The following is a 47,384-nucleotide window of genomic DNA, read 5'->3' as shown; positions in this document are numbered from 1 at the left end:
TCCTCCCCCCCCCCCCCCGCCCCCTCCCACCCACCCCACCCACCCCGTTCCTCCCCCCTGCTGTTCTCCCCCCCAGACCCCCCCCCCCCCCCCCCCCCCCCCCCCCCCCCCCACTACAGTCGGCAAAGCTCCTCTCCCTTCAGGAGAGGAGCTCGATCAATCATCGCAACGGCAAGCGGTTATTGAGCTTCGTCACCTCAGCCCCATCCCCCTCCAGGCCAACCCGCATGCTCGCTCCCTCACGCTTGAATCCGGCCGGCAGCGCCAGCTCCACCGTCGTCGTACGCGGCAACAAATCCAACGGCGCTTCCAATGCAGGCACTGCAACCCGCGCAACTTCACGACCGCGCGCATCTTCCAGCACCGCATAACCAGCGCCAGTTCCGACATGCCCAAGGCTGTGCACGGTCAACCACACGCGCTCACCCTCGATCTTCAGATCACCACGGCCAATGCCCAGGTCCGCACGTGTCTCCACCGGCGTGCCGGGCGTCACCAGCTCGAACTCGAATACCTGGCTCTGCTTCGGTGCAAACCGCAATTGTGCGCCGACGCTCTTCTCCAGCAACACCTCGCGCACCTCCGCCTTGCCGTCGATCACATCATCACCATCGCGATCCACGCCACTGCGTACACGCCAGGTGCCGGCGGCGATGTTCCAGCCGGTCATGGTCGCATCCAGCGGCGTGTTGCCAAGGTTGAAGGCGATCACCTTGAAGCGTTCGCGCGACGGCGCATGCACCAGCAGAGCGACCTGCTCGGCGCTATCGGGCTGGGCGAACTGCCAGCTGACGGTATGCCCCGGCCAGCTCTGGTTACGCTTCAGGCCGATGCCGCCCAGGCGCAGGCGCTGCAGGAACTCGCTTGGTGCCTCGACGCGGTCGCTCCACCAGTGGCCTTCGGTGTTCATGTACTCGCGCTGTGCCTTGGCCTGGATGCCGTCAGCGTGCAGTGCTTCCAGGTACTTCTTGTCACCTGTCTGCTGCCAGGCGCTGATCGCGGCGAAGCCGCTGCCGCCCTTGTCGGCATCGGCCACCAACTGCTTGCCCCAGTCCTGCTGCCTGCCCAGCACATCGACATAGTTCTCGCCGAGATTGGACAGCACGCCCGGGCCAGCGCGCACCACGCGGTAGTCCAGCGCCTGCAGGTACTTGGCGTCGCCAGTCCAGCGCCACGCGGCCCAGAAGGTGTGCATCAAATCGCCGCTGCCCGAGCCCTGGTTCAACTCGCCACCACGGGTCTTGCCCGTGGCCCAGTTGATCTCGTTGGGCAGGGTGAAGCGGCCCTTGTCGTCCTTGTAGGCGTGGGCCAGATAGCCGTCGGCAAGTCCGGTGACCAACTTGCGGCCGGTTGGATCTGCGTTGTACTCGCCGATCAGGAAGGCCGGGTGCAGCGCCGGGAACGAATACGGTTTCTGCCACTGCCAGTTCGGCTCGCGGTAAACCTTGTTGCCGCCAAACCAGTTGCTGGAGAACAACAGGTTGCCCTGCGGATTGCGCAGAATGATGCGCTCGTCAAAAGCCCTCACCGTTTCCATCAGACGCTCGACGGTGAGCGGATCGCCCCAGTTGAGGTAGAGCATCGCGCTGTTGGCGTTGATGCCTTCCTCGTAGGCGTGCAGCTCATCGGTCTCGATGGTGCTGAGGCCATTGGAGAACATGCCGTTCTTGTAGACCGCGTCGGACAACGCGGTCAGCGAGGTATTCAGGCGCTCGGGCTCGACACCCATCAGTGCCAGACCCGGCCACTGCTGGACCAGATCCGAGTCATCGGAAATACCGCCGCCGAAATCGCCGTAAGCGACCTGACGGTTCTCGATCCACCAGTCAATGAAGCGACGCACATACTTCAGGTCTTCAACCTGACGGAACGCCCACAACGGTACGCCCTTCGGCGCCTGCGGCTGCTCGAACGCTGGCTTGCCCTGGCTGTTGTAGCTGATGTAGTTCCAATACAAGCGGCCCAGCTCATGGTCCGGGTCAACCCGCAGCAGATCACTCAGATCGGCATAGACACGCGAGTACAGCCGCTGGCGCTTGGAGGTGGTGTGCTCCTCGACCAGGAAGCCCCAGTTGTCACGCACCTGGTTGAAACGATCGGCGACGTGCTGCTTGATCGCCTCCTTGCGTTCCTTGAACACCAGGCGCACTTCGGCGCCGTCCAGCGATGCCGCATTGAAGCCCGGCGCGGCCGAGGCCACCGAGATCCAAAGGCTGTCAGCGGTGAGGATGCGATCGCGCAGGTCCAGCCACAGGGTGCGTGCTTCGCCAGGCTTCACCGACACCGAGACATCGATCATGTCGCGCGCCGGCCAGATCGGATCCTTGACGCGGATGTTCAGCGGGATCAGACCGTCATGCGTAGCCGGCAGGTCCAGCGCGGGGATATCGATCGCCACACCATCGAGGCCGTCGTACATGTTTTCCCAGCTATGCGCCCAGCTGCGGATCAGCGGCTGCGCGGCAGGTGCATCACCAACGCCGGACGGAATCAGCACGTGCACGATCGGCATGGGCTTGGCCGGCAGGCTGTCGGCAGCGCGCTTGCGCGAGCCCGCGCCCTTGGGCAGCGCCATCACCGTGCTGCGCTCATCCGGCGCGAAGCGGCCGTCGATATAGTCGCGCAGGCTGGCGATATTGGTGTAATCCGGCAGCACGCTGCTGTCGATCTGATAGCGCTGCTTGACTGTGCCCTGCGGCTCGGCCGCGTCGCTGACCTGGTAGCCCCAGATCTCCTGGATCGGGGTTTCCTGCGCGGTGTTTTGGAAGTGCAGCTTGCCACCGACCTGGTCGGCGAAGCTGTCGACGCTGCGCACCACGCCTTGCGGACGATTGAACAAAGTGCCCGCGGTGCCCTTCAGCTCACCGTAGGCGGCTCCGCGGATCTCGATGCGATTGATGTGTTCGCCTTCGGGAACCGTCAGGTCCAGTTGCTGGCCACCTTCCACATAGGTGTTCCAGTCCGGCAGCTGCATGTAATCGTTGCGGCCAGGCAGGCGCGAGCGGTTGTAGACGCCGGGCCAGGTGGTTTCGGCAATACCGTCAGTGCCCTTCCACATCCACTGCAGTTTGTCTTTTACGTCAGCAAACTCGACCTTGCGGATGCTTGTCGTCGGCGCGCTCAGTGCCGGCGGTGCGGCACCTTCCCAGCCATAGCGGTGCCACCAGGCACGCTGCGAGGCACTGCCGCTCTCGGCGCTGCGCGGCTCGGCATTGCGCGCAAGCGCGGCCACGCCGGCGCTATCGAGCATGCGGTCGTAGACGCGGATCTCGTCGAAGTCGCTGCCACGCAGGAAGTTGTAGCGGCTCTGCACCTGGTAGGGCGCCATCACCCGGCCGGCAAGACCGAGCTGGTCCAGCGCCGCGTCGTAGTCACCGGTGGTTGCCGCCTGTGCGACTTCACGTCCATCAATGAACAACTTGACGCCCTTGTCCTCATCCCAGGCGAAGGCGATGTGCTGCCATTGTTCGGGCGACGGATTCCTGTCGAGCTTGAACGAGACGCGGGTGCGGGCCAGGTTGGCATCGGTGACGAAGGCATCGAAGCCGTGCCCGTTCCAGTCGATGCGCAGCCAGGCCATGTCCCAGCTGCTGTGGTCGGCGTAGCCGACGCGGAAGATCACGAACGGTGCTTCGCCCACCGCATAACGCGAACGCCAGAAGAAGGACAGAGTTCCGCGCTCGGCCTGGATGTTGCCGGGCGCGTTCCACGACAGCACACCGTCGTCCTGCCATTGGATTGCACGACCATGCGCGCCATCGTCGACAAGACTGACCTTGTCCTGGAAGTTCGGGGTTGCGTCGCCAGCGGCGCTGTCAGCAACAAAGCCCTTGTCCGCCGAGACGCGGAACAACAGCTCCGGCGACTGCGCGACTGCGCTCAGCGGTGCCAACAGCAGGCCCAACACGCAGGCGAGGTGGGTGGGACGCAACACGGTTTTCTGGTTCATTGTCTAACTCGTTCCAAATCGGTTGACTGCCTTGCTTAAGCCCCTCTCCCTCCGGGAGAGGGGTTGGCGAGAGGGTCGAGCACATCCGCAATGCAGGATTGCGTGGGCTTCGCCCTCACCCTCATCCGGCCCTTCGGGCCACCTTCTTCCGGAGGGAGAAGGGAACAGCTAGCCCCTCTCCCTCCGGGAGAGGGGTTGGGGAGAGGGTTGCTCTCGCCCATGCCGCTGCGCCCACTTCGGCCACTCCCGGTCCAGCAACTGCTCCGGCCACACGCCATACCAGGCATAACCTACCCGGCGTTCGTTCGGAATGTCCGCGAAGCGCGCCACACGCTCACCCTCGCGATTGACGAACATCGGCCGCCCCTGTTCCAGATCGTAGAAGCGTGCCCACAGCCGTGCGCCTGCCAAAGGTTCTATAAGCACGTCCTTGCCACTGGGCTGCTCCGGTGCCTCGACCTTGCGCATCGCCAGGTCCAGCAAGGCATTGGCCTGCAGCCACTGCAGGCCAGATTCGATGGCTTCGATGGTCTGCGGGCTCGGCTCGGGCTGGCGCATCAACAGCCGCAGCACGCCTACCGACTCGGATACGGCAAGCGATGGCAACTCGTAGGAACGCGCCTTGGCCGGTTGCAGGCTGACCTCGTCGTATTGCGCGGCCCAGATGGACAGTCGGCCATCCATGCGTACCTGCGTGGCCAACACGTTCTGCAGGCCGCGCTGCAAGGCGGCGTTGGCCTTGCCTGCATAGTCCGGCGGCAATCCCGCAACCGCGGGCGCACCTTCGGCGATGTCCTGCAGCAGGTCCAGCACGCGGGTCATCGCGTCGTCGTTGAAGGTGATCTGGTGCCGGTACAGCGAGCGCTCGGGGTAGTACTGCGGCCAGCCGCCATTGGCGTACTGCGCGGCCAGCAGATAATCCACGCCGCGCCGTGCAGCGCCCAGGTATGCCGCGTTGCCGGTGTCTTTCCAGGCCTGCAGCAGGTGGCGGATCTCGCGCGTGGTCGACTTGTTGTCGATATTGGCGTCATCCAGCCGATCCGGGGCCTGCAATGCCGCGCGCTCGTCGGCGCTGAACACATGCTCGTAGTCGACCGCCTTGCCCTGGTACTGCTTGGACCAGCCGCCGGAAGCGGTCTGCAGCAGCAACATGTTTTCGGCTTCGGGCTCGGTGCGCGGCGCGGCTGCCTGCACCGCTGCAGAGCTCCAGCCCGCGCTGATCAACAGCGCGGTCGATAACCACAAACGCCTCATCGCATCCTCCTGCATGCACCGGAACACCAGCGTGCTGGCATCCCGGTGTTACTGCACTGGCCTTGCGCGCGCGCCATCTCAGAACTTGTAGCGCGCGCCGACGTAGTACTGGCGACCGGTCACGGTGTAGCGGTCGGCCATCTGCCGTGCGGAGTCCACGTAGCGCTGATCCGGCGTATCAAGCAGGTTGATCGCCTCGAAGGTCAGCGACAGCTTCTTGTTGACCTTGTACGACATGTTGAAGTCGACGTTGCGCACGCTGTTCTTGCCGGTCACATCCGGTGTTGCGAACTGATTTCCGTCCAGGTCCCAGACGCTTTCCTGGCTGAGGATCTCGCCGATGTAGCCGTCGCGGTAGCTGGTGGAAACACGGGCGCTGAACTTGCCATCGTCGTAGTACAAGGTGGCGTTGTACGAATTCGGCGACAGGTTGACCAGGTCGTTGTCGGTGAAGGTGGTGGTGATGCTGGTATTGCTGTTGCCGGCCGAGCTGAACATGTATTTGATGCTCGACTCGACATGCGTGTAGTTGAGCTGGATGCCGAACTTGCTCCAGATGCCGGGCAGGAAGGTGAACGGCTGCTGGTAGCTCAATTCGTAGCCCTTCAACGGGCCGCCCGGGGTGTTGTAGTAGCTCTGCACGTTGAACACGGTGTCGGCGGTGAAGCCAGCCGGCAGCAGGTCCAGCGAGTAGCCCATGTCGCCCCAGGTGGTCAGCAGGCGGGTGCGCTGCACGTAGCTGTCGATGTCCTTGTAGAACAGTGCCGCCGACAGCAGGCCGCCATCACCAAAGTACCACTCCGCGCTCAGGTCGTAGTTGGTCGAGCGGAACGGATCGAGCTTGGGATTGCCAAGGTTGATCGCGAACACGCGGCCATCATCGAAGTAACCGGTGGGGCCGCCGCTGACGCTGGGCGACAGGTAGGCAAGCGTCGGTCGTGCCATGGTCTTGGCCGCGCCGAAACGCAGCACCACGTTCTCGGCCACGTCCCAGGCCAGGTTCAGCGACGGCAGCACGTCCTGGTAGCTGTGGTTGACCACCGAGCGCACCAGCGAGCGTTCACCGGCCGCAGCCGTCGCGCTGGCCACACCAAAGAACGATTCGCAGTTGGCCGAGTTGTTGCCCGATGCCGCTGCATTGCACGGCGCCCAACCGGATGCGTTGATCTGGGTGTTGACCACGCGCACGCCCAGGTTGCCGCGGAAGGCGCGGTCCCATAGTTCGGTATTGAAATCCAACTGCAGGTAGCCACCGAGGCTGCGCTCGTTGACCTCGAAGTTGTTGTTGGACGCACCGAAGTGGCCAACGCCGGCCAATCGGTAGTCACCGCCCTGCACGCCGGTATCGCAGTTGCAGTTGATGTTGAGCAGCTCGGCGATCTTGCCGAAATCCGGAATCAGCCAACCGTTCGGCACATTGCCGGACAGGTTCTTGCCGAAGCCGGTCAGCGTGGTACTCAGGTCACCGACAGTGACACCTGCCGGCAGGGCCTGGGCCAGGCGGCCGTAGCTGATGTGGCGGTATTCCTCCGACTCCATGTCGTAGTCCTTGTAGGCAAGGCCGGTACGCAGGGTGAAGGTCGGGTTGATGTTGAACTGCAGGTCGATCTTGGCGGTGTCGAAAGCGTTGTTGACGTAGCTCGGGTTCAAGCGCACTTCGCTGATGTTGCTGCCGCGCGCGGTGCCGTTGCTGTTGACCGGTACCGCGCCGTAGCCCAGCCACGACCATGCCGCCGGGTCGTTCAAGGCGAAGGGTAGGGTCATGTTCGGCATATCGCCGCCGTTGCGCATGTCCATCACGAAGCCGTCGACGTTGCTGTTGTCGAAGCTCACCAGAGAGAACACCGGGCGCTCATAGTCCGAGCTGGAGTGACCGAGCACGGCCTCCATCTTCACCGCGTCGTTGAAGTGATGCTCGAGGTTCAGGCTGTACTGCTGGAAGGTGGTCGATTCCTCGATCAGGCTGGACTCGGTGCGGAAATCGACGTTGTCGAACACGCCGTAGATCAGCCGGTTCTGCGCGTCCACCTCGGCCTCGCGCACCACGATCTGGGTCTTGCCACCGAGGTTGGCGGCACGGTGCAGGTTGGCGCCGATGGAGTCTTCACGCTGATCCTTGTCCAGCTTCGAGTACATCGCATCGAAGCTGAGCAAGGTGTCATCGGAGACGCGGAACTGGAACGCGCCGGTTACACCCAGCCGCTCGATTTCATGCGCGGTGCGGACATAGCGCGGATAGCGCGGAATCCAGGCATTGGTCGCGGTCTCGTAGGCGGCGATGTTCTCCGGCGTATTGGCCGGGCGCGGCAGGCCGGTACCGCAATGCGTGGCGCTGATGCCATAGCTGCCCCAGCCGTTGTTGCGGTCCTGGTTGGCCTGGCTGCCGCTGCCGGCCGGGGTTTCATTAGACGCCGGGTTGCGCGGCGTCTGCGGGTTGTAGCCCACCGGCGTACAGAAGCCGTAGGTGCCGTTGTTGGCTGCAGTGGACTGGTTGGAGTTGCGGTGGTTGCCGTGTTCCCAACGCACCGGGTTGTAGCCTTCCTCGTAGACAGTGCGCTTGCTGTACGAGCCCGACAGCAACGCGCCGAAGCGGCCATCGGCCCAGGTGTTGCTGATCAGGCCGGAGAAGCGCGGGTCAAACTTTTCCGACAGCTCGCCGTAACCGGCCTGCGCTGATGCCGAGGCCTGGAAACCGGCGAAATCAAACGGTCGCGAACCACGCAGATCGACGGTTGAACCCAGCGAACCTTCGTCCATCTGCGCCGACTGGGTCTTGTTGACCTTGACCTGGCTGAAGAGCTCGGAGGCGAAGGTATTGAAATCGAAGCCGCGGCTGCGGTTGACGCCGCTACTACCGTTGCCGGCGGTGGCCAATGCCTCCAGGCCGTTGAGGCGCACGCGGGTGAAGTCCGCGCCCAGGCCACGGATCGAGATGCGCTGGCCTTCGCCGCCTTCGCGATCAATCGATACGCCGGCGATGCGCTGCAGCGACTCGGCAAGATTCTGGTCGGGGAACTTGCCGATGTCCTCGGCGAAGATCGCGTCCACCTGTTCGGTGGTGTAACGCTTTTCGTCCAGCGATTTCTGCAGGCTCTGGCGGTAGCCAGTGACGTTCACTGCATCCAGCTGGGTGGCCTCGGCGGCCGCCGGTGCGGACTGGGCGAAGGCGAGGGGAGCGGTCAATACCGAAGCAATGGCGGTTGCCAACAAGGTAACCGGTGTCTTTCCAAAACGACGCTTACGATCCATGCGGTGGGCTCCTTCCCCGGACGGGGAATCAAGCGAACTGGAAGGGGTGTGGGGATATCCCTGGCGAGTACTTCAGACGTGCTGTCGGGCCATTGCGGCCGCACGTGGACAGCCGTCAGGCCATGGCATGACCATGGCCTGCGGAGGATGAAAAAGCAGGGGCGGATCTGCGGAGAGAATGCGATCCGCCCCCTGCCAAAGTGCGTCTATCAGAACTTGTAACGCAGGCCCAGGGTGAACTGGCGGCCGGTCTCGCTGTATTCCAGCGGCAGCGATACCGATGGGTTGGCGACCCACGATTCCTGTGCTTCGTTGGTCAGGTTGGCACCTTCCAGGCTGATCTCCAGCTGGTCGCTGATGCGGTAGTGGATGGACGCATCAACGAAGGTGGTGCCGCTCTGGCCGTGCACGCCAAGACCTGCGCTGTCGAAGCCCTTTTCGGTGCCCGGCACCTGGATCAGGTAGTCGTCGCGGTTGGTCGCCGAAACACGGCCGGACCAACGCTCACCTTCGTAGAACAAGGTCGTGTTCCAGGAGTTGCGCGACAGGCCGGTCAGATCGGTCTTCTGTGCAAGCGCGCCGCTGCTGGTGATGTACTGCACCTTCGATTCCACATAGGTGTAGTTGAACTGCGCACCAAGGTTGGACCACTTGCCCGGCAGGAAGGTGAAGGGCTGGGTGTAGTTGAACTCGACACCGGTCAGGTCACCGCCCGGCGTATTGACCGGCAGCGAGAACACGAAGGTGTCATCCGGGCTGGCAGTCGTACCTGCCAGCAAGCTGGCCGGCAGGCCGCTTTCCGAATAGACACGGCTCTCGCGGGTGTTCTGGATGAAGCTGCCGATATCCTTGTAGAACAGGCCGACACCGAGCATGGCACCTTCGTTGAAGTACCACTCGAAGCCCAGATCCACGGTCTTGGCGCGGATCGGTTCCAGGTCGGGGTTGCCCGCGCTCACCGTCTTGGCACTACCGCTGACGCTGACGGTGACGCCCGGGGTCAGGCTGCCAAGACCCGGACGTGACATCACCTTGGCCGCACCCAAGCGGATCAGGAAGTCAGGCGTGATTTCCGCAACCAGGTTCAGCGACGGCAAGAAGTCGTTGTACTCACGCGTTGCGGTCGCCACGACCGGCGTGCCGGAACCGGTGGCGATGCCGTGCGAGGTCTGCTTGGTCTTGACGTAGCGTGCACCGATGTTGCCGGACACCGGAATCGAGCCCAGTTCGGTGGAGAAGCGACCCATCAACCAGCCACTGCGGTCCTGCTCCTCCACACCACGGATGCTGGGTGCGTAGTCGGCAACGGCAAAGGTGCCCTGATTGCTGAAGATGCCGAACTGGTCGGCAATCGCGCCGAAGTTCGGTACCACCCACTTGCCGGGCGAGCCTGACATGCCACCGAGACTGGCGATCTCCGTCATGTCCGCAGGTACCAGCTTGTTGCCAGTGCTGAAATTGGGGACCTCGGTTTCAGTCGCTTTGCGGCGACGTTCCATCGAGTCGAAGCTGTAGTTCTTGGCCTGGATGCCGCCGTCCAGGGTGAAGGACGGTCCCATCACCCAGGAGAAGTCGAGCTGACCATTGTGGAACTCGTTGGTCACGTAGTTCTGGCGCAGGCGAATGGTGGACAGCGTCCAGCCATTGGGGTCGGTCGGGCTTACACCGTAGTTGAACACCGGCTTGTTGGCATTGCCGCGGTAGTCGTAGCTGTAGCCATCCACATCCAGCTTGTCCATCATGATGGTCGCCTGGATCGGGTTCTCATGCTTGGACTTGGACGTACCGATCTTGCCGGTGATGGTGAAGTTGTCGGTCAGTCGGTGCTCACCATCGAGGCTGAGCTGGTAGAAATCGGTGGTCCATTCGTCGTGGCGGTTTTCCGCACGGATGTCCACGTTGTCCATCTTTGCGTAGACCAACGCGCCGTTCTCGATCACGCCATCGGTGACCACGGTCTGCGCCTTGCCAGCCGTACCGGTCTTGCTCAGGCCATTGGCTTCGATGTACTTCTCGTCGCGCTTGGCGTCGATCTTGGAGTACAGCATGTCCAGGTTGAAGCTGGTGCGATCGCTGGGCTTGAACTGCAGCGCACCGGTAACACCCAGACGCTTCTGGTCATGCTCGATCAGCGTGTAACGCGGGAATCGCGGCGTGTACACCTTGTCGCTGCAGACGCCGGGGAAGGGCGCGGTGCCAGTGGAGCAACCGGCGAAGCCGACACCGTTCGGATTGGCGGTGTTGGTGGGGGTGTTGGCAAGCGCATTGGCCCAACGCACGGTGCCACTGCCTTCTTCGACGGTTTCGCGTTCGGAGTAGGCCACCGAGAACAACGCACCGAACTTGCCATCGGCCCAGCTGTTGGCGATCAAACCGGCAAAGCGCGGCATCGCCGACTGCGAGGCATCGTTGTAGGACGCCTGCACGTTGCTGACGATGGTCAGGCCGTCATAGTCGAACGGACGGCCGGTACGCAGGTCGACGGTGGCGCCCAGCGAGCCTTCATCCACATCCGCCGAGGCGGTCTTGCGCGCGATCAACTGGGTGAACAGGTCGGCGGCGAATACGTTGAAGTCGAAACCACGGCCGCGGTTGGTACCGCCCTGGCCGTCGGTGCTGCCAACCGTGCTCAGTGCTTCCAGGCCGTTGATACGTACGCGGGTGAAGTCCGGGCCCAGGCCGCGCACCGAGATGTTGCGGCCTTCACCACCATCACGGGTGATCACCACACCAGGAATGCGCTGCAGCGACTCGGCCAGGTTGCTGTCCGGGAACTTGCCGATGTCCTCGGCGACGATGGCATCAACAACGCCGGCTTCGCCGCGCTTGATGTCCAGCGCCTTCTCCACGCTGGCGCGATAGCCAGTGACGGTCACTGCATCCAGTTCGGTGGCAGCGGTGGCCGGCGCAGCTGCATCCTGGGCCATGGCAGCGCCTGCCTGCAGCGCCAAACTGATCCCCAATGCGAGCAAGGTAACCGGTGTCTTTTTCTGCGAGTTACGTGGATTCATGTGCTTCCCCTCTCCAAGGTTTGCATTCGATGCAGTGGCTCCGGCTTGTGCTTTTCGCCGGATGACACCGCTGGTCAAAACGGAAAGTAGCAGCTGCGTGAAGAGGGAGCATCTTGCACTGCAACAGGGAGCAAACAGGGCGGAAACCATTGTCTGAAGGACATTGGAGGACGGTAACACGGGCAACCAAAGGGACAGTTGCGACCGAATGACACCGATAGCCAATCAACCATGCCATGATGCGCGCCGATCGACGAGGAGACAGGAATGGCGATGATTTCCCCCCGTGTTGTCTGTTTTGGTGAGCTGCTGCTGCGCTTGGGCGCGCCCGGTAACCAGCTGTTGTTGCAGTCGCCCACGCTGGACGTGCATGCCGGCGGTGCCGAAGCCAATGTCGGCGTGTCGTTGGCGCACTTCGGCCACGACGTGGCGATGATCAGCGTGGTTGCCGACAACCCGCTGGGTGCGGCGGTGGCCGGTGAACTGCGCCGCCATGGCGTGGACACCTCGCGCGTGCGCCGCAGCGACGGCCGCATGGGCCTGTATTTCCTGACCACCGGCGCCGGCCACCGGCCCAGCGAAGTGGTCTATGACCGCGCCGACTCGGCCTTCGCCAGCGTCCGCGCCGACAGCTACGACTGGCCTGCGCTGCTGCAGGGCGCGCAGTGGCTGCACCTGTCCGGGGTCAGCCCAGCCCTGGGCATGGATGCCGCGCAGGCCACCCTGGCCGCCGCACGCGCTGCCAACGAGCGCGGCATCAAGGTGTCCTTCGACGGCAACTTCCGGCCCAAGCTGTGGGAGCGCTGGGGCGGCGACGCCAAGGCGATCCTGCGCGACCTGTTCGACTGCGCGCACATCGTATTCGCCGACTACCGCGACATCGGCGTGGTGCTGGGCGGCGAGTTCAACCAGGCCGAGCCGCAGGCACGCGTCGATGCTGCCGCGGCGATGGCATTCGCGGCGTTCCCGCGCCTGCAGTACATGGCCTGCACACAGCGCAACGCGCACAGCGTTGGCCACCATTCGCTGGGTGCGATGCTGCTTGGGCGCGATGGCACGCGTGCATTGGCACCGGCCGAAGAGCTGACCGATATCGTCGATCGCATCGGCGGCGGTGACGCGTTCGCGGCCGGCGTGCTGCACGGTCTGATCGAAGGCATGGATGCGGAAACCACGATCCGCTTCGGCCTGGCCGCTGGCTGCCTGAAGCATTCCATTCCCGGTGATTTCAACCCAGTCGGCGTGGCCGACGTCATGGCCCTGATGGGCGAAGGAAAATTCGATGTCCGGCGCTGATCCGCGCGTACGCGCAGTGCTCAAACTGGCCCCGGTGATTCCGGTGTTCACTCCCGACAATGTCGACGATGCGGTACAGGTGGCGCAGGCCTTGTTCAACGGCGGCCTGCCGGTGATCGAGGTGACCTTGCGCACCGCAAACGCGATGGATGCGATCAAGGCCATGGTCGAGGCCGTGCCTGATGCGGTGGTCGGTGCCGGCACCGTGCTGACGCCGGCGCAGATGGAGAAGCTGAAATCGGTGGGTGGTCGCTTTGCGGTGTCACCTGGCGCCACCGACACGCTGTATGCGGCGGCACGCGATACCGATCTGCCGTTCCTTCCGGGTGTGGCGACTTCGTCCGAGTTGATGCGCGGCCTGGAGCACGGGCTGGATACGTTCAAGTTCTTCCCGGCTGTGCAGGCCGGCGGCGTGGGCATGTTGTCGGCCTGGAATGGCCCGTTCGGCGATGTGCGGTTTTGCCCGACCGGGGGCATCAGCGCGCAGACTGCATCGCAGTTCCTGCATCTGCCGAATGTGCTGTGCGTGGGCGGTTCGTGGTTGACCACGCGTGAGCTGTTGCAGGCGCGTGATTGGACGGGGATTGAGACACTGGCAAGAGCTGCGGCTGTTTTGCCGGGTTGATGCTGGGGTTGCGGACTAGATCAAGATCAAAAGCTCACCCCTCCCCAACCCTCCCCTTCGCTACGCGAAAGGAAGGGGGTTGAAGCTGCAGTTGCGCAGGATGCTGCAGGCCGCACGAACCACCCCCTCCCTTTCGCGCAGCGAAGGGGAGGGCCGGGGAGGGGTGCTGTTGCTGTTGCTGTTGCTCAGCTTTAAAGCTTCAAGCGCCGATACAAGGTACTGCGGTTAACCCCCAACCTTTTCGCCGCCAGACTCACGTTGCCATCGCAGGCCGCCAAGGTCTGCCGCATCACATCCAAAGCCAGTTCCTGCAAACTGCCATCCACCACCGGAGCAGCAGCAATACGTCGCGCAGCCTGATGCAGATACTCCGGCAGCAGTTCCATATCAATCACCGCACCCGGTTCGGTCAACGCCACCAAGGTGCGCAGGCAGGCCGCAAGCTGGCGCAGATTGCCCGGCCAGTCATACGCAACCAGCGCACGCTCCGCCTCAACACTCAACACACGGCCTTGCGCCAAGGGCTGCCACATCGCCTGCAGCAGCTGTGCGCGGTCGTCCGCATCACGCAGCGGCGACAGCCGCATCACGTGATCGGCAATGCGGTAGTACAGATCGGAACGGAAACGGCCTTCATCCATCGCCTGCTGCAGATCGCAGTGGGTGGCGCAGATCAGCATGAAATCCAACTTGACCGGCTTGCCGCCGCCCAACGGTGACAACTCGCGGTCCTGCAGTACGCGCAGCAGGCGTGGCTGCAGCGCCAACGGCATGTCGCCGATTTCATCGAGGAATAACACGCCGCCTTGCGCCTGCCGCAGCAGGCCCTGGCTGCCTTGTCGGCGCGCGCCGGTGAACGCGCCTTCCTCGTAACCGAACAGTTCGGCTTCGATCAGTCCCTCCGGCAGCGCTGCGCAATTCACCGCAACGAAGGGCTTGCCGCTGCGGCTGCCTTGCGCGTGCAGCGCGCGCGCCGCCACTTCCTTGCCGGTGCCGGTTTCGCCCTGCAGCAGCACCGGCAGGCCGGCTTCCAGAACACGGCCAGCGCGCAGCAACTGCTCGCGCTGGCTGGTATCGAATACAACGGCGGGTGCGGCAACCGTGGTTGGCAAGGGCCGCGCCAACGGTTGCGTGGTGCTGGTCGTCCGCGTGCGCGCTGCGGGTGTTGGCGCATCCAGTTGGCCATGCAGCAGGCGACCGCTGCGATCCTGCAACATGCCTTCATCGCGCATCCGCGACAACGGCATCTCGAACAGTGCCTCATACGACGCGCGGCCGATATCGCCACGCTCCAGGCCGAACAGATGCAGGCCGACGCCATTGGCGGCCACCAGGCGGCCGTTGCGGAAACCGAGCACGGCTTCGCCTGCGGTGCCCAGCAAGGTGCGGTCGTGGTGCAGGCGCAGCAGTTCGCAGTCGCCAATGCCGTTCTCGAAGAAGCGGTGTTCGATGCGGTTGGCGGCCAACCGCGCCAGACCCATCGCGTGCATCTGCTGCACACTGGCCGGGCCGCTGATGTCGAGCACACCGGCCAATTGCCCATGCGGATCATGGATGGGCATGGCCGAGCAGCTGAGGATGCCGTGCGGTGCGTAGAAGTGTTCGCCGCCACGCACCTCCACCGCGCGGCCCTCGACGATCGCGGTGCCGATGGCATTGGTGCCCACCGCTGATTCGCTCCAGCACACACCGGGCATCAAGGCCACCCGCCCGGCCTTGTCGAGGAAACCGGCGCTGCCTTCTGCATTGAGGATCCAGCCGCTCTCATCGGTCAGCAGCACGATGCTGCCGGTGCTGGCGGTGTGTGCGGCCAGCCCATCCAGCTCAGCGCGCGCCAATCGCCACAAGCGCTCATGGCGTTCGCGCAGTTCGCGCAGGTTGTGGCCAGGCAGGGGTTCCAGGGCGGGCTCGGCATCCACCAGCAGGCCGCTGCGCTGGCAGCGCCGCCATGACTGCAGGATGTTGTCGGGGACGGTGCCCACGGGCGTGGTGCCGCGCTCGAAGAACGAGCGGCGGGCGTTGCCCACGCGATGTTGCAGTGCCAGTGCCATGACCGCTCCTGTGTCGCATTTTGCGACAGCTGTTCAAACCACTGTTCCGATTAACACCACACCCGGACGGGCGCTGCAATCACCTGCGGTTTCGCAGTGCAGCAAATCTGTCGACGTGTCGCCGCAATCAATGGCTTTTCATCGTGCCGCAACGCAACAGGCGGAACTTGGCATCGCTCTTGCGCCCGTTGTAGCCACCGCCACACACGCGGCCCACACACCGCTGAACCGGAGATTCCACAGATGAACGCAGTCCTGTCCGCCAAACCGCATGCCACCGATCCGCAGTCCCTGTTCAAAGCCCGCTATGGCAACTACATCGGCGGCCAATGGGTAGCGCCCCGCAGTGGCCAGTATTTCGACAACACCACGCCGATCACCGGCAAGGTGTTCACCCAGGTTGCGCGCTCCAATGCCGAAGACGTGGAGCTGGCGCTGGACGCCGCGCACGCGGCCAAGGATGCCTGGGGCAAGCGCTCGACCACCGAGCGCGCCAATATCCTCAACCGCATTGCGGATCGTATCGAGGAAAATCTTGAACTGATCGCCCATGCCGAGACCTGGGACAACGGCAAGCCGATCCGCGAGACCCTCAACGCCGATGTGCCGTTGATGGCCGATCACTTCCGCTACTTCGCCGGTGCCTTGCGTGCACAGGAAGGCAGCCTGTCGCAGATCGACAACGACACCGTGGCCTATCACTTCCACGAACCGCTGGGCGTGGTCGGGCAGATCATCCCGTGGAACTTTCCGCTGCTGATGGCGGCGTGGAAGCTGGCACCGGCACTGGCCGCCGGCAACTGCGTGGTGCTGAAGCCGGCCGAGCAGACCCCGGCCTCGATCCTGGTGCTGATGGAAGTGATTGGCGACCTGCTGCCGCCGGGCGTGCTCAACATCGTCAACGGTTTCGGTCTGGAAGCCGGAAAACCTCTGGCCAGCAGCCCGCGTATTGCCAAGATCGCCTTCACCGGCGAGACCAGCACCGGCCGACTGATCATGCAGTACGCCAGCCAGAACCTGATCCCGGTGACGCTGGAGCTGGGCGGCAAGTCGCCCAACATCTTCTTCGCCGACGTGATGGCCGAGGACGATGATTTCCTCGACAAAGCGGTGGAAGGCTTCGTGATGTTCGCCTTCAACCAGGGCGAGGTCTGCACCTGTCCGTCGCGGGTACTGATCCAGGAATCGATCTACGAGAAATTCATGGAGCGTGCACTGGCACGGGTAGCGGCGATCAAGCAGGGCAATCCGCTGGACCCCAACACCATGGTGGGTGCGCAGGCCTCGCAGGAGCAGCTGCAGAAGATCCTGTCCTATATCGAGATCGGCAAGGCCGAAGGCGCCGAAGTGTTGATCGGCGGTGAGCAGAATCAGCTCGACGGTGATCTGGCCGACGGTTTCTACGTGAAGCCGACGGTGTTCAAGGGCCACAACAAGATGCGCGTGTTCCAGGAGGAAATCTTCGGGCCGGTGGTGTCGGTCACCACCTTCAAGACCGAAGAAGAAGCGCTGGAGATCGCCAACGACACCTTGTACGGCCTCGGTGCCGGCCTGTGGAGCCGCGACGCTTCACGCCTGTACCGCATGGGCCGTGCGATACAGGCAGGGCGGGTGTGGACCAACTGCTACCACGCCTATCCGGCACATGCCGCGTTCGGTGGCTACAAGCAATCGGGCATCGGCCGCGAGAACCACAAGATGATGCTCGACCACTACCAGCAGACCAAGAACCTGCTGGTCAGCTATTCCCCGAAAAAGCTGGGTTTCTTCTGAACCAAGCCCGGATCCGCCCGGTCGGCACTGGCCGGGCGTGATCTGGATCAAGGCGCCAGGCCGAGCTTGGCGCGAAGCTGGACTTATCCCCCGCAAAGGAGATCCATTGATGGACAAGACGATGAAGGCGGCCGTGGTCCGCGCGTTCGGCAAGCCGCTGGTGATTGAGGAAGTAATCGTTCCGCGCCCGGCCGCAGGCGACATCCTGGTCAAGATCGAGGCCTGTGGCGTCTGCCACACCGACCTGCACGCCGCCGAAGGCGACTGGCCGGTGAAGCCCAATCCCCCGTTCATTCCCGGCCACGAAGGCGTCGGCCACGTGGTCGCGGTGGGTGCAGGCGTCACCCATATCAAGGAAGGCGACCGCGTCGGCATTCCGTGGCTGTATTCGGCCTGCGGCTACTGCGAGCACTGCCTGGGCGGCTGGGAAACCCTGTGCGAAGCGCAGCAGAACAGTGGTTATTCGGTGAACGGCGGGTTCGCCGAATACGCGCTGGCCAATGCCAACTACGTCGGCCTGCTGCCCAAGGAAGTGGGTTTCGTTGAGATCGCGCCGATCCTGTGCGCGGGCGTCACCGTCTACAAGGGCTTGAAGGTCACCGATACCAAGCCCGGCGACTGGGTGGCGATCTCCGGTATCGGCGGCCTCGGCCATATGGCGGTGCAATACGCCAAGGCGATGGGCTTGAATGTGGCGGCGGTGGATATCGACGACAGCAAGCTGGCCCTGGCCAAGCGCCTGGGCGCCAGCATCACCGTCAATGCCCGCAACACTGATCCTGCCGCTTTCCTGAAGAAGGAAATCGGCGGCGCGCATGGTGCTCTGGTCACCGCGGTATCGCCCAAGGCCTTCGAGCAGGCACTCGGTATGGTGCGACGTGGTGGCACGGTGTCCTTGAATGGTCTGCCGCCGGGTGACTTCCCGCTGGACATCTTCGGCATGGTGCTCAATGGCATCACCGTGCGTGGTTCGATCGTCGGCACCCGCCTGGACCTGCAGGAATCGCTGCAGTTCGCTGCCGAAGGCAAGGTCGCGGCGACGGTGAGCACCGACAAGCTGGAGAACATCAACGACGTGTTCAAGCGCATGCATGCAGGTGCGATTGAAGGGCGCGTGGTGTTGGACTTCAACGCCTGATCGCAACCGGCCAGCACATCCGCACCTCCCCCGGGGTGTGCTGGCTGGATTGCTTTTTGCTTTGGCTATTGATCTTCTCCTCTCCCCTTGCGGGAGAGGATGCCGAAGGCAGGAGAGGGTGCGGCGAAGCCGCAATAGCTCACGCACCTCCAGATTACATACCCATCGGTAGCCAAGCATTGCCAGCTTCGCGGCTGACGCCGCTCCCACAAAACAGCTGCGTGCCGAAGGCAGGAGAGGGGGCAGCAAAGCCGCTGAGCTCACGCAACGTCAGATTGCATCTCAATCGGTAACCAAGCATCGCCAGCTTCGCGGCTGACGCCGCTCCCACAAAAGCCCCCCACCTTCTCGACTAGCGTGCATGCACCGCCGCCACCGGCATGCGATCCAGCGCCAGCCACGCGTCTTCAACAAGATCCCGCACCTGCTCCCAGCGTAGCCGCGAACCGCCGCGCGCCTGTTCCCAATGCTCGGCAAGCTCCACATCGGTGTCGCCGCTGCCACGCGGCCAATCCGCCGCATGCGTTGCCAGTGCGAATGCATAGGCCGGTTGCAGGTCCAGCCAACCGCGTGCACCACGCCGCCGCCGTGCATAGTCATCCAGGCTGTACTGGACGAAGTCCTGCGCCACTTCGTCGGCAGCGTGCTGGCTGCGCCTTAGCCGGCCACGCCGCATCACCTTGGGATCGGCACCAAACAAGGTTGGTGCAATGGGGTGTTCGATGCGATCGGGGCGGTACATGGCACAACCCTCCCTGTTGGGCGCTAACAGTTACGCCCGGGGCTGTTAGTTGGGGGTGAGCGGGGTGTTTAGATGGTTGTTGGGTGGGTGCAACGGCAAAATCAGGGGCAGAAGCACCCCTCCCCAGCCCTCCCCTTGCCTGCGGCAAAGGGAGGGGGCAAAGCGCGCCTAGCTCGCGGCCAGGCTGCTCAACGCGTCCATTGCCATTGCAGGCCAACGGTGAAGCCGCGATCTGGGCCAGGCTCGTAATAGCGCTGGTTGCCGTCGTTGACGATCACCGAGCCGATGTAGCGCTGGTCCAGCAGGTTATCCACACGGGCGAAGGCGCGCAGCGGCCCGCGTGAGGTGGCCCATTGCCGCGCCATCTCCAGGTTCAGCAGGCCATAACCGGCTGCGTCGGCGCTGCCCAGATCGTTCGCGCCGATGTCGCTGGCAGCCACCACTTCGGCCGCCCACTGCCACGGCCCCGGCTGCCATTGCCAGCGCGCGAACAACTGCTGGCGTGGCACGCCCGGCAAACGTGTGCCCGCAGCTACCAGGTTGCGGGGCTGGGTGCAGGGCGAGGGCAGGCCGGTACAGGTCAGGTAGGCATCGCGCACGCTGGCTTGTAGCCAGGTATAGGCCAGCTGCAGTTGCTGGTCGGCAGCAATCGGCTGCTGCCAGCTCAGTTCCGCGCCTTGGCGCCGGGTCGCACCGATGTTGCGATAGCTGCTGCGGCCACCACTATTGGTCGCCACCGCCAGTTCGTCATCGCTGTCGGCACGGAACAGTGCCAGCTCCAAGCGCGCACCGCTCTGCGCCCGCCATTTGCCGCCGATCTCGTAATTGCGAGTGCTGCCGGCCGCCAGATCCAAGGCCAGACCTGCACCGCCATCAGCGCGATAGCCCAGCTCATTGAAAGTCGGTGTTTCAAAGCCCCGCCCAGCCGAGGCGTACAGGCGCAGATCGTCACTGGCACGGAACACCAGACCCGCCACCGGTGTGGTCGCCGAGTAATCACGGCTGCCGCTGTCATCGGGATTGGTGGCGGTGATGTAGCGGTCGCGCGAACGGAACTGCACCTCGCTGTGGCGCGCACCCAGCAATGCCGACCAGCGCGGGCTGAACTGCCACCAGGCCTGGACGAACTGGTCGATGTTCTGCACCCGGTCGTCTTGGTCACGACGCAGCCGGCCCTTGATGCCCAGCGTGCTGCCGATGAAGTTCTCGTAGCCGGTCCGGTGCTGCTGCTGGCGGTCGGCATTTGCGCCGACCACCAACTCCAGCGGCTTGCCAGCCAGTTGCCCGTGCCAGGCCCAGCGCGCGTCCACGCCGCCGTAATCGCTGTCCAGGTCGATCACCCCGCCCGAATGCAGGGGACTGTTCTGCGGCCCCGGCGGGATCGCCAGGAACTGCTCCACCGCGCGCTGCCCGGCATAACCCATCAGCCGCCAGGTCTGCTGACCACGCTCGGCGCTGTAGACCGCACCGAGCTGCGTCTGCCGCACCGACTTGCGGGTGTTGTACTGGGTAGCCACGGCGGTGGCCTGGCGCGGGTTCGCGCGCACCTGCTCACGGCTCAGCCCCAACGGGTCCTGCGCATGCGGCGCATCGAAACCGTTGAACAACAGTTCCAACCGCTGGCCGGCCGCCAGATCAAAGCCCAAGCGCGCATTCACCGATTCACGTCGGGCCGCGCTGTGCTCGCGCCAGCCATCGGTACGGAAATGGTTGGCCGCCACGTTGTAGTGCAAGGCCCCGGCCAGGCCCTTCAGCTGCACGCCGGTGCTGGAGGTATTGTTGCTGCCATGGCTGCTGCGCAGCCGCCACGGATCGCCGTCCTGCCCGTCCGCGCTCCACAGCTGCAGCACGCCACCGGAGGAATTGCCGTACAGCGCCGAGAACGGCCCGCGCAGCACCTCCACCCGATCGGCACCAAATACGTTGAAGTGCGAAAGCTGCCCCTGGCCATCGGGCATGGTCGCCGGCACCCCGTCGACCAGCAGCCGCACCCCGCGCACGCCGAAGGTGGAGCGCGCGCCAAAGCCGCGCAGCGACAGCTGGGTGTCCTGTGCATAGTTCTGCCGGTCACGTGCCAGCAAGCCGGGCACGGCGCCCAGCACTTCGGAAAGCTGCGCGCCACGGCCATTGCTGTCGGCGTCCAGCGCCAGCGTGGTGCTGGCGGCGGGCAGGTCGAAATCATCCACCGCATGGACCTTGGCCGCCTGAACCAGCACCCGATCCAGGCTGGTGGCAGGCAGCTCATCAGCCATGGCCGGCCATGCCAGCAACAGCCCGTAGAACACGAAAAACCGATTACAAGTCCGCATCCGGGCATCATCCCCGATCTTCGGAGGCGGTGACATCGCCCTGCGCGCTGAAGTTCCAGCTGAAACCCTACGGCCAGCGGGCTCCAGCCCTGTTAGGATGATGCGGTTCTGAGCGCGTCGTTGCTGCATCCCGCGCCGAGCACCCCCACTCCCCGCCACTGATACGAGTATCGCCGTGTCCTTCTTTGCAAACGTGGAACAGGTACCTGGTGACCCGATTCTGGGTCTGACCGAGGCTTACAACGCTGACAGCCGCACCACCAAGGTCAATCTTGGCGTGGGCATCTACTACGACGAAAGCGGCCGCATTCCGCTGCTGCGCGCCGTCAAGCAGATCGAGCAGACGCTGGCCGCCGAGGCCAAGCCGCGCGGTTACCTGCCCATCGACGGCCTGCCGGCCTACACCCAGGCCACCCAGAAGCTGGTGTTCGGCGAAGCTTCGGATCTGCTGGCCGCTGGCCGCGTCGCGACCTCGCAGACCGTTGGCGGCAGCGGTGCGCTGCGCGTTGGCGCCGACCTGCTGAAGCGCCTGCTGCCGCACGCCACCATCGCCATCAGCAATCCGAGCTGGGAAAACCACCGCGCCGTGTTCGGCGCCGCCGGTTTTGACGTGGTCGACTACACCTATTACGACAACGCCGCGCACGGCCTGGACTTCGCCGGCATGCTGGCCGACCTGCAGAAGCTGCAGCCGGGCACCGTGGTGCTGCTGCACGCCTGCTGCCACAACCCGACCGGCGCCGATCTGAGCACCGAGCAGTGGAAGCAGGTTGCTGCGCTGATGAAGGACCGTCAGCTGTTCCCCTTCATCGACATGGCCTACCAGGGCTTCGACAAGGGCATCACCCAGGACGGCCAGGCCGTGCGCATCGTCGCCGAGGCCGGCATCGACAGCTTCATCGTCGCCAACTCGTACTCCAAGTCGTTCTCGCTGTACGGCGAGCGCGTCGGTGCGTTGTCGGTGGTGGGCCCGGATGCAACCTCGACCAAGGCCGTGCAGTCGCAGGTCAAGCGCATCATCCGCACCATCTACTCCAGCCCGTCCACCCACGGCGCCGCGCTTGTCGCCGGCGTGCTGAACAGTGGCGAGCTGCGTGGCGTGTGGGAAGCCGAGCTGACCGAAATGCGTGAGCGCATCCACGCTCTGCGTGCTGGCATGGTGCAGAAGTTGGCCGCCCTGGGCGCGCCGGAATTCGGCTTCATCCAGCAACAGGCCGGCATGTTCTCCTACTCGGGCCTGAGCAAGGCACAGGTAGACAAGCTGCGTGACGACTACGGCATCTACGCCGTCGGCACCGGCCGCATCTGCGTTGCCGCGCTGAGCCAGAACAACCTGGATTACGTGGCCAAGGCGGTTTACGAAGTCAGCCGCGGCTGATGCAGCGTTGCTGCTGATGTGATGAAAAGCCCGGGGAAACCCGGGCTTTTTTGTGGCTTGAGGGTTGTGGATAAGGCTGTGGAGCAAAGGCTTCAGAGCTTTAAAGCACCCCTCCCCAGCCCTCCCCTTGCCTACGGAAAAGGAAGGGGGCAATAGCTGCAGCCCTCGCCATTTCGCGAACTGCAGCTTAGCCCCCTCCCTTGCGCCAAGCGCAGGGGAGGGTTGGGGAGGGGTGCCGTTGCTCCAGCTCTTGCCGTTGCCATTACCCAAAGCCTTATCCACACCCCCCTGTGGATATCCAACAGCTACCCCGGCACCAGCCAGGTAACCAGCACCGCAGCCGCCACCATCGCCCCAAGCCCAATCGCCACACCAGCCCCATAGCGCACACCACCGCTGGCAAACGCCAAAACCGACTTGGCCAACGACGCCGAGGCCAGCAGCGCCACCACACCCCAACGCGCCTGCGCCAACTCCAGGCCACCAGAAGCGGTAAGCCCGGCAATACTCGCCGCCGCCGCGTGCAGCTCACCCAAGGCGGCAATCGTCGCCCCGGCCAGGGCACCGGCCTGCCCGAACAACTGCCGCAGCCCTTCGGACAACAGCAGCACCACCGCAATCACCAACGCGATCAGCAGGGCGTGCTTCAACTGGAAGGCCTTGCTTGCCGGCCCTTGCGGCACCGCTTCATCGGCCACATGGCGCAGCCCCAACGCCGAGCACAGCAACAAAACCAGACACGCCGCCGCCAAAGGCCATGCTGACGCTTTCAGCAACGTCGCCGAACTTGTGCCGATAACGGCGGCAAACAGCAATAACGAAGCAAGATTAGCCAATAACGCCGCCGCTACCGAAGGCATCACCAAGGCCGGCGCAGCGCGACTGCTGCGGCCAAACCCAGCCACTGCCGCGGTAGATGAGGCGAAGCCCGAAAAGAACCCGGCCACGGGCAAACCCCAGCGCGCGCCCACCGCGCGCAGCGTGATATGGCCGAGCATGCCCACGCCCATCACCAGCACCACGATCTGCCACAGCTTGGACGGCACCAGCACGCCCCAGGGATCGACCGCGCTATCCGGCAGCATCGGCAGCACCACCAATGCGCAGGCGGCCAGCAGCAGGGCATCGCGCACTTCCTGGTCGCTGATCACTTCCCGGCTCAGCCGCGCCAATGGCGCCTTCGCCCACAACAGGATCGCCACCACCACGCCCAGCGCTGCCGCCAGCGTCTGCTGCTGCATGCCCAAGCCGCCCAACAGCACAGTTATCAACAGGGCGATTTCACCGGTCAGGCCGGGATCTTCACGCGAAGTGATCCGGTAACTGGTCCACGCCAGCGCCGCCACCGCCAGCAGCGCGACCACGAATACCGCTTGGCCCAGCATCAGCGCTGCCGCACCCAACAAGGCCGACAGCGCATGCGTACGAACGCCGGCCTGCAGGCTCTTGCGGCCACCGTGCTGGCGCTCGCGCACCGCGCCGATAAGCAGGCCGATGCCCAAGGCAGTCAGCAAACCGTGTGTGGCCTGGTTCCAATCCATCGTGTTCTCCAGCAAGGACCTGAATGGTACGAGGCCTGTGGATAAAGCCAATACCCACGGACTTATCCACATCTCATTCCGATCTGGAGTTATCCCCAAACGCTTGTGGATAAGCCTCTTACGCCCGCCATGGCTGGGCTTTCCCCCGCCACGGCAACTGCGCAGCGCATCGGCTGGCAGGCGCTGTCCAGATTTGTCCACAGAAAGACAAAGTCTGGCCACGGCTCGCTAAAAGCCGAGCCAGCCGCGACAATAGCGCCCCTTTCGTCTGAAGGTAGTTGCCGTCCATGTCCCGTACGTCGCTGACCCGTTTCCTGATCGAAGAACAGCATGCCAAGCGCATCAACGCCGACCTGCGCCAGTTGGTGGCCGTTGTCGCCCGCGCCTGCACCAGCATCTCGATCGCTGTCAGCAAGGGCGCCCTGGGCGGCGTGCTGGGCGATGCCGGCACCGGCAACGTACAGGGTGAGGCGCAGAAGAAACTCGACGTGATCTCCAACGAGATCCTGCTCGAAGCCAATGCCTGGGGTGGCCACCTGGCCGCCTGCGCCTCCGAGGAAATGGATCACAGCCAGCCGGTGCCGTCGGAATACCCGCTGGGCGACTTCCTGCTGCTGTTCGATCCCCTCGATGGCAGCTCCAACATCGACGTCAACGTCTCGGTCGGCACCATCTTCTCGGTGCTGCGCTCGCCCAAGGGTGTGGATAAGCCAGGCGACGAGCACTTCCTGCAGCCGGGCACCCAACAAGTCGCCGCCGGTTACTGCATCTACGGGCCCAGCACCATGCTGATCCTGACCGTCGGCCATGGCACCCACGCCTTCACCCTGGACCGTGAAACCGGCGAGTTCGTGCTGACCCAGCGCGGCATGCAGGTGCCAACCGACACCAAGGAATTCGCCATCAACATGTCCAACCAGCGCCACTGGGAAGCGCCGATGCAGGGCTACGTGGCTGACCTGCTGGCCGGCAAGGACGGCGTGCGCGGCAAGGACTTCAACATGCGCTGGATTGCCTCGATGGTGGCCGACGTGCATCGCATCCTGACCCGCGGTGGCATCTTCATCTACCCGTGGGACAAGAAGGACCCGTCCAAGGCCGGCAAGCTGCGCCTGATGTACGAAGCCAACCCGATGTCGCTGCTGGTCGAACAGGCCGGCGGCGCCGCCACCAACGGCCGCGAGCGCATCCTCGACATCGCCCCGACCCAGCTGCACCAGCGCGTGCCGGTGTTCCTCGGCTCGAAGAACGAAGTAGCCGAAGCCACCCGCTACCACCGCGAGCACGACCTGCAGGGCTGAGCTTCTGCCCCCTCCCTTTGCCGCAGGCAAGGGGAGGGTTGGGGAGGGGTTGGTTTTTGAGGCCTTTCAGGCATTACCTGGAAAGCCCCTGCCGAGCATGGCTCGGCACTACACATGCGGGGCGGTTCGCGCCACCATCGGCGGTAGCTCTCCGGAGATACCGTCGATGCGCACATTGATACTGCTGTTGTTGTTGCTCCCCGGCTGGGCCTGGGCACAGACACCGGCAACGCTTGAACAAGCCGATACGGCGTGGAACCAACTGCGCCTGCAAGGAGATGCCAAAGCGCTAGCACCACTGCTAGCCGACGACTGGCTGCTCACCCATTCCGATGGCCGCGTGCAGCACAAGGCCGACTATCTGCACGAGCTGGCAACGCGCCAGCGCCGCAACACCCGCATCGACAACGAAGACGTGCAGGTCCGCCAGCATGGCGACACCGCGGTGATCACCGGCACCAGCGTGCAAGCCGCCATCAGCGATGGCAAACCCTGGGAAGGCAGGTTCCGCTTCACCCGCGTCTGGCTGCTGCGCGACGGCCAATGGCAGATGCTGGCCTCGCACTCCTCCCGGCTGGAAGCCACGCAATGAGCGTGCCCGACTTCATCGAGGTCTACGACAACGCACTGACCGCCGCCGACTGCGCAGCCATCGTCGAACGTCTGCGCCACAGCACACAGCTCAAACCCGGCCAGGTCGGTAGCGGTGTGTTTCCCGAACTCAAACGCAGCCACGACCTGCGCATCAGCGGCAATGAGGGCTGGCGCGATGTCGAGCAGCGTCTGCAGCAGGCGGTGTTCAACGGCATGCTGCAGTACCTGCGGCGTTATCCACAGGTTCTGATTTCGCCTTTGATGCTGCAAGTACCCGATGCGCAAGGCCAGGCGCGACGACTGCGTGCGGATGATTTCCAAGGTATGAACGATGCCGCGCTATCCGAGCTCGCGCGCACCTGCCTGCGCCCCGGCGCAATCAACCTGCAGTGGTACACAGCAGGCGAGGGCGGCTATCCCTACTGGCACTGTGAGCTGTTCCCGCGCGATCCAGGCGGTGAAACACTGCATCGGCACCTGCTGTGGACGCTATACCTCAACGACGGCTTCGAGGATGGCGAGACCGAATTCCTGTTCCAGCAACGCAAGGTGGTGCCGCGTACTGGCAGTTTGTTGATTGCGCCTACGGCATTCACCCATACCCATCGTGGCAATCGCCCGCAGGGTGGGGATAAGTTCATTGCGACCAGTTGGATATTGTTCCAGTCGGCGCAGCGCTTGTATGGCGAGGGAGGCTAGTTGCAACCATTCCTGCGGAAAGCTCGTTATTGGGTAGAGCGGCGCCATGCTCCGCTGGGGCTTTCCCGGTAAGGCCTCTGCCGAGCATGGCTCGGCACTACAGAGACTGTTGCAACCTTGCGTCATCACAGAGGTGCCCACCAATGAAATGGCTTGCATTGTTTGCGCTGCTGGTAGTTCTGCTCAATTTGATTGCCAGCTTCTTCATCTTCCGCATCAACGATCAGACCGGTACGCAACGCCTGCTCCAGCTCGCTGTGGTCTGGCTGTTACCGGTCATCGGTGCAGTACTGTGCTTGGCATTCGCCACATCCTTGCTGCCTGCCGCTGCGCGCGGCCAGGCAACTGACGCCGGCATGATGGTTGGCGATATCTCTGGCCATCACATTGCCGACGGAAGCGATTGCAGTGATGCAGTTTCCTGCGACGGAGGTGGCGGCGGTGGGGACTGATGGATGCGCTTTCTTCAAATCTCGTCGTAGCAGAGATCGTCCGGGTCAACGCCGACATGATCCGGCGTAGGCAGCTCCAGCAAGCGTACTGCTGCGATCTCATTCTTCCCCAACAGCAATGCCTTGGCCACGCGATGCATACCATCCATCACCCGTCCCTGCGGACAGAGAATGATCGGATACTGCAGGTCCGCGGCTTCAACCAGCTGCATATGCTCGATCACCTGCCTGCATGTCGCGGGCGGTGAGTCGGCGTCCCACCAATAGGCTTCGTCCAGCTCGGCGACCGCTGATAGCGCGATGCAGGAAACCGGAAGGTCACGACTCAGTGCAATCAAACGATGCACGTCCCAGGCCAACAAACCTGCCTCGCTCTGACGGAAGTGGTATTGCCTGCGCATGGTTTCATGGCCAACGAAATTCAGGCGACAGCGTAACGCACTACCTGTAGAGCGGAGCCATGCTCCGCTGGAGCTTTACCAGCAAAATTCTTTGTGGGAGCGGCGTCAGCCGCGAAGCTGACAATCGATCCGCGATGTGGATACCTGCAATTTCATTGCTATCGGCTTCGCGGCTTACGCCGCTCCAACAATCGACACCGCGCGCTGCCGAGCATGGCTCGGCACTACAGTGGCGCGGTTAGAACAACTCGCCCTGCAGCGAGGGCTTCTTCGGCGGCAGCGGGGCGATGAACTTGCTGCAATCCAGCCACGGCCATTGTTGCCGCGATGCGTTGAAACCCAGGCGCTTGCTGGCCAGCTTGAAGCGGTTTGCAAGCAGGTCCGCATACACGCCATCGCCACGCATGCGCTTGCCGAACTGGCTTTCGTAATCCTTGCCGCCGCGCAGTTGGTTGATGGTGCTCATCACGTGTTCCGCGCGCTGTGGATAGTGCGCATCCAGCCAATCGCGGAACAGCGGTGCTACTTCGTAGGGCAGGCGCAGCAACACGTAACCGGCACTGCTGGCACCGGCATCGCGTGAGGCTTCCAGCACCGATTCCAGTTCGGCGTCATTGATCCACGGAATCACTGGAGCCACCATCACGCCTACCGGGATGCCGGCATCGCTCAAGCGGCGCATTGCACGCAGCCGTGCATGCGGTGCCGACGCACGCGGCTCGAGCTTGGCTGACAGATGCGGGTCCAGCGAAGTCACCGAGAAATGCACGCTGACCAGTTGCTGCTCGGCCAACGGCGCGAGCAGATCCATGTCGCGCTCGACCAGCGCGTTCTTGGTGATCAGCGAGAACGGGTGCCTGGTTTCCTGCATCACCTCGATCAGCTGGCGGGTGATGCCCAGCTTGCGCTCGATTGGCTGATACGCATCGGTGTTGATGCCCAAGGCAATCGGCTGCGGCACATAACCGGGTTTGGACAACTCACGCCGCAACACTTCGGCGGCATTGGTCTTGGCGAAAATCTTGGTTTCGAAATCCAGCCCCGGCGACAGGTTCAGGTAGGCATGCGTCGGCCGCGCGAAACAGTAGGAGCACCCGTGCTCGCAACCGCGATACGGATTGACCGATTGGCTGAAGCCCACGTCCGGCGAGTTGTTACGGCTGATGATGCTGCGCGCGGTTTCCGGGCGCACGTCGGTGCGCAGCCTCGCGGCAGCGAATTCCTCGCTCTCATCGACCGCCCAGCCGTCATCGACGGCTTCGCTGGTCTGGGTTTCGAAACGGCCGGGCAGGTAGGTGCTGGCACCGCGGCCCTTGATCGGGGTAGGCATGCGCCTACGCTAACGCGCGGCTGTCGCAGGATCTGCGACGCCCCGCATTCATCCGGATCGTGCTTCAGCCGGCCTTGGGCTTGATCACCAAGGTGGCGCTCATGCCGGCGCTGAGCACCGCATCGGCCGGTACCGACTGTGGATCGATGCTGACCCGCACCGGCACGCGCTGCGCCAGCCGCACCCAGTTGAAGGTGGGTTCGACCTCGGCCAGCAGGTTGTTGCTGGTGGGGCCAGCTGCATCGGCGATGCCGGTGGCAATGCCTTCGACCTTGCCTTGCAGGTGCACGCCGCCGGCCATCAAGCGGATATCCACGGCATCACCGCGATGGATCTTCGGCAGTTTGGTTTCCTCGAAGTAGCCGTAGACCCACATGCCTTCGCTGGCGACCAGCGCCATCCGTGCCTGACCGGCGGCGGCGTAGTCGCCTACACGCACGTCAAGGTTGGTGATGGTGCCGTCGGCGCTTGCGCGCACTTCCGTGCGAGCCAGTTCAAGCTGCGCCTGCTGCAGTGTCACCCGTGCCTGTTGCAGGGCGGCACTGGCCTGTTGGCTGCTGGCGCTGGCGGCATGCGCGCTGGCCTGTGCCTGCTTCCAGCTGGCCTGTGCGGCCTGCGCCACGGCGCGTGCATCAGCCTGCGATTCACGCGAGACGATGCCGTCGAGCTGGGCGCGACGCCGGGCCTGTTCCTGGCGCATCTGGAACTCGGCCTGGCTGGCGCTGGCACCAGCGCTGGCCGCCGAGATCGAGGCGCCGGCAGCGCGTGCAGCGGCTTCGGCAGCCTGCAGATCGGCCTCGGCCTTGGCCACCGCCAGTGCATAGCGGTCGCGGTCGATGACGAACAGCAGCTCGCCTTTCTTGACCAGCTGGTTGTCGTGCACGGCGACTTCCGTGACCAGGCCGGACACATCCGGCGCAATGCGCACCACCTCGGCACGCAGGCGCGCATCGCGCGTCCACGGGCTGAGCATGTATTGGTGCCAGACCACATAGGCAAGCACTGCGGCCAGCAGTACCACCACCGTGGTGACACCGCCTCGTATCAGGCTGGCGGTTTTCATCGGTACATCCTCAATCAGGAAAAGTGCGGCAGGAACAACAACAAGGCCATGCAGTAAATGCTGGCAAACAAGGCAACGCGCACCAGCGAGGGGTGCAGCGCGCGGCGGTACAGGCCAACCCGGCCCAGGCCGTAATCAAGCAGGCCGAACAGCGGCAGCAACAGCACCACCAGCACCAGCGAGCCGGGGAAGTAGATATCGCCGATGGAAACTTCAAACGGCATGGCGGGCCTCCTTCAGGCGTTGCTGGCGGCGGGAACGCTGCACATAGGCGGCCAGCACCGAGGCGCTGTCGTCCAAGCTCATCTGCAGCAGGTAAAGGTGATCGCGCACAGCGCGCAGTGCCTGCGGTTGCGGGCCGGTCAACTCACTCAGTGCGGCCTGCACGCTGGCCTTGGCATCGTGCAGGGTGCGGGCTTGCGGTTCGCGGTAAAGCTGACCGAGCTGTGCCAGCGCCTGTTCGATCCGGGCGTGCAGCGTGGCTGGAAGCTGTTGCTCGGCAAGGTCATGGCGTAGATCGATCGCACAATGCCCGGCTTCGTGCACCAGCAAGGCCCACTCGAACAACTGCCGCGACGGCCGGCTACCCGGCGCGGTGCGACTGGCTACCTGTTGGAACAGTTCGCGGCTGACGCTTTCAAACTTCGGCAGCAGCCCGGGCAGCGGTGCGCTTACCGCCAACTGCACCTGCGCACGCAGGCGCTCCAGCAGGCGCCTTTGGCGTTGCTTGCTGCCGGGCAGGCCAGGCACCAGCATGAACACGCCGGTGGCGATGAAGGCGCCGACCGCCAGCGTCAATGAGTTGTCCAGATAGCTCTGCGCGCTGGGATGGAAATGCGGGCCCATGTTCCACGAGACCAGGATGCCGACATTCAACGCCAGGCCGGTCACCGCGAAGCGCGGCCGGGTGGAGATGTACAGCGAGGCGATCATCGATGGCAGGGTCAGCAGCACCAGCATCGGGAAGTCCGATCCCAATGCCATGGCGATGAAGCCTGGCACCGCGAAGAACGGCGCTATGAGATGGCCGATGGTGGCGCGACGCACTACCCACAATGGATCCGGCGCGGCCGAGGACATCGCCACCAAAGCCGCCATGCCGAATACCGCCAGGCCGCCCTGGTTCCAGCTGCTGCTCAGCCACAGCAGCGACAGTGCCAGCATCACCACAAAGCAGCGCACCGCGGCCAGGGCAATCGCATACCAGTCGTTGGCGCGGGTAAAGCGCACCTTGCTCAAGCGCGGCGCGCGTGCCCGCAGGCGGCCGTTGCCGGTTTCCATTCGCGCCTTGGCGCCTAGATAAGCCTGCAGCTCTTCGGCAAAACGGCGCACCAGCAATGCACTGGCATCAAAACCAGCCCGCTGCGCCTCCGGCAGCGCACGGCGTTCGCGGGCAAATACGCCATCGAGTTGCTCGCACCAGTACCGCAATGCTTTGGCCAGGGCAGGGACGTCATCGCGGAGCGCGCTGTCGTCCAGCAGCTGCGACAGTGGCTTCAGGCTTGCCCGTATAGCCGCGACCAGGGCTTCGTCCTTGCTGCGATGCAGGCGATCGATATGGTGGTGCAGCGCCTGGAAGCGCGAGGTCGCCGCCATGAAATGCTGGTTGATCAGCTTCAGCTGGCCGTTGTTGCTGCGCAGGATCGGGTCGTCGAAGTAGGCCATGGCACGCAGGTCTTCGAAGTTGATCGCGCCTTGCACCACCCGGCTCTGGGTGCGCTCGATCACTTCAAAGCCGTGCAGGCGGCCGCTGATCGCATCGGCGACAAATCCCAGGAAGTCATTGAGGTTGCCGTCATCGGCCGCGCGCAGGCCGGCACGCATGCGGTTGGGCCACAGCACGTCGAACACCACACTGGTCACCGCCATGGCCAGCAGCACTTCGCCCGTGCGCTCCAGCGCGCTGTTGAGGATGTTCTGCGGGTGGCTGAGCACCGGGAATACGATCATCGCCACGGTGTAACCGGACAGCACGAAACCGTACGAGGCCATGCCACGGCTCCACACCGAGCCACCGGCACAGAAACCGGCCCACAGCGCCATTGCCGTCACCAGGGCGACCGGGCTTTGTGGGAGCAGCGACACCATCAGCACCGCCATCGCGCAGCCCACCACGGTGCCGAGGCCGCGATAGAAGGCCTTGGCCAGCACCATGCCGGTATTGCGGTTCATCACCACCAGCACGGTGATCATCGCGGTGCCGGGCGAGCTCATGCCCAGCCGCATCGCGATCCAGCCGGACAGGTACAAGGCCACCAACACCTTGCCGATGTACGCCCACACCGCGCGTTCACCGCTCATGGCCTGGGCGAAGGTGTGCAACCAGTTGTTACTGTGGGACCTGGACGCGCCCGGCGCGTACTCAACCGGTCGGGAGCTCATGGTTGTTGTTCCAGGCCCATCAGGATGCGGGTCAGCACGGTTTCGGTATGGCGCAGTTCGGCCGGCTCGACGCCGCTGAAGAAGCGCTGCAGCTGCTGGATCACCGCCGGCATCACCTGCTCGATCAGCTGCTCGCCGGCCTGGCTCAAACGCACCACCAGCTTGCGCCGGTCCTCGTCGCTGGGCTCACGGCTGACCAGGCCCTTGGCCAGCAGCTGGTCGATCAGGCGGGTGACGTTGGAGGACTTCTCGCTGGCGGCCTCACTGATCTCCGACGGGCTCAGGCCCTGCTCGGAGCCATCCAGCATCATCAGTACGTTGTACTCCGGGTGGGAGATTCCGTACTCACGCATCAGCTGGTTGCCGTGGTCACAGAACAGCTTGTGCACCAGCTTGATAAGCCGCGCCAGCATGGCCTGGTCGCGCGGGAAACCGGGGTGACGGGCACTGCTGATCGCCAGCTTCTGGTCGATGCTGGCGTAGCCGCCAGCGGCGGGGATGGGTTTATCCATCTCGGTATATTACATTTATGTATTAAATGATGCAATGCACAAACTGGGACTCGCCTTTGTGGGAGCGGCGTAAGCCGCGAAGCTGACCATCCCTCCGTGCAAAGCGCCTAGCCGACTACATGGCTGCCTAGCGCTTTCAGCGCCGGATCCAGCAGTTGCTTCGCGGCTTACGCCGCTCCCACAACAACGGGGGTTATGTCATCGGCGGATGCATCGCAGTTTTTGTAAGAGCGGCGTGAGCCGCGAAGCTGACAATCCCGCCGCACAGAGCGCATACCCGATTCCATGGCCGCCTAGCGCTTTCGGCGCCGGAGCCAGCAATGGCTTCGCGGCTTACGCCGCTCCTACAAAAAACAGATGGCCCCTGCCGTCATCAGCCATGGCTAGAATCGGCGGATGCGCGAAGCCCTCCAAGACCTGTGGACAAGTCTGTCCAGCACTCCCCACGTCGCCCAGATCCTGGCCGTCGCCTACCTTAGCTATCTGCTGGTACTGGCCTGTTACATCGTGCTGCAGAAGCGCGAGCCGGTGGCCACGCTGAGCTGGATCCTGTCGCTGGCGGCGCTGCCGTACATTGGTCTGTTCGTGTTCTACCTGTTCGGGCCGCAGAAGATCGTGCGCCAGCGCCTGCGCCGCGGTCGTTCGCGCGAGGGCATGAGCAGCTATGACGCGGTGTGTCCGCCCGATGCCAACTGCACCGAATTGGCGCGGGTAGGGCAGGCCACCACCGGGCTGTCACCGAGCACCGCCACCGATGTCGACTGGTTGCTGGATGGTGCGGCGACCTATGCCGCCATCATCGACGCGATCGGCAGGGCACGTCGCCACGTCAACCTGGAGTACTACATCTTCGAGCCGGACCATGCCGGCACCGCCATGCGCGATGCGCTGGTGGAACGCGCCCGCGCCGGCATCAAGGTGCGGTTGCTGCTGGATGCGGTGGGTTCGTCGAAAGTCGGCAGGAAGTTCCTGCGGCCGCTGCTCGAAGCCGGCGCCGAAGTGTCCTGGTTCCACCCGCGCCAGCTGCTCAAGCCCTTGAAGCGGCCGTGGCTGAACATGCGCACCCACCGCAAGCTGGTGGTGGTCGATGGCGAGGTAGCCTTCACCGGCGGCATCAACGTCACCGACGAGGAAGACGACAGCCGCAATCCAAATGCCTACCGCGACCTGCATATGCGCATCCGCGGGCAAGTTGTCCACAGCCTGCAGCTGGTGTTCCTGGAAGACTGGATCTATGCCACCGAGCAGGGCCCGGAGCTGTTCGAGCGCGAAGATCTGTTCCCCGCCGATGTGCCCAGCCGCGCGCAGGGCAGCATCGATGCACAGGTGCTGGTGTCCGGCCCGGATTCGGCCTGGGAGCCCATCCATCGTCTGCATGTGGCCGCCATCCAGGAGGCCAAACACCGGGTCTGGCTGGTGACGCCGTACTTCGTACCCGGCGAGGCCGCGCGCATGGCACTGACCTCGGCGGCACTCGGTGGCCTGGACGTACGCCTGATGGTTCCGAAGCAAAGCGATTCCAAATTCGTGACGCTGGCAGCGCGCTCCTATTTCGATGAGCTGCTGGAAGCCGGCGTCCGCATCTTCGAGTACGGGCCGCGCATGCTGCACAGCAAGGCCTTCATCGCCGATGAGGACACCTGCATCGTCGGCACCGCCAACTTCGACCACCGCAGCTTCCGGCTCAATTTCGAACTGTCGATGATGTACACCGACCTCAAGCTCACCGGCGAACTGGAAGTCATCCTGCGGGCTGAATTCGACAGCGCCGAGGAGGTGCAGCTCATTCGCGACCGCTCGCTGTGGCGCAAGCGACTGCCGGAAGCCTTCGCGCGGCTGGCTTCGCCATTGCTATAGGGCAGGGACCGCTGGCAAGGGTCTGCAATGGTTTGATTCCGACCGAAACTCCCTGAACAAGTCCGCTTGTTTCGCTGAACCTACCGGCTGTCCGGTACAGCGGGCAAACCCCTGTCCATGCATGGAACCTGTGCTGCCAGCGCCGTTACACTGCACGCCTCTGATAGGGAGATCGTCATGTACTGGCTGTTTCTATTGCTCGCGCTTGGGGCGTTCCTGCTCGCCTTCTCCACCACTCAAAGCTGGCTGCTGGTCCTGGCCCTGTTGGCTGCCTTGGTGTTTCTGCTGCTGTGGGCAAAGGGACTGTACGTCGACCGCTTTGGCGGCGTGAGCCCGGCACCGCGTCCTTTGCATGCCGCTGAACTGCAGGCGCTGCGCGCGCAGCTGCAGCCCAAGGCTGATCCCGCCGCCACGCCGCTCGCTCCTGTTGCACAGACACCCGCAGCGCCTTCGGCTACTGCCGGCGACCGCGAACTGCCGCAGCCATGACCGTACTCAGCGTCAACGTCAACAAGATTGCGGTGCTGCGCAATTCGCGCGGCGGCAATGATCCGGATGTGGTGCGGGCAGCAATGACCTGCCTGCGTGCGGGCGCTCACGGCATCACAGTGCATCCACGCCCCGATCAGCGCCACATCCGCGCTGCTGACGTGCTGCTGCTGTCCGCGCTCACCCAGCAGCATGGGGTGGAGTTCAATATCGAGGGTAATCCATTCGCACCGGCGCGTGAGGGTTACCCCGGCCTGCTTGAGCTGTGCGAGCAGACCCGCCCGGCGCAGGCGACGCTGGTACCCGATAGCGACGGCCAGCTCACCTCCGATCACGGTTTCGACTTCGGCCGTGATGGCGAGCGCCTGCGGCCGTTGATCGCCACACTGAAGTCCTATGGGTGCCGGGTCAGTCTGTTCGTGGATGCCGGCAATCCCGACATCGCCCAGGCCGCCGTGCTCGGTGCCGATCGCGTTGAGTTATACACAGGACCGTACGCCGAAGCATATGCCGCTGGCGATCCCTGGCAATCCCTGGCGCTGTTCGCCGATGCAGCCCGCCGCGCCCAGGCCGCTGGCTTGGGCGTCAATGCCGGCCATGACCTGTCGCAGTCCAATCTGGCGGCGTTCCTGGCCCACGTCCCCAACGTGTTGGAGGTCTCCATCGGCCACGCCTTGATCAGCGAGGCCCTGTACACCGGGCTGGAAGCAAGCGTGGCAGGCTATCTGGCAGCCATTGCCGAAGCTGAGAGCCTGGGCAGCTGAGTCAGCGGCGATTTGCTTGAGAAAGCAGCGACAGCTGAACGCCGCGGATTGCTTGTTGGCCGCTAGCTGGATCGCTGCGCTGCATGAAAGCACCTTCACCGTATCGAGGCCCCCGCTTGCCGGGCCAGGTGAAATTACATCCACACACTTATCCACATACGTTCACACAGCGATTCGTAGGGTTTTGCCTGAACCACTCAGGGTTGTGGATCGGCTGGAAAGCGTGGTCTGGAAGCACTCCATGACCAGGTCCGCGCTGACTCACGACGCGTGCGGCTGATAGTTTATCCACAGGCTGCTGATCGACTGGAAGTGTCTGCGCTTGGTTTGTTGTAGCCGCTGGTCTCAGCGGGAGCGTTCCTATAGCGATTGCAGGCTGGACAGGCCACCCGTGATCACAACTGCTTCCAGAGCCCATCCGTTGCGCTCGGATAGATCATCAGTACTGATTTTTTATGGGATTTTGCGAAGTTTTTCCGTCACTAGAGCGATAAGTGACCGAAGATTCGCATTCTCCAAACTGCGCTTTTACCCAGCCCGCTGTGCATCGCTCTGCAGTTTCAGAGGATCAGTCGCAGCGATGGCTGCACCTGCGCAACTTCCGCAGCCAGGTCATCGATCGCCAGGCACTGCGCGAGTGTGGCAATACTTATCCACAGAGCGCTATCAGTGGGGCAGGGCGGTGGGGTCGAGGGGCAGCGATGCCTGCCCGATCAAAGATATCCACAGTGCCAGACAGTCGTTCGCTTTGCTCACGGAATCAATGTCGATGGGCTCCCACGTGGATCATTGCAGAGTAATCCACAGGCCCGGCTCGTGGTTTCTTCAAGTTCTGCGGTACAGCGGCTCCCTATCCACAGGCGGCTGTGGGTAAGTCACTGCGATAGCAGACTCATCTGTAAGTGCTGCTCCCCCCAGCGCCCAGTCTTGGGGAGTGGAATCACCATCTCCTCAAACATGGACAAAGCGGTTTGAAGCGCTTCTGGACCCGCTTGACGGCTTCTTTCCCGGTTTCGAAGAAGCCACTGGCCAGCCGCTGGAGCTGATCCGATCCCGCTAGCCCTCCCCAAACACCCCGGTGCCGGTGCTGCTGGTACAAGAGCGTACGACAGGCAGCGAAGCGATGGTTCGCAAGCTGCCCCTCACTCCGTAAACGGAGAGGATTTGAAAAGCAAAAAAAAACGCCCCCACAAGGAGGGCGTTTTCCAGTCGCGTCATGACTTGGTACTGCAGTATTGCTTACTGCACGAAGCCAATCTTCTTCATCTGAGCGTTCTTCGCCTGGGCCAGGATCTTGGCCATGACGTCGTACTCCGAATCCGGGCTTGCTTCGATGCGAAGTTCCGGCTGGTTGGTCGGATCCTTCTGTACTTCTTCTTCCATCTTCTGCTGCAGGTCGCCCACGTTCACCGGACTGTTGTTCCAGTAAACCTGGTTGCTGGCGTCGACGCGGAGGTCGATCGGCGGCGGCGGCTCACGCAGCTGCGGCGGCGGGTTGATAACCCGCTGCGGCAGATCCACGGCGATCGGATACGTCATGATCGGCGCGGTAACGATGAAGATGATCAGCAGCACCAGCATCACGTCCACGAGGGGCGTGACGTTGATGTCGGCCATAGGGCCCCTGTTTCCACCACTACTGAATGCCATGTCTTATTGCCCCTGCTTGTCTTTGGTGGCAACGAAACCGACATCCAGCATGCCCTGACCCTGCGCGATCTTGGTGACCTCGTTGATCACCTTCATCTTGGTGGTTTTATCACCACGCAGATTCAACGGCGGCTGCGGCGTCTGCTGTGCAGCGGTCGCGAAACGTGACTCCAAGGTCTCCTTGGAGACCTCTTCGTCGTTCCAGTAGAGCTTGCCGTCTTCCTTGACCGCCACCGTAATCGGATTCTTGCGATCAGGCGCAGTATCCGGATTCTGGATCAGGTTGGCTTCCGGCAACTCCACCTTGACCTTATGGGACATCAGGGGAGCCGTGATGATGAAGATGATCAGCAGCACCAACATCACGTCCACGAGGGGAGTGACGTTGATGTCGGCCATTGGGCCGCTGCTGTTACCACTACTGAAAGCCATAACGGGCTCCGTCTATATCGTTGCGAAGACTTACTTAAGCTGCCGGATTAGCGAACGCGCGAACCGGTGGCGAAGAAGTCGTGCAGATCGTGAGCGAAGGTGTCGAACTTGCTGACAGTCGCGCTGTTGATCTTGCTGAAGAAGTTGAAGGCGAACACGGCCGGGATAGCCACGAACAGACCGATGGCGGTCATGATCAGTGCTTCACCCACCGGGCCGGCAACGGCGTCGATCGAGGCCGAACCGGTTGCACCGATCTTGATCAGCGCGCCGTAGATGCCCCACACGGTACCCAGCAGACCCACGAACGGAGCGGTTGCACCGACGGTGGCCAGCAGGATCATGCCGCCCTGCAGCTTGTTGGATTCGCGGGTCACGGCCTGACGCAGGGCGCGGTCAACGAATTCCGAACGGCTCAGGGTTTCCGACGCACCAGCCTGCTGGTGGTGGGCAGCAGCCTGGGCTGCGTCCAGAGCGATCTTGGAGAACGGCTCCGAAGCCGGCTGCTCTTCCATGGCGCGGATGGCGTCCTGTGCGTTCGGGGCATCCCAGAACTGCGACGGCACGCGATCAGCTGCCGACTTCAGGCGAGCGGTACGGAAGATGTTGATGACGGTCCAGTACCAGGACATGGCCGACATGATCACCAGGGTCAACAGAACAACCCAGGAGACGGCGAAGTCGCCCGGCTTGGTGGTCATTTCGTGGATCAGATGCTCGAAGCCCATCTGCGAGAGAGCGTTGTTTGCGTTGCCCCCGGCAGCAGCGGCGATGAAAATTTCCTGCAGCATGACGCTTACCTTTGTTGTGTGTGGTGTTAAAGGGTATAGCTAATGTTGACCTGACCTGGTGGCGGCTATCAAAGCCGCCCCATGGATCAGCTCAGCGCAAAGTTGACCGGGACGCGGACGCGACCAGCTGCCTTCGATCCACCGCTCTGGGCGGGGTTGAACTTCCACTTACGCGCCGCTTCCATTGCAGCTCGGTCGAGGTCGCGGTTGCGGCTGGACTTCTCGACAGACACATTGGTGACGTTGCCGCTGGCATCGACATCAATGATCAGGATGACCTCGCCCTGGATACCGGCACGGAATGCAGCCGGCGGGTAACGCGGCGGGTTCATGGCCTTGGACGAGATGTCCACGCTGGCCTGGATATCAACCGGCGGTGACGGCGGTGCAGGCGGCGACGGCGGCGTGACCACGTCGGTCGGGCGCGGCTCGGCCACGTCGATCGGCGGTGCTTCCGGCGGCGGCGGCGTCGCGGTGGTTTTCGGCGGCGCCAGGTTCTTGACCGGCGGCGGCGGGGTGTCCTGCGGCGGCGGCGGCGGCGGCGGCGGCGGTGGCGGCGGCGGAGCGTCGACCAACGTCACCATGACGTTGCGTTCCTTCTCCGCTGCTGCCTTGGGGGCAACGGCCGGAATCAGGAGCATCATCAGGGCTGCGAGATGCAGTGCGATTACAAATGCGATACCCGCGATACGCGGCCAGCTCAGGCCCGTTTCTTTCTGGGTGTCATACCTGTGGTGGAAGACCAGTTGTTCCGTCATGCGCCAAGAACTCTTTAGTGGGGTCGGGGTGGTGGTGTGAAGCCACCCCTGATTCAGCGGTGCATGACACCGCAGGAACCTCCAAGCTTATACCAATCCTGACCAGCTGCGCATCAAAAATGCAGCCGTTCAGGCGTTATTCCTGCTTACTTCAGGTTGATGATTTTGTTTGCATCGGCAGGGTTTTTGATGCCCTTTGCCAATGCGTCACGCGCGGCCTGCTTTGCTTCCGGAATACGGCCTTCGGCATGCAAAACGCGGGCCAGATTCAGGTACGTTTCACCGTCCTTGGACAGCGGGGCCGCGTTCCTCCAGGCCTCGATCGCCTGCGGCACCTGCTCGGTGTAGTAGTACGACTGCGCCAGCGCCAGATAGGTCTGGTAGTCCGGCTTGAGGATGCCCTTGGAGATACCCTCGTTGATCACCGCAATGACGTCCCGTTCCTTGTTGTCGGTGTTGGCGTAGATCGAATACAACTGCTTGTATTCACGCTCTTCGGTGAGCTGTCCAGCAGCGCGCAGCTTGTCCATCACTGCGGCAGCCTTGTCCATCTGGTCGGCCTGCATGTACATGCTGGCCAAGTTGAGCTGGGCCTTCTTGTCGGCCGGGTTCTTGGCCGCCAGTGCTTCGGCTTCCTTCACGGCTTCACCGGTCTGGCCGGCTTCGGCGTAGGAGGCCATCAGCAGCTGGTTCCAGGTGTCCTTCGGCTCGGGCGAGGCGGCGATGGCCGCCTTCAGCACCGGGATAGCCTCGGCGTACTTTTCGCTCTGGTACAGCGCCTGACCCTTGATGATCAGTTCTTCCGGCTTGTTCGACTTCGACTCGGCGAAGTACTTGTCCAGATTGGCAAGGCCTTCCGCAAGCTGATCATCCTGCAGCTGCAGCTGTGCCAGCATCAACATCGCCTGGAAGTGGCCGTTGTTGTCCAGCTGGTTCAGTGCGATGGCCTGCTGCAGGTACTGCTTGGCAGCGGCGTTGTCGTCAAGGTTGTAAGCACCCTGCGACGCCAGCTGGTTGGCGACGGCCTTGTCGTAATCGTTGGCATCCGGCGAAGCGAGGATTTCATCGGCCAGGGTGCGGGTTTCCGCGTATTCCTGCTTGTTGTAGGCCGCAAACAGCTTGTTGAGCTTGCTGCCCATCTTCGAGGAGGCCTTACCCTTGGGGTCCACGCGGGTGGCTTCCGGGTACAGCACTTCAGCCTTGGCACTTTCCTTGTTGCCACGACGCTCGGACGAGCGCGACTGCGCCGCAGCGTCAGCGACGACAACACCGCCCAATGCTGTGGCGATGAGGATGGAGAGCACGGCGTGCTTTTGGCTGCGGAAGATCATGTTTCACCTCGAAGGGGCCGCCGTGGCGGTAGAAATTCAAACTGTCGGAACGGGACCGAGCACGCAAACGTATCAGAAATTATTTGACGGAGAAATCACTTCTGATGGTGTACTGCAGCATTTTCCTACAATCAACCACAGCGTGGGACTACACCAGAACGCCTAGCCTGCTGAAATACAGGCTCCAATGCAGGTGTGTCACGTTGCAACTCACGGATACGGTTGGCCGGGTCTGGATGGGTGGAAAGCCATTGCGGAGAGCGATTTCCGCTGGCTGCCATCATGTTCTGCCATAGATTCATAGCTTGTGAGGGGTCAAACCCGGCCTGTGCCATCAGCCTTTGCCCCACCACGTCCGCCTCACTTTCCTGGGTGCGCGAACCGGGTAGCAGGATCAGGCCTTGCGCGCCCATTCCACCGAACTGATTGACCGCGCTTGCAGCGGTATCGCCGTAGGCTGCGCCAGCAAGCGCGCCCAGAATGCCCAATCCCACCTGCGTGCCCTGTTGCCGTGTCAGTCGCTCTTCATGGTGGCGCGAGATGACGTGGCCAATTTCATGGCCGATCACCGCAGCCAGCTGATCCTGGTTCTTGGCCACGGTGAAGATGCCGGTATTCACCCCGACCTTGCCGCCGGGCAGGGCGAAGGCGTTGGGTTCCTTGTCGACGAACACGGCAGTTTCCCACCGTACGCCATGGTATTGCTGCGGCAACTGCGCCACCAAAGCGTTGACCACGCATTGCACGTAGGCATTCTGTTTGGCATCGCGGTTGAGGGTCTGCTTGGCCTTGGTTTCCGCAAAGGCCTGCGCGCCGAGTTGATCCAGCTGCTGCTGCGAAACGCCGCCTATGACCTGACGTCGCCCGGTTGGCGAGGTTGTGGTGGCGCATGCGCTGAGCAGCAGCGCGGCAACAACAGCTAGTACGACAGCTTTCATCCGGGATCCCCCTCGTTCACGTACGCAGTGTGCGAGTGTCTTGCTTAATTTTTCGTCAACCGCTGGCAGCTTTATTGCGTGCCGAACAGCACCATCGCGGCCAACGCAACCGCATTGTTCAGAGCATGCGCAATTACCGCCGCCCATAACGTCCCTGTCTTGCGATAAACCCATGCAAAAGCGGCGCCCATACCGCCGTAAATCATCCACAACTGCAGCATCGCCGGGAAGCTGTTGGGACTGGTGCCAGGAATTTCATGCACCAAGGCAAACGCCATGCTGCTGAGTACGATGCCCAGCAAGGGACGGTTGGCGGCCCACAGGCGTCCAAACAATACGCGACGGAACAATAATTCTTCGTAGGCCGGTGCCAGCACTACCGCGAACACGATCAGGAACAGTGGATATTGCGCCCACGCCTGCTGCATCAGCAGCAGGTTGGTTGGTACCGGCTCCACACCCATCTGCTTGGCGATCCAGCCAATAGCGCTGCTACCCAGAAAAACACCGGTTGCGACGACTGCGATCCACCCCCAGGTCGACGCACGGCGTATGGCCTGATGCGACTGTGCACGTTCAGCCGGACTGGCGCGACGGCGCAGGAAGTACAGCAGCAACGCCGCACCGCCGGTGGATACCAGTGCAATCAGCATCTGCGGCAAGGCACCTGGCGCGCCCAATGCGGTTGCCAGCTCTGCTGCGGCCGGGGTGGCACCATCGCGCGCGGCCTGCATGCCAACCTCGACACCGCGCCATAACGCCCAGACCAAACCACCCAGCACACTCAGAAACAGCAGCGTGGCAATGCCGATCAACAGATCCAGGGCAAAGCCGAGCACCGGCGAACCTGGTTTGGACACGGACGGGGAAGACGAGGAGAGCGGTACGTCGGGAAGGGTGGACATCGCGGACCTGGGTCGTGGCTCGGATAGAAAGTAGGCGCCGTTGCCGGCGCCCACACTAGCGGTTGCGCTGGATCAGATATCCAGGTTGGTGACTTTCAGCGCATTGCTCTCGATGAAGTCACGACGCGGTTCCACCACATCGCCCATCAAGGTACTGAATATCTGGTCGGCTTCCACCGCATCTTCGATGCGGACCTGCAGCAAACGGCGGGTATCCGGATTGACCGTGGTATCCCACAGCTGTTCCGGGTTCATTTCACCCAGGCCCTTGAAGCGCTGGATCATGCGGCCCTTCTTGGCCTCTTCCATCAACCAGGCCTGCGCCTGTGCGAAACCGGTGATTTCCGAGGACTTGTTGCCGCGGTTGATGGTGGCGCCTTCGCGCACCAGCCCGTGCAACAACTGCGAGGCCTGGTGCAGCTGACGCAGCTCGCCGGATTCAAATGCAGACAGCGGCAACACCTGGATATGTTCCTCGCCCATATGACGACGGGTGACCAACACTGCAGCCGGACGCTGTTCGTTCGGTTCCTGCAACTCCAAGGTGAAACGCGGCGTGCCCAGGCTGCCCTGGTTCAGACGCTTGGCCAACGCATCCAGGCCTTCGTTTTCGCCTGCGCTGCGCAGGTGCTCAAGATCCATCGGAGTGAAGTCGACCAGCGCTTCCAGCAGGCTGCGGTCGTAGCGGTGCGCGTTGCGGTTGATGGTTTCCTGCGCAGCAGCGTAGGTCATCAGCAACTTTTCCAGCGCGACGCCTTCAATCGGCGGCTCGCCGACAGCAGGAATCAGCGCTGCATTCTCCACGGCGTTATTGGCCAGGTACGCATCCAGCGCCGGGTCATCCTTCAGGTACAACTCGGTCTTGCCCTGCTTGATCTTGTACAACGGCGGCAGGCCGATATACACGTAACCACGCTCGATCAGCTCCGGCATCTGACGGTAGAAGAACGTCAACAGCAGCGTACGGATGTGCGCGCCGTCGACGTCGGCGTCGGTCATGATGATGATCTTGTGGTAACGCAGCTTGTCCGGGTTGTACTCGTCGCGGCCAATACCAGTGCCCAGTGCGGTGATCAGCGTACCGACCTGATCCGAGGCCAACATGCGGTCAAAACGCGCACGTTCCACGTTGAGGATCTTGCCGCGCAGCGGCAGCACCGCCTGGTTTTTACGGTTGCGGCCCTGCTTGGCCGAGCCACCTGCCGAGTCACCCTCGACGATGAACAGTTCGGACAGAGCAGGATCCTTTTCCTGGCAATCGGCCAGCTTGCCCGGCAGGCCGGCGATATCCAGTGCGCCCTTGCGGCGGGTCAGATCGCGGGCCTTGCGCGCGGCTTCGCGGGCACGGGCAGCATCAACGATCTTGCCGGCAATGGCCTTGGCTTCGTTCGGGTTTTCCTGCAGGAACTCTTCGAGCTTGGCGCCGAAGGTGCTTTCCACCGCCGGCTTGACGTCGGAGCTGACCAGCTTTTCCTTGGTCTGGCTGGAGAAGCTCGGGTCCGGCACCTTCACCGACAACACCGCGATCATGCCTTCGCGCATGTCGTCGCCGGTGAAGCTGATCTTGGCCTGCTTGGCGATGCCGCTCTGCTCGATGTAGTTGTTGAGCGTGCGGGTCAGCGCGGCACGGAAGCCAGCAAGGTGGGTACCGCCGTCCTTCTGCGGAATATTGTTGGTGAAGCAGTACATCGTTTCCTGGTAGGAATCGGTCCACTGCAGCGCAACTTCGACCACGATGCCATTGGCTTCGCCGGTTACCGCGATCACGTTCGGATGCAGCGGGGTCTTCACCTGCGCCAGATGCTCCACGAAGCTCTTGATGCCGCCTTCGTAGTGGTAGTCATCGCGACGGCCTTCGCCGCGCTCGTCCACCAGGGTGATGTTGACGCCGGAGTTCAGGAACGACAGCTCGCGCAGGCGGCGGGCCAGAATTTCGTAGTGGAATTCGACGTTGCCGTGGAACGCGGTCACCGACGGCCAGAAACGCAGCACGGTACCGCGGCGATCACTGGTTTCCAGCTGCTTCAGCGGTGTTACTGCTGCGCCGTCGGCGTATTCCTGCTGGTAGTGGAAACCGCCCTGGTAGATATCCAGCATCAACTTCTGCGACAGCGCATTGACCACGCTGACGCCGACGCCGTGCAAACCACCGGAAACCTTGTAGCTGTTGTCGTCGAACTTGCCGCCGGCGTGCAGGACCGTCATCACCACTTCGGCAGCGGAGACTTCACGATCGAGCTTCTGGCTCATCTGCGCATGCTTGCCGACCGGGATACCACGGCCGTTATCGGCCACCGATACCGAACCGTCGGCATGGATGGTGACCAGCACGTTGTCGGCGTGACCAGCGAGGGCTTCGTCGATGGAGTTGTCGACAACCTCGAACACCATGTGGTGCAGGCCAGTGCCGTCATGGACGTCGCCGATGTACATACCGGGACGCTTGCGAACAGCCTCCAAGCCTTCCAATGCGGTGATGCTGTTGGCGTCGTAATTGCCGTTATTGACCGGGGTGTTCTGTTCTTCGCTCATTGCGCTTGCCGTAGGCTCCGCAGGTCATGCGCCGTTCCGTGGAACGGGCATGAGAGATAGGGGATGACGTTCCGATTATACCTGCCAGGGGGATTTCCGCCCTGAAGGCTCAACTTACGGCATTGATGGTGCCATGTTCCACGTGGAACACCGCTGCCGGCTGCAGTTCTACTTCCAGCGCAGCCGGTGTTTCAGTTGCAGTGATGAAGATCTGTGCAGGCGTTGCCGCCAGATACTGCAGAACACGTTGCTGGTGATTGCGGTCCAGCTCCGATCCCAGGTCATCCAGGGCGATTACCGGCCATTCGCCGCGTTGGCTGGCGTAATCATCGGCCTGCCCCAACAAACAGGCCAGGGCGGTGAGCTTGGCTTGCCCACGCGATAGTGCGTCACGGCCGGGAATCTGCGTGAAACCAACGCTCCAGTCGGCCCGATGAGGTCCCACCGAGGTATAGCCAGCGCTGCGGTCGCGCTCGCGGGCCAGCAACAAGGCATCGCCCAGCGACATCTCATGCCGGCGCCAGCCCGGGTGCAGCTCCAAAGCACTCAATTGCAGGCCTGGGGCCAGATCCGCAGCGATTGCCACCGCCCGATCCTGCAGCCGCTCAAGATAGTGCTGGCGACGGGAGGTGAGGGGAGTGCCAGCTTCGGCCAGTTCCCAATCCCAGGCGTCCAGCTGCTTGCCGGGCGCCCCCATCTTCAACAACGCATTACGCTGCTTCAAGGCCCGCGTGTAGCGGCGCCATAGGGGAAGAAAGTCAGGTTCCACGTGGAACAATCCCCAATCGATGAAACGCCGACGGGGTTCACTGCCGCCACTGACCAAGGCATGGCTGCCCGGTTCGAAGGTAACAACAGCCAACGCAGCGCAAAGATTGCCCAGTTGCGCCACGTCTTCGCCGTCCAAACGGCCTTTCCAGGCCTGTCCGCTGTGCCGCAGCCCTGCCCGGCGCGTTGAAACACCCAGTTCTGCGTCGCTACGCTCCTGCCATTCGACAAAAACGTCCAGATTCTCAGCGCCTTTCTGCACCAGGCCATCGCGGACACGGCCTCGGAAGCTACGGCCATAGGCCATCAGGTGCAGGGCTTCGAGCACGCTGGTTTTGCCCGCGCCATTGACGCCGGTAATCAGGTTTATGCCGGGGCGGGGAGCCAGTTCCACCGAATCGAACCGACGCACGCGGTTCAAGGCAACACGGACGATATGCATTGACGCTCGAAAGAAAGCACGACGCCAGCACGGGGACCGTGGCTGGCCATGCGCAGCTTAAAGCATCCACCCAAATCGAGCAGCCCGATGAGCAGGCCAAACGTTTTCGCAGGAGCAACGCCGATGTGTGCCACGTGGAACATCACAGGATTTCTTCAAATCTGAGTGATGACCAGGGCACCAGCTCTGCAGATTTCACGAAATGTGGCGCTTTTTTTGGGCATGTATAGCTCCGGGTACAAACCCTGTGTATAAGTGGGGCAATCTGTGGATAAGATTGGCCTTAAGAGCCCGCCTCGACCTTATCCACAGATATCCACAGGCTTGAAGCCCTGTTTTACAGGGGGTTTCAATGGCAATAAGGCAATGTAAAACAAGCACTTAAGGTAGTTTTACATAAAATCTGCTCCTACCATCACCACCAAGCTTTTGATTTATTCTCAGATTTAAAGCATAGAGCTGAGAAAACCGGCACCCAGGAAGGGCGAAAAACCAGAGCTGTGAATTTTTGAATTCTGGCGGCTGGGATCCAGCTACAGGTTTCAGATTTCAAGGAATTCGAGGTCGATCTGAGGAGGTTGCCAGATCCGCCTCGACAGCTCCTTGGGAGCGGCTCCGGAATGGGGGCTGATTTCTTGATTTCTGAGAGATCGGCCAGGGTCTCAGCTCCCGGATTT

35 protein-coding genes are annotated in these 47,384 nt (G+C 63.0%); 12 read left to right on the top strand and 23 right to left on the bottom strand.

All coding sequences use genetic code 11. The features are described from left to right. Nucleotides 1–160: 160 nt before the first annotated feature. The 4 genes from ACVOLZ_RS06605 to ACVOLZ_RS06590 form a co-directional block, all read right to left on the bottom strand. On the bottom strand, nt 161–3,949 hold the full coding sequence (locus ACVOLZ_RS06605) for a LamG-like jellyroll fold domain-containing protein (RefSeq protein ID WP_481515486.1): 3,789 nt from the start codon (nt 3,947–3,949) through the stop codon (nt 161–163). A gap of 168 nt (nt 3,950–4,117) precedes the next feature. Further along, nucleotides 4,118–5,203: a pectate lyase gene (gene pelA / locus ACVOLZ_RS06600; RefSeq protein ID WP_481515485.1), complete on the bottom strand. Its 1,086-nt coding sequence runs from the start codon at nt 5,201–5,203 to the stop codon at nt 4,118–4,120. A 78-nt stretch (nt 5,204–5,281) separates the two neighbouring features. Beyond that, entirely contained in the window at nt 5,282–8,452 is a 3,171-nt protein-coding gene (locus ACVOLZ_RS06595; protein WP_481515484.1) for a TonB-dependent receptor, read from the bottom strand. A gap of 209 nt (nt 8,453–8,661) precedes the next feature. Beyond that, nucleotides 8,662–11,463 carry a TonB-dependent receptor gene (locus ACVOLZ_RS06590; RefSeq protein WP_481515483.1) on the bottom strand — a complete coding sequence of 934 codons (2,802 nt, stop codon included), beginning with the start codon at nt 11,461–11,463 and terminating at the stop codon, nt 8,662–8,664. Nucleotides 11,464–11,736: 273 nt separating this feature from the next. Between ACVOLZ_RS06590 and ACVOLZ_RS06585 the strand changes: the two genes are divergently transcribed. Beyond that, the gene (locus ACVOLZ_RS06585) at nt 11,737–12,759 is read left to right on the top strand and encodes a sugar kinase (RefSeq protein WP_481515488.1); all 1,023 of its coding nucleotides are present in this window, start codon (nt 11,737–11,739) and stop codon (nt 12,757–12,759) included. Continuing rightward, nucleotides 12,746–13,384, top strand: a complete 639-nt coding sequence (eda, locus tag ACVOLZ_RS06580) for a bifunctional 4-hydroxy-2-oxoglutarate aldolase/2-dehydro-3-deoxy-phosphogluconate aldolase (protein WP_481515482.1) — start codon at nt 12,746–12,748, stop codon at nt 13,382–13,384. The genes ACVOLZ_RS06585 and eda overlap by 14 nt, the downstream gene beginning before the upstream one ends. A gap of 191 nt (nt 13,385–13,575) precedes the next feature. Here eda and ACVOLZ_RS06575 read toward each other — a convergent pair whose 3' ends face one another. Next, nucleotides 13,576–15,435, bottom strand: a complete 1,860-nt coding sequence (locus ACVOLZ_RS06575; protein ID WP_481515481.1) for a sigma-54-dependent Fis family transcriptional regulator — start codon at nt 15,433–15,435, stop codon at nt 13,576–13,578. Nucleotides 15,436–15,678: 243 nt separating this feature from the next. Between ACVOLZ_RS06575 and adh the strand changes: the two genes are divergently transcribed. Together adh and adhP are read left to right on the top strand one after the other, a co-directional pair. After that, nucleotides 15,679–17,208, top strand: coding sequence for an aldehyde dehydrogenase (gene adh, locus ACVOLZ_RS06570; protein WP_481515480.1), 1,530 nt, complete (start codon nt 15,679–15,681; stop codon nt 17,206–17,208). A gap of 109 nt (nt 17,209–17,317) precedes the next feature. Next, on the top strand, nt 17,318–18,346 hold the full coding sequence (gene adhP / locus ACVOLZ_RS06565) for an alcohol dehydrogenase AdhP (protein WP_481515479.1): 1,029 nt from the start codon (nt 17,318–17,320) through the stop codon (nt 18,344–18,346). Between the two features lie 352 nt (nt 18,347–18,698). Here adhP and ACVOLZ_RS06560 read toward each other — a convergent pair whose 3' ends face one another. Then, a complete protein-coding gene (locus ACVOLZ_RS06560; protein WP_303750102.1) occupies nt 18,699–19,022 on the bottom strand; it encodes a hypothetical protein in 324 nt (107 codons plus the stop codon). A 254-nt stretch (nt 19,023–19,276) separates the two neighbouring features. After that, nucleotides 19,277–21,397: a TonB-dependent receptor family protein gene (locus ACVOLZ_RS06555; protein ID WP_481515478.1), complete on the bottom strand. Its 2,121-nt coding sequence runs from the start codon at nt 21,395–21,397 to the stop codon at nt 19,277–19,279. A 175-nt stretch (nt 21,398–21,572) separates the two neighbouring features. On the opposite strand from ACVOLZ_RS06555, the gene ACVOLZ_RS06550 reads away from it, so the two are divergent. Then, nucleotides 21,573–22,775: an amino acid aminotransferase gene (locus ACVOLZ_RS06550; RefSeq protein ID WP_481515477.1), complete on the top strand. Its 1,203-nt coding sequence runs from the start codon at nt 21,573–21,575 to the stop codon at nt 22,773–22,775. A gap of 305 nt (nt 22,776–23,080) precedes the next feature. On the opposite strand, the gene ACVOLZ_RS06545 is transcribed toward ACVOLZ_RS06550, so the two are convergent. Then, a complete protein-coding gene (locus ACVOLZ_RS06545; protein WP_481515476.1) occupies nt 23,081–24,316 on the bottom strand; it encodes an MgtC/SapB family protein in 1,236 nt (411 codons plus the stop codon). 287 nt (nt 24,317–24,603) lie between these two features. Between ACVOLZ_RS06545 and ACVOLZ_RS06540 the strand changes: the two genes are divergently transcribed. The 4 genes from ACVOLZ_RS06540 to ACVOLZ_RS06525 all read left to right on the top strand — a co-directional run bounded on the left by ACVOLZ_RS06540 (nt 24,604) and on the right by ACVOLZ_RS06525 (nt 27,362). Continuing rightward, nucleotides 24,604–25,617, top strand: coding sequence for a class 1 fructose-bisphosphatase (locus ACVOLZ_RS06540; RefSeq protein ID WP_481515475.1), 1,014 nt, complete (start codon nt 24,604–24,606; stop codon nt 25,615–25,617). Nucleotides 25,618–25,783: 166 nt separating this feature from the next. Continuing rightward, a complete protein-coding gene (locus ACVOLZ_RS06535; protein WP_481515474.1) occupies nt 25,784–26,209 on the top strand; it encodes a nuclear transport factor 2 family protein in 426 nt (141 codons plus the stop codon). Continuing rightward, nucleotides 26,206–26,910: a 2OG-Fe(II) oxygenase gene (locus ACVOLZ_RS06530; protein WP_481515473.1), complete on the top strand. Its 705-nt coding sequence runs from the start codon at nt 26,206–26,208 to the stop codon at nt 26,908–26,910. Before ACVOLZ_RS06535 ends, ACVOLZ_RS06530 begins: the two co-directional genes overlap by 4 nt. A 143-nt stretch (nt 26,911–27,053) precedes the next feature. Then, nucleotides 27,054–27,362: a hypothetical protein gene (locus ACVOLZ_RS06525; protein ID WP_481515472.1), complete on the top strand. Its 309-nt coding sequence runs from the start codon at nt 27,054–27,056 to the stop codon at nt 27,360–27,362. A gap of 14 nt (nt 27,363–27,376) precedes the next feature. Here the strand turns inward: ACVOLZ_RS06525 and ACVOLZ_RS06520 are convergent, their stop codons facing one another. From ACVOLZ_RS06520 to ACVOLZ_RS06495, 6 genes are all read right to left on the bottom strand, one after another. After that, nucleotides 27,377–27,763 (bottom strand): hypothetical protein, encoded by a 387-nt coding sequence (locus ACVOLZ_RS06520; RefSeq protein WP_481515471.1) that lies wholly within the window; start codon nt 27,761–27,763, stop codon nt 27,377–27,379. A 238-nt stretch (nt 27,764–28,001) separates the two neighbouring features. After that, nucleotides 28,002–29,093 carry a PA0069 family radical SAM protein gene (locus ACVOLZ_RS06515; protein WP_481515470.1) on the bottom strand — a complete coding sequence of 364 codons (1,092 nt, stop codon included), beginning with the start codon at nt 29,091–29,093 and terminating at the stop codon, nt 28,002–28,004. Nucleotides 29,094–29,157: 64 nt separating this feature from the next. Further along, nucleotides 29,158–30,156, bottom strand: a complete 999-nt coding sequence (locus ACVOLZ_RS06510) for an HlyD family secretion protein (RefSeq protein ID WP_481515469.1) — start codon at nt 30,154–30,156, stop codon at nt 29,158–29,160. A gap of 14 nt (nt 30,157–30,170) precedes the next feature. After that, entirely contained in the window at nt 30,171–30,380 is a 210-nt protein-coding gene (locus tag ACVOLZ_RS06505) for a DUF1656 domain-containing protein (protein ID WP_481515468.1), read from the bottom strand. Further along, entirely contained in the window at nt 30,370–32,538 is a 2,169-nt protein-coding gene (locus tag ACVOLZ_RS06500; protein ID WP_481515467.1) for an FUSC family protein, read from the bottom strand. The genes ACVOLZ_RS06505 and ACVOLZ_RS06500 overlap by 11 nt, the downstream gene beginning before the upstream one ends. Beyond that, complete coding sequence (locus ACVOLZ_RS06495) at nt 32,535–33,050, bottom strand: MarR family winged helix-turn-helix transcriptional regulator (protein WP_481515466.1); 516 nt, start codon at nt 33,048–33,050, stop codon at nt 32,535–32,537. The genes ACVOLZ_RS06500 and ACVOLZ_RS06495 overlap by 4 nt, the downstream gene beginning before the upstream one ends. A gap of 396 nt (nt 33,051–33,446) precedes the next feature. On the opposite strand from ACVOLZ_RS06495, the gene cls reads away from it, so the two are divergent. From cls to ACVOLZ_RS06480, 3 genes are all read left to right on the top strand, one after another. Beyond that, nucleotides 33,447–34,907: a cardiolipin synthase gene (cls, locus tag ACVOLZ_RS06490; protein WP_481515465.1), complete on the top strand. Its 1,461-nt coding sequence runs from the start codon at nt 33,447–33,449 to the stop codon at nt 34,905–34,907. Between the two features lie 177 nt (nt 34,908–35,084). Beyond that, nucleotides 35,085–35,396: a hypothetical protein gene (locus tag ACVOLZ_RS06485; protein WP_481515464.1), complete on the top strand. Its 312-nt coding sequence runs from the start codon at nt 35,085–35,087 to the stop codon at nt 35,394–35,396. Then, nucleotides 35,393–36,160, top strand: a complete 768-nt coding sequence (locus ACVOLZ_RS06480) for a pyridoxine 5'-phosphate synthase (RefSeq protein WP_481515463.1) — start codon at nt 35,393–35,395, stop codon at nt 36,158–36,160. Before ACVOLZ_RS06485 ends, ACVOLZ_RS06480 begins: the two co-directional genes overlap by 4 nt. A 1,239-nt stretch (nt 36,161–37,399) precedes the next feature. Here ACVOLZ_RS06480 and ACVOLZ_RS06475 read toward each other — a convergent pair. The 9 genes from ACVOLZ_RS06475 to recF form a co-directional block, all read right to left on the bottom strand. Next, nucleotides 37,400–37,810, bottom strand: coding sequence for an ExbD/TolR family protein (locus tag ACVOLZ_RS06475; protein ID WP_282268368.1), 411 nt, complete (start codon nt 37,808–37,810; stop codon nt 37,400–37,402). A 3-nt stretch (nt 37,811–37,813) separates the two neighbouring features. Then, the gene (locus ACVOLZ_RS06470) at nt 37,814–38,242 is read right to left on the bottom strand and encodes an ExbD/TolR family protein (protein ID WP_057629873.1); all 429 of its coding nucleotides are present in this window, start codon (nt 38,240–38,242) and stop codon (nt 37,814–37,816) included. Nucleotides 38,243–38,289: 47 nt separating this feature from the next. Next, on the bottom strand, nt 38,290–39,033 hold the full coding sequence (exbB, locus tag ACVOLZ_RS06465) for a TonB-system energizer ExbB (protein ID WP_057629874.1): 744 nt from the start codon (nt 39,031–39,033) through the stop codon (nt 38,290–38,292). Between the two features lie 86 nt (nt 39,034–39,119). Beyond that, a complete protein-coding gene (locus ACVOLZ_RS06460; RefSeq protein ID WP_481513398.1) occupies nt 39,120–39,791 on the bottom strand; it encodes an energy transducer TonB in 672 nt (223 codons plus the stop codon). A 146-nt stretch (nt 39,792–39,937) separates the two neighbouring features. Next, a complete protein-coding gene (locus ACVOLZ_RS06455; RefSeq protein WP_481515462.1) occupies nt 39,938–41,122 on the bottom strand; it encodes a tetratricopeptide repeat protein in 1,185 nt (394 codons plus the stop codon). Between the two features lie 131 nt (nt 41,123–41,253). Further along, on the bottom strand, nt 41,254–42,060 hold the full coding sequence (locus ACVOLZ_RS06450) for a M48 family metallopeptidase (protein ID WP_481515461.1): 807 nt from the start codon (nt 42,058–42,060) through the stop codon (nt 41,254–41,256). Between the two features lie 71 nt (nt 42,061–42,131). After that, a complete protein-coding gene (locus ACVOLZ_RS06445; RefSeq protein WP_481515460.1) occupies nt 42,132–42,965 on the bottom strand; it encodes a CPBP family intramembrane glutamic endopeptidase in 834 nt (277 codons plus the stop codon). A 72-nt stretch (nt 42,966–43,037) separates the two neighbouring features. Further along, entirely contained in the window at nt 43,038–45,497 is a 2,460-nt protein-coding gene (gene gyrB, locus ACVOLZ_RS06440; RefSeq protein ID WP_481515459.1) for a DNA topoisomerase (ATP-hydrolyzing) subunit B, read from the bottom strand. A gap of 109 nt (nt 45,498–45,606) precedes the next feature. Beyond that, a complete protein-coding gene (recF, locus tag ACVOLZ_RS06435) occupies nt 45,607–46,707 on the bottom strand; it encodes a DNA replication/repair protein RecF (protein ID WP_481515458.1) in 1,101 nt (366 codons plus the stop codon). Nucleotides 46,708–47,384 lie beyond the last annotated feature (677 nt).

The sequence above is a fragment of the Stenotrophomonas sp. STEN020 genome (assembly GCF_056760195.1).
Note: the sequence above shows the minus strand (reverse complement) of the source record. Positions and strands in the feature narration are given on the sequence as shown.

Coding starts and splice junctions, on each gene's coding strand:
- ACVOLZ_RS06605 (WP_481515486.1), bottom strand. CDS start 3,949: ATGAACCAGAAAACCGTGTTGCGTCCCACCCACCTCGCCTGCGTGTTG.
- pelA (WP_481515485.1), bottom strand. CDS start 5,203: ATGAGGCGTTTGTGGTTATCGACCGCGCTGTTGATCAGCGCGGGCTGG.
- ACVOLZ_RS06595 (WP_481515484.1), bottom strand. CDS start 8,452: ATGGATCGTAAGCGTCGTTTTGGAAAGACACCGGTTACCTTGTTGGCA.
- ACVOLZ_RS06590 (WP_481515483.1), bottom strand. CDS start 11,463: ATGAATCCACGTAACTCGCAGAAAAAGACACCGGTTACCTTGCTCGCA.
- ACVOLZ_RS06585 (WP_481515488.1), top strand. CDS start 11,737: ATGATTTCCCCCCGTGTTGTCTGTTTTGGTGAGCTGCTGCTGCGCTTG.
- eda (WP_481515482.1), top strand. CDS start 12,746: ATGTCCGGCGCTGATCCGCGCGTACGCGCAGTGCTCAAACTGGCCCCG.
- ACVOLZ_RS06575 (WP_481515481.1), bottom strand. CDS start 15,435: ATGGCACTGGCACTGCAACATCGCGTGGGCAACGCCCGCCGCTCGTTC.
- adh (WP_481515480.1), top strand. CDS start 15,679: ATGAACGCAGTCCTGTCCGCCAAACCGCATGCCACCGATCCGCAGTCC.
- adhP (WP_481515479.1), top strand. CDS start 17,318: ATGGACAAGACGATGAAGGCGGCCGTGGTCCGCGCGTTCGGCAAGCCG.
- ACVOLZ_RS06560 (WP_303750102.1), bottom strand. CDS start 19,022: ATGCGGCGTGGCCGGCTAAGGCGCAGCCAGCACGCTGCCGACGAAGTG.
- ACVOLZ_RS06555 (WP_481515478.1), bottom strand. CDS start 21,397: ATGCGGACTTGTAATCGGTTTTTCGTGTTCTACGGGCTGTTGCTGGCA.
- ACVOLZ_RS06545 (WP_481515476.1), bottom strand. CDS start 24,316: ATGGATTGGAACCAGGCCACACACGGTTTGCTGACTGCCTTGGGCATC.
- ACVOLZ_RS06540 (WP_481515475.1), top strand. CDS start 24,604: ATGTCCCGTACGTCGCTGACCCGTTTCCTGATCGAAGAACAGCATGCC.
- ACVOLZ_RS06535 (WP_481515474.1), top strand. CDS start 25,784: ATGCGCACATTGATACTGCTGTTGTTGTTGCTCCCCGGCTGGGCCTGG.
- ACVOLZ_RS06530 (WP_481515473.1), top strand. CDS start 26,206: ATGAGCGTGCCCGACTTCATCGAGGTCTACGACAACGCACTGACCGCC.
- ACVOLZ_RS06525 (WP_481515472.1), top strand. CDS start 27,054: ATGAAATGGCTTGCATTGTTTGCGCTGCTGGTAGTTCTGCTCAATTTG.
- ACVOLZ_RS06520 (WP_481515471.1), bottom strand. CDS start 27,763: ATGCGCAGGCAATACCACTTCCGTCAGAGCGAGGCAGGTTTGTTGGCC.
- ACVOLZ_RS06515 (WP_481515470.1), bottom strand. CDS start 29,093: ATGCCTACCCCGATCAAGGGCCGCGGTGCCAGCACCTACCTGCCCGGC.
- ACVOLZ_RS06510 (WP_481515469.1), bottom strand. CDS start 30,156: ATGAAAACCGCCAGCCTGATACGAGGCGGTGTCACCACGGTGGTGGTA.
- ACVOLZ_RS06505 (WP_481515468.1), bottom strand. CDS start 30,380: ATGCCGTTTGAAGTTTCCATCGGCGATATCTACTTCCCCGGCTCGCTG.
- ACVOLZ_RS06500 (WP_481515467.1), bottom strand. CDS start 32,538: ATGAGCTCCCGACCGGTTGAGTACGCGCCGGGCGCGTCCAGGTCCCAC.
- ACVOLZ_RS06495 (WP_481515466.1), bottom strand. CDS start 33,050: ATGGATAAACCCATCCCCGCCGCTGGCGGCTACGCCAGCATCGACCAG.
- cls (WP_481515465.1), top strand. CDS start 33,447: ATGCGCGAAGCCCTCCAAGACCTGTGGACAAGTCTGTCCAGCACTCCC.
- ACVOLZ_RS06485 (WP_481515464.1), top strand. CDS start 35,085: ATGTACTGGCTGTTTCTATTGCTCGCGCTTGGGGCGTTCCTGCTCGCC.
- ACVOLZ_RS06480 (WP_481515463.1), top strand. CDS start 35,393: ATGACCGTACTCAGCGTCAACGTCAACAAGATTGCGGTGCTGCGCAAT.
- ACVOLZ_RS06475 (WP_282268368.1), bottom strand. CDS start 37,810: ATGGCATTCAGTAGTGGTGGAAACAGGGGCCCTATGGCCGACATCAAC.
- ACVOLZ_RS06470 (WP_057629873.1), bottom strand. CDS start 38,242: ATGGCTTTCAGTAGTGGTAACAGCAGCGGCCCAATGGCCGACATCAAC.
- exbB (WP_057629874.1), bottom strand. CDS start 39,033: ATGCTGCAGGAAATTTTCATCGCCGCTGCTGCCGGGGGCAACGCAAAC.
- ACVOLZ_RS06460 (WP_481513398.1), bottom strand. CDS start 39,791: ATGACGGAACAACTGGTCTTCCACCACAGGTATGACACCCAGAAAGAA.
- ACVOLZ_RS06455 (WP_481515462.1), bottom strand. CDS start 41,122: ATGATCTTCCGCAGCCAAAAGCACGCCGTGCTCTCCATCCTCATCGCC.
- ACVOLZ_RS06450 (WP_481515461.1), bottom strand. CDS start 42,060: ATGAAAGCTGTCGTACTAGCTGTTGTTGCCGCGCTGCTGCTCAGCGCA.
- ACVOLZ_RS06445 (WP_481515460.1), bottom strand. CDS start 42,965: ATGTCCACCCTTCCCGACGTACCGCTCTCCTCGTCTTCCCCGTCCGTG.
- gyrB (WP_481515459.1), bottom strand. CDS start 45,497: ATGAGCGAAGAACAGAACACCCCGGTCAATAACGGCAATTACGACGCC.
- recF (WP_481515458.1), bottom strand. CDS start 46,707: ATGCATATCGTCCGTGTTGCCTTGAACCGCGTGCGTCGGTTCGATTCG.